Raw genomic sequence first — 54,568 nt, forward strand, 5'->3', positions numbered from 1 at the left:
CGATGCATTGGCCGAGCGCTGCGCCAGCGCGCGCACTTCCTGCGCCACCACGGCAAAGCCCTTGCCGGCCTCGCCGGCGCGCGCCGCCTCGACGCTGGCATTGAGCGCCAGCAGATTGGTCTGGAAGGCGATCTCGTCCATCACGCCGACGATCTCGGAAATCTTGGTCGCCGATGTCTCGATGTTGGTCATGGCGCTGACGGCCGAGACCACGATGTCATGGCTGGCGGTGGCATCCTCGCGCGAGGATGCGACGATGGTGTTGGCCTGCTGGGCATTCTGGGCGCTGCGTGATGTCGTGTCGCGCATCTGCTCCATGGCGGAGACGGTCTGCTCCAGGCTGGTGGCCTGCCGGGCGTTGCGCTGGACCATGTCCTCGGTCTCGCTGCCGATCTCGGCCGAGACGCGGGTGATGGCGCTGCCGGCTGCCGCGATGTCGCTGACGATCTGGCGCAGCTTGCCGTTCATGACATTGCAATGCTCGACGATGGTGGCGAAATCGCCGCGGAAATCGCCTTCGACCGTTCCGCCGATATGGCCGGTCGACAGCGCATCCAGCATCTCGCGCACCTTGCCGATCACCGAAGCGATGGTGTCGGCCATGTGGTTCATCGACTGCGACAGTTCAGCGCGGAAGCCGGTCGAGCCGTCCAGGGCGATGCGGTAGCCGAGATTGCCGTCGATGATCTTTTCCACCAGCACGGCGACGTCTTTCTTGATCGCGGCTTCCTGCTCGCGCACCGCCTGGCTGCGTGCTTCCGCCTCGCGCACCGTCTGCTCGGCCTCGCGTTCGCGCGCCTCAGCCTCCAGGCGCCGGCGTTCGGTGGCATTGGCCTTGAAGATCTGCAGCGCCTTGGCCATGGCGCCGATCTCGTCGCGGCCGGCCTTTGGCACGATGGCGTCCAGGTCGCCCTCGCTCAGGGCTTTCATGGCGTGCGTCATGCGGCGCAAGGGCCGCACGATGATGAAAGCCATGAAGGCGGTGATCACCAGCGCGATGGCAAGGCCGGCCGCGCTGGCGATGATGATCGACTGGCGTGCGCGCTGCATCTGCTCGTCCAGTGCCGAATAGAACATGAAGCTGTCGGCGATGAACTGCTCGACCAGCTGGCGCGCCAGCGGCTTCACGGTGTCGATCTGGGCCACGGCCTCGGTGGCGCTGACCGTGCCGATGCGCTTGCTGGCCTCGGCCATCTTCTGCGCGAAAACCCGGCCGTCATCGCTGAGCGACCGCTCCAGCGCGATATCGAGATCGTCACCGATGGAGCGCAGCACCTTGGCGCGGCTGTCCTTGCCATCGCGCAGGTCGCTTTGGAGATTGTCCAGTTCCTGCTGCGCATCACGGGCGGCATTCAGGCCCAGCAGCGCCTTGTTGTAGATGTCGGAAACGGCGGTCTGGGACTGCTGCTGCATCTGCAGGGCATATCCGCCGACCACCAGACCGGTCATGGCGACCAGCAGGAAGCCGATCAGGAATTTCACGAATATCGGCATGACGTCATCCGGCGATCAGGGTGGCGACAGGCCCCACGCGCGTCGCCAGCAGAAAGAACCGGCCGCGCGTTCTGCGCGGCCGTATGGTCCCGTCGGTCGGGACCGGTCGTTACTGGGCCGTGACCGACATCTTCATCTTCGGATGGATCAGGCAGCGGATGTCATAGGCGCCGGCGGCATCGAAGGAGACAACGGTGCTGTCGCCCGGCTTCTGCGTGGCATGGCTCTTCTTGCCGGTCGGGCCGCTAACCGAGACGTTATGGGCTACGGTATCGTCATTGACGAACTTGATGCTGTCGCCGGCCTTGATGGTCACGTCTTCCTTGGAGAAGGCGGAATCCTTCTGGCCGATGGCGATTTCCGAAGCCCAGGCGGTAAAGCCCAGGGTGATGCCGGCGGCGATGGCCAAGGCGAACTGAACGCTGTTCTTGGTCAAGGGTCTGTCCTCTTCAGTTGATAGGGAGGGGCAATACGGGAATGGCCACGGGCGCATCGCTGCTGGTCAGGCTGCGCATGAAGGCGACCAGATCATCGGTCTCGCGATCGGTCAGGTTCAGCCGCTTCATCAGCGGCGACAGGCTGTCGCGCTGCTTGAAGCCGGTGTCGTAATGCGTGACGACCTCGCGCAGCGTCGCCGCCGAACCGTCATGCATGTAAGGCGCGCGCAGCTCGATGTTGCGCAGGGTCGGCGTCTTGAAGGCATGCTGCATGATCGGCGCATCGGGCACGAACTTGCCGCGGCCGATATCGTCGCTCTTCAGGCCGATGTCGTGGAAGCCGTCATCGGTGAAGCGCCAGGTCTTGTGACAGGCATTGCAGGCGGCCTTGTCGTTGAACAGCGCGAAGCCGCGCTTGGCCTCGTCGCTGATGGCCTTTTCGTCGCCCTCGATCCAGCGGTCGAACGGCGCCTTGCCGCTGACGATGGTGCGTTCATAGGTGGCGATGGCGTCGCCGATGGCCTTGGGCGTGATCGTCTCGCTGCCGAACACATCCTTGAAGCGCCGGCGGTATTCCGGCAGCGCCTGGATTTTCTCCAGCAGCACCGGCATCGGCATGTTCATCTCGACATCGGCCTGGATCGGCCCCAGCGCCTGTTCTTCCAGGCTGTCGGCGCGGCCGTCCCAGAACAGCAGCTCGGCCCAGGCGAGGTTCAGCACGGTCGGCGTGTTGCGCTTCAGCACCGAGGCATTGGCGCCGATGCCGGTCTTGCGCGGGTCTTCCCAGCCGAATGACGGGTTATGGCAGCTGCCGCAGGAGATATTGTCGCCGGCCGACAGCCGCGGATCGAAGAACAGCAGGTAGCCCAGATCGGCCTTGGCCTGCGAAAACGGGTTGCTCTTCGGGAACGGAATCTCGGCGGGCCGCGCATAGGCGGCCTTCAGCTTGTCCAGTGTTTCAGCGCCGCTGGCATGCTGTAACAGGCCCATGACCGCACTGGCGGCGACCAGCGCGCCGAATCCCACCCACTTCCCGATCCTGCTGACCGGAATCTCACCCTGCTTCATCGCCTCAAGTCCCCCCGGACTACGTCAGTCACCCGTGCCATTCCCCCGAACGACACAAGGAATGAGACACGTTCGCATACAGGTTGCGCTATAACCCTGAGGGGCTGACAAATCTGACCAATTCATGTGCAATGCACGGCATCGGCCTGTGGAAACGAAGCCGCAGCTTTTGAAACAGCCTTGATTGTATTTGTAAAAAACCTCGGATAGACCCTCCGCATGACCAATCCCGCCGCCGAACAGTTGATCCAGCGCTATTACGAGGCTTTCAACAGCCGCGATATCGATGGCTTCCTCAGCCTGCTCAGCGACGATGTCGTGCATGACATCAACCAGGGCAGCCGCGAGAGCGGCAAGGCCGCCTTCCACACCTTCCTCGTGCGCATGAACCGCTGTTACGAGGAAAAGGTCGTCGACCTCTTTGTCATGACCAACCAGGACGGCAGCCGGGCGGCGGCCGAATTCACCGTGCTGGGCGTCTATCTGGAAACCGACGACGGCCTGCCGCAGGCCGAGGGCCAGCGCTACAGCCTGCCTGCCGGCGCCTTCTTCGAGATCAGCGCCGGCCGCATCTCGCGCATTTCCAACACCTACAACATGAACGACTGGATCAAGCAGGTCGGCGCATGACGGATCGCACGGCATGACAGAGGCGTCGTCGCCGGTCTGCTATGCGGATTTGAGCGTCCACCGCTTCACCGGCGACGAGCTGCCCGCCCGCCTCGACGATCTCGCCCGCCTGCGCATCGAGGTCTTCCGCGCCTGGCCTTATCTCTATCAGGGCGACATGGCCTACGAGCGCACCTATCTGCAGCGCTATGCCAGGGCCAGAACCGGCACCATCATCGCCGCCATCCATGGCGACAACATCGTTGGCGCTTCCACCGCGCTGGCGCTGGATGAAGAGTTCGATTACGTGCGCGCGCCGTTTGTGGCCGCCGGCATGAATACGGCGGAAATTTTCTATTTCGGCGAATCCGTGCTGCTGCCCGCTTATCGCGGCCATGGCATCGGCGTTGAATTTTTTCACCAGCGCGAGGCCGCCGCCCGCGCCCATGGCTACAGTGTCTGCTGCTTCTGCGCCGTGCAGCGGCCCGACGACCATCCGATGAAGCCGGCGGATCATGTGCCGCTCGATGATTTCTGGCGCAGGCGCGGCTACGAGAAGCAGCCGGCACTGGTCACCAGTTTCGAATGGCTGGATATCGGCGACGCGCGGCAGACCGTCAAGCCGATGGTCTACTGGCTCAAGCGGCTGTAGAACGGTTTCATGATCACGCTGGCCTGTGCGCAATATCCCATCGGACATTTCGAAAGCTTCGCCGCCTGGCAGGCCCATGCCGCCGGCTGGGTCGACCGCGCCGTGCAGCAGGATGCGCGCATCCTGCTGTTTCCCGAATATGGCGCGATGGAGCTGACGTCGCTGCTATCGGCCGACCTGCAGCAGAATCTCACCGGGCAGATCGCGGCCCTGCAGGACTATCACGACGCCTTTGTTGCCACCTGGGCGGCGCTGGCGAAAACCCATGACGTCCACATCGTTGCGCCGAGCTTTCCGGTGCGCGTTGGCCCGAAAGAATCAAAACCGGTCTTTAAAAACCGCGCCTATGTGCTGGCGCCCGACGGCCGCGTCGATTTCCAGGAAAAGCGCCAGATGACGCGCTTCGAGCGCGAGGCCTGGATCATCGAGGGCGGCGCCGATCTGAAGGTCTTTGACGCCACCATCAACGGCGAGGCGCTGCGGTTTGGCGTCAATGTCTGCTACGACGTCGAATTCCCGCTGATCGCGCAGGCGCAGGCAGCCGCCGGCGCCGACCTGATCCTGGCGCCCAGCTGCACGGATACGCTGGCCGGTGCCCATCGCGTGCTGACGGGTGCCAAGGCGCGGGCGCTGGAGAACCAGGTCTATGTCGCGCTGGCGCCCACGGTAGGGCTCGCCGAATGGTCGCCGGCCGTCGATGTGAATGTCGGCTGGGGCGGCGTCTATGCCGCGCCGGATCGCGGCCTGCCCGATGACGGCGTGGTGGTGCAGGGCAGCCTGAGCGAACCAGGCTGGGTTTTCGCACAACTGGATTTCGGTCTTCTGCGTGCCGCGCGCGCCGAAGCGCAGGTCTTCACGCGCCGCGACTGGCCCACGCAGTCGCTGCCGTCACTGGATGTGACGGCGGTTGATCTGAAGTAAAAAGAAAACCGTCACCCTCGGATTGATTCCGAGGGTCCATCTATACGTTCCGATGCGCGGATGATTGGGATGGACCCTAGGGACAAGCCCTGGGGTGACGATCCTTTTTTACGGACGATGGTATCGTTACGCGTCGACCAGTTCGCGCTTGGCGCCGGCAAACTGCTTGGCCACCGTGGCGACCCGCTTGCCCAGATGCTTCGCCGTTTCCAGGTCGCTGGCGATCGGGCCCTTGTCCGGACCTTCATCGGCATTCGACTGCGCCATCGCGCCAAGGAAGCTGCCCAGGCGGTTGAGGTCGTTCACGCTGCCCTTGGAATTGTTGTTGCCCGGCATCAGGTCGACGCCGACCCAGATCATGCCGTGCTGCGCGCCGAAGATGGCGAGCTGCTGCAGCGAGCTGAGCTTGTCGCCCGACTGCGAGGCCGAGTTGGTGAAGCCGGCGCCGATCTTGTTGGCCCAGGCGCGGCCGTACCAGACCTTGGAGCTGAAATCCATGAAGGCTTTGAAGGGCGCCGAGACGCTGCCCATGTAGGTCGGCGCGCCGAAGATGATGGCATCGGCCGCATTGATCTCCTCGATGCGGGCCTCGGCCTCGGCGACGGGGATCAGCAGCGCCGTCACGCCGGCCACGCTGGCGGCGCCGGCGGCAACCGCTTCGGCCTGTTTCTGGGTGTGGCCGTAGCCGCTGTGGTAGACAATCGCAACCTGGGTCATAGATTAAGTCCTTGTCAGGAATGGGAATTATTATGGTCACTAGAAGTAACTGACGTTCTTCAGGTGACGAGGAATATGCCCACTTGATTTCCTGAGTAAAGTAGGTACTTAAAAGTAACCAAGCTTTTTTCGTTCAAGATCGCGCTATTTCCCAGCTCTCAGCCCCAGCTCCAAACCCCCAGCTTCAAACCCCGGTCGCCAGCATGTCCGCCTCCCCCGTCTCCCAGCCCGTCAAATCCCAGCCTGCCAAGAAGGATGTCCATGAATGCCCCATCGACGCCGTGCTGCGGCTGCTGATGGGTCCGTGGACCACCTACATCCTCTACATCCTGCGCACACAGGGCCCGCGCCGCTTTGGTGAACTGAAGCGTGAAGTCGGCGGCATCTCGGCCAAGGTGCTGACCGAGCGCCTGCGCATGCTGGAAGACGCGCGGCTCGTGCATCGCGACTACCAGGCGACCATTCCGCCGCAGGTGACCTACAGCCTCGCGGCGCGTGGCGCCGAACTCAATCCGATGCTCGATGCGTTGAAAGACATCGCACTGCGCTGGCGCGACGAAGACGCCGTGCCGGCGCGCCAGGCAGCGGAATGACGCAAAGCGCCGGAATAACGTAAAGCCCGAGTCCGAATTACACGATAAGTTGTAATAACTGAAATTTGTTCGTGCTCCGATGTTTTAGTCATGGAGCAACATGGTTCTTGCATGTAAGGCCTCTGCAACCCTGCCGCTATTTCGGCGGTCTGTCTGGAGAGGTCCTACCGCATGCATCGCGTCGGCATTCTCACCCGCATCATTCTGGTCCTGGCCGTTTTCTCGGTCGGCCTTACGGCCGTGAGCTGGCTCGGCGTCAGCGCCGTGCAGACCTACGACCGCCGGGTCGCCGAACTGCAACGCGCCAACGAGCGCGCGCTGTATGCCGCCCGCCTGCATGAGGGCGTGATCGAGGCGGTGATGGAATCGCGCGGCATCTATATCGCCCGCGACCCCGCAGCGCTTGAACGTTTCTCGAATGCCCTGCTGAAGGTGCTGGCCGAGCTTGAGGCCGCCATTCCCGATTATCGCGCGCTGCAGCGGTCCGAACAGGTCGCTGCGTTTGCCGCGATGGAACAGCAGATCATGCAGTTCGTCGGCTTCCGCCGCGAACTCGTGCGTCTGGCGCAGCAGGAAAGCCAGCCCGCCGCGCAGGCCTTTGGCGACAACGAGGCCAACCGCACGGTGCGCACGCGGCTCAGCAACGCGCTCGATCAGGCCGCCGATGACGACCGGCTGCAGCGCGACGCCATCGCTGCCGAACTCGCTGCCTTCGTGCGCCAGCGCCTGCCGCTGCTGATCGGGCTTTCGGTCGCCATCATCGTGGTCTGCCTGGCGCTGGGCTTCTTCATCTCCATCGTCACGCTCGCGCGTCCGATCCGCCGGCTCGGCCATGCCATGCATATCCTGGCCGAGGATCGCACCGATCTTGTCATCCCGGGCGTGACGTTCCGTGACGAGATCGGCGACATGGCGCGCAGCGTCGAGGTCTTTCGCAGCAACGCCATCGAAAAGAAGCGCCTCACCGCCGAACAGCAGCAGCGTGAGGCCGAGATACGCGCCACGGAAGAACAGCAGCGCCAGCGCGAGCGCCAGGCCGCCGACGAGATCGCCGATCTGGTCGCCGCCGTGTCGCGCGGCAATGTCTCGGGCCGTCTGGCGCTCGACAACAAGGAAGGCGTATTCCGCGTCATCGCCGAAGGCATCAACAGCCTGTCCTCTGCCGTGGAGACGGTGCTGCGGGAAGCCGGCGGCATGCTGAACGCGCTGGCACGCGGCGATCTCAGCCAGCGCATGACCGGCGATCATGACGGCGTCTTCGGCCAGATCAGGACCGATGCCAACACCATGGCGGAAACGCTGACCGGCATCATCCGCCAGCTGGATGGCATCGCGCGCCAGCTGCATGTGGCATCCGCCGAGATCGCCGGTGGCAGCCAGGATCTGGCCCAGCGCACCGAAAGCCAGGCGGCCAGCCTGGAGCAGACCGCCGCCTCGATGCAGGAGATGTCAGAGATCGTGCGCAAGACCGCCGACGGCGCGCAGATGGCCAGCCGCGATGCGGCCAGCGCCAGCAGCACGGCCGAACGCGGCGGCACGATTGTCGGCGACACGCTCGGCGCGATGCAGCGCATCGAGGACAGCGCCGCCCGCATCGGCGACATCGTCGGGTTGATTGACGAGATCGCCTTCCAGACCAACCTGCTGGCCCTCAACGCCAGCGTCGAGGCCGCGCGTGCAGGCGAGGCCGGCAAGGGTTTCGCCGTGGTGGCGCAGGAAGTACGCGCGCTGGCCCAGCGTTCGGCCAATGCCTCGAAAGACATCAAGACGCTGATCGCGACATCGACGGCGCAGGTGAAGGATGGCGCGGCCTGCGCGCGCGCGGCCGGCGGCGTGCTGGAAGAGGTCTTCGGCGGCATCCGCCGCGTCGCCGCCCTGACCGACGAGATCGCCGGCGCCAGCCGCGAACAGGCCGGCGGGCTGGAGCAGATCAACGGCGCGGTAGCGCAGATGGATGCGATGACCCAGCGCAACGCGGCGCTGGTCGAGGAAACCGCGGCTGCCGCGCGCAGTCTGGCCGATCAGGCCGGTGCGCTCACCAAGGTGATCGGCTTCTTCCGTGTCGATGGCAACGATGCGGCGACACCGTCGATGCGGCAGCTCAAACTGGTGGCGGCCGACTGAGCGACATGGCATCGCGCAACAAAAAAGGCCGCCCGTAAGGGCGGCCTTTCTGTATTGGGCAGGTGCCCGAACTGATTAGCGCGAGTAGAATTCGACGACCACGGCCGGGTCCATCTTCACCGGATACGGCACATCGGCCAGCAGCGGGACGCGCTTGAACGTCGCCTTCAGCTTGCCTTCGTCCATCTCGATGTAGTCAGGAATTTCGCGCTCGCTCGACTTCAGGGCTTCCAGCACGAAGGTGTACTGCTTGGCGGCGCCACGCACTTCGATCACGTCGCCGACGCGAACCTGATAGCTGGCGATGGTGACGCGCTTGCCGTTCACGGCGATATGGCCGTGGTTGATGAACTGACGGGCGGCGAACGGGGTCGCCACGACCTTCATGCGGTAGACCACGGCGTCGAGACGACGCTCCAGCAGACCGATGAGGTTTTCCGAGGTATCGCCACGACGACGGTCGGCTTCAGCGAAGGCGCGACGGAACTGCTTCTCGGTGATGTTGCCGTAGTAGCCCTTCAGGCGCTGCTTGGCCATGAGCTGGATGCCGTAGTCGGTCGGCTTCTTGCGCTTCTGACCATGCTGGCCCGGCGGATATTCGCGCTTGTTCAGCGGGCTCTTCGCACGACCCCAGAGATTCTCATTGAGGCGGCGGTTAATCTTGTACTTGGATTCTTGACGCTTCGTCATTGGATAGTCCTATTCGGCGCATGGACGGACGGCAGCCACGACGACCCGTTTCATGCAGGGAATGCCGATCTCTCCGATGAGGAGCCGGAGAGGGCGGGCGCATCATAGGGATCAGGGCCCCCCCGTCAAGCGGAGTCAGCCGCCGGAATATCCTTGTCTTTGCTGGCAAAACCACCCGGCGCTCAACCAGGGCCCACCCGGCTGGTGTTGGGGCTTGAAGCGGCCAATGTTCGCACTATGTTCTATAATACTGGGTGGATTTTAATCCGTATACATTCAATGTGCCCTGCCGGAATGCCAGCGAAGTCAAACGAACGCAAACGAACGCAAACGAAGCCAAACGAAGCTAAACGAACCAAAACGAAGCGAAACGAAGCGAAACGAACGCAAACGAACCAAAACGAACCAGACCGAATGCCTTGGCCGCGGCTGGACATCCGGCTGGCCTGCCCTTCTTATTCAAGGACTTAACTCTTTAGGGGCGGAAGCATGCAGTTGCACCTGAGTACCTGGGCCGAGGTCGAGACCTATCTGAAGCGCTCGACCGGGATCATCATCCCGATCGGCTCGACCGAGCAGCATGGCCCCAATGGCCTGGTCGGCACCGATGCGATCTGCGCCGAGGTGTTCGCCCGCGAGGTCGGCAAGGCCGCCGATGCCCTGGTCGCCCCCACCATCAGTGTCGGCATGGCGCAGCACCATCTGGGCTTCCCCGGTTCGATGACGCTGAAGCCCTCCACCCTGATCGCGGTGATCAGCGACACGGTGGCCAGTCTCAGCCGTCACGGCTTCAACCGCTTCTTCTTCCTCAACGGCCATGGCGGCAATGTCGCCACGGTGACGGCAGCGTTTTCGGAAATCTATGCCGGCAACAGCATGGCGCATCCGGGCACCAACACGCCGAGTCTGCGCTGCACGATCAAGAACTGGTGGGAAGCACCGAGCGCGCGTCGCCTGTCGAACAGCCTGTTTCCGGGTGAAGAAGGCAGTCATGCCACACCCAGCGAAGTCTCGGTCACCTTCCACGCTTATCCGGAAGCCGTGAAAACCGTCGAGATGTCGCCGCGCGTCGCACCCAATGGCAGTTTCACCGATGCCGACGATTACCGCAGCCGCTTCCCCGATGGCCGCATCGGCTCCAATCCGGCACTGGCCACCAAGGAGCACGGCAAGACGATTGTCGATGCCATCGTCCCCGAGCTGGCCGAAAGCTATAAGGCCTTCGTGGCGGCGTGATGGCCTGATCGCAAGAAGCGGCCAAATCGCAAGAAGCGGCCAAATCGCAAGAAGCGGGAAGTGTTGCGCGCGCGCGATTGTTAGGATGTGGCATGAGCGCGCTTGAAACCCGGATCAACGGCCTCGACTGGCCGGCCCTGCTGCAATCCCTCGATGCCGATGGCTTCGCCACGACCGGGCCTCTCTTGTCGCCTGAAACCTGCGCGGCGCTGATCGCCTCTTATGAAAAAGAGGCGCTGTTCCGCAGCCGCGTGGTGATGGCGCGGCACGGCTTCGGCCAGGGTGAGTACCAGTATTTCCGCTATCCGCTTCCCAGCGCCATCGCCACCCTGCGTGCCAGCCTGTATCCGCATCTGGTGCCGCTGGCCAACCGCTGGCAGGAGAGCATGGGCCTGCCCACGCGCTTCCCGGCTGTGCATGCCGATTACACAAAGCTCTGTCATGCGGCCGGGCAGTCGCGGCCGACGCCGCTGCTGCTGAAATACGGGCCCGGCGATTACAACCGCCTGCATCAGGATCTCTATGGCGAACTGGTGTTTCCGTTGCAGCTCACCATCCTGCTCAACGACGGGTTTGACGGCGGGGAATTTGTCCTCGTGGAACAGAAGCCGCGCAGCCAGAGTCGTGCCGAAGTCGTGCCGCTCGCACAAGGCGAGGCCGTCATCTTCGCCGTCAACCAAAGGCCAGTGACAGGGACGCGCGGCTCATACCGCGTGACGCTCCGTCATGGCGTCAGCCGCATCCGCAGTGGTGCGCGCTATACGCTCGGCATCATTTTCCACGACGCGACCTAGGATTTCGGCGGCCAGACCTGCACCGACACCGGCTGCGCGCGCCCGTCCAGGCGGCGGTCGCCGGCGGAGTCGAAGCGCGGCAGCGCCTGATCATGCAGGGCCGCTTCGGTCAGCGCGTCATCGGAGACGGCGATGCGGCAGTCGAGCTCGCGGGTCAGCATCTCCAGCCGGCTGGCGATGTTGACCACGTCACCCACCACGGTGAATTCCAGCCGCTGCGCGCTGCCGATATTGCCGATCACCACCGGGCCGTAATGCACGCCGACCGACAGCCGCACCGTGGCGGCGCCGCGCCGCAGGCGCTTGGCGTTCCAGCGATCGACCTCGGCCTGCAGCGCGACGGCGCAGCGGATGGCGCAGGCGGCGGCGTCGGGCCGTTCGCGGATGCCGCCAAAGGTGGCGAGGAAGCCGTCGCCCAGATACTTGTCCAGCGAGCCGTCATGGCGGAACACCACGCCGCTGCCGCGTTCGTGGAAACTGCGCAGGAGGCGCACCACGCGGTCGGGCGCCAGCTGCTCCGACATGCCGGTGAAGCCGACGATATCGGCGAACAGCACGGCGACGCGGCGGTTGGTCGGCGTGCCGAACGCGGCCTCGCTGGAAATGATCGCATCGGCGACATCGGGCGAGACATAGCGCGACAGGTCGGCGCGCGCGATCTCGGCACGGGTCTGCCGCAGCAGCAGGGCGCGCGAGCGATACACGGCCGCGGCCAGCAGCGCGGTGGCGATGGCGGTCAACACCACCTGGTTGATCAGCATGAACAGGCCGACGAAATACGGGTCCATGATCAGCCGCAGCAGCGCCTGCGGCGAAGCGCTGGCTTCGGGCGTGTAGGGCAGTGTGTCGGCCCGCATCATCACCAGCAGCACGCCGGTCGACTAGGCTGCGATCGCGCAGAAGCCGGTCCATATCACCTGCAGTGGCGAATAGGACAGCGCCGATCCCACGATCAGCAGCACCAGATAGAGGAATTCCGGCCCGCGCGTGCGCATCTGGATCGGGAAGCCGAAATCGAGACCGCCCGGCGGCGGCAGGATCACCACCGCCGTGATCAGCGCGGCATCGAGGATGACAAAGCCCAGGCGCACCGGCACGGCGAAGCGGTGACGGCGCAGCAGATGCGGCACCAGGCCGAGCAGGAAGAACAGCGCCGAGACGCTGAGGTAATAGACCTGGCGCTGCGATTCGATCGCCAGCACCAGCCAGATCATCACCGCGACGACGGCGACGATGCGGGCGCGGAAGGCGAAGACCAGGCCGCGCTGCTCCTCGTCGGCGATGGCGCGGCTGATCCGCAGCCCTTGCGCGGTGCGCGGCGGCCGGCGCTGGGGAAACAGGCCCTGCCGCGGTGCAGAAGCGTCGGGATTATCCGTCTTAGTCACCGTCACCTCCGGCCTGGATAAGGGAGCATGCCATGCGGCGGAAATTCTTTGCCATCGCAGATGCTTCTATCTGTGACCGCGAGAACATTCATGCAGGTTAGAACAAGGCGGCGCAGAATGCTGCACTGCACAGAGCCGCGCGGGGACTCGCAATGCGCCTGCATTTGTAATCATGCGCACACAAACACCACATCACACAAAAACCGCATTCTCGTCACACCACTGGCATGCTTGTCCGGCTAATGTCACCGCCATAGATCACGTCGTAACCAGCAAGTCGTTTTTGAAAACCGAGGAGGGGCCCATGCAAGACACGCGCACGACTGCGATCCATCTGATCCGCAGCAGCAAAGTCTGCTGGAACACCAACGAGCCCGGTCTCAACGAGATGCTGGCCGATCCGATGACCCAGCTGCTGATGCGCCGCGACGGCGTGCAGGAGGCGGAAATCCGTCGCCTGGCCGCACGCCTGCGCCAGCGCAACACCGATAAGGCGGCCGGCGAGGCCTGCCCGGCTTAAAACCCGGCTGAGATTCTCTGTCCCTTCCGGGGCCAACAGGCCCCCGGCCAGTCGCTGGTCGGGGGCTTTTTGCTGTCTGGCAGCCTGAAATTCCATGCAGATCAACGAAATCAGCGGCTTGGCCAAATATGCGACTTATTCTCACTTGCATTCGCGACCGATCTCCCTTACATTGAGGTCATCGGGTGCGGCGATGCATATCCGCCTGTACCAGGAGGATGTGGGTCGATGCAGGAAAGCCAGAGCAAATGCCCCCGGACGCCGCAGTCCAAGGCCACATCGGTGACCGAGCTGCGCGCCACCAATCTTGGCCGGGGCGGCAACGCCCGGTATGACGCCCGCTGCATATTCCGCGGCGGCCGGGAAGTGGAGATCGTGCATAACGGTGCGGAATACCGTCTGCGCATGACCGCCGCCGGCAAGCTGATCCTGACCAAGTAATTTGCCCCGCAAGATGGAGACCATCCGGATGCGCAGGCCAACGGTGTTGAAACTTTCCCTGCTGGGCAGCGCGCTGCTCAGCGTCTGCGACGCCTGCCAGGATATCCGCCGGATATCGCGCGCGGGCTGAGATTTTCAGAAGACGGCAGCCGCAGCTTCTCCCACCCTGCCTGCGGTTGCCACGCGGCCGGTGATGCGTCCCTCGCGCATCCCGGCCGCAAATATTTTCAGGCCGGCGACAGACTCAGGCGACGACGACCCAGCCGTCCACCAGCTTGACCGGAAAGCTCTCGATCGCGCGGTTCTTGCACGGGCCGATATAGCAAAGCCCGTCATGGATGGTGAACAGCGCGCCATGGGTGCCGCATTGCAGCGCCGTTTTCTTCATGTTGAAGAACTTGTCGGGCTGCCAGTCCAGCGGCGTGCGCACATGCGGACATTCGTTGATATAGCCGAATACGCCGCCTTCCCAGCGCACGACAAAGCACTGGAAGCGCTCCTTGCCCTCGCCGAAGGTGAAGCCCTTGGCATCGGTCTCGTCCAGCGCGTCGAACCGCATCAGCTGCGTGCCGGGTCCGGGCTGATTGGGACGTGGCGGGTTGGGGCGGTCGGTCATGATGCGGCTACGCGCTCACGCCGCCCATTTTACAGATCAGCTTCCAGCTTGCTGCATCCACCGGCGACACCGACAGGCGCGACTGCCGCAGCAGCGCCAGGTCCTTCAGCTTCGGCTCGGCCTTGATTTGAGCGAGCGAGACCGGGGTCTTCAGCGGCATCAGCGCCTTGACGTTGACCATGCCGAACTTGCCGGTCTCGTCGGTCGGATCGGGATGATACAGCTTGCAGACCTCGACGATGCCGACGATCTGCTTCTCGTCCACCGAATGATAGAAGAAGGCGCGGTCGCCCAGCTTCATCGCCTTCATGTTGTTCGCGGCCTGGTAATTGCGCACGCCGTTCCAGCTCTCGACCTTCTTCTTGACCTGGCTGTCCCAGGACCAGGCGGAAGGTTCGGATTTCATCAGCCAGTAGTTCATCATTTTAAGCCTCGGTCTTGAAGGGACGCGCCAGCAGCGTAAATAGCATGTCCTCGATGCCCGCACCCTGATGCAGCACGGCATCGACGGCGGCGCAGATCGGCAGTTCAACGTTCTTCTGTTTCGCCAGCACCTGCAGGGCGCGGGCGGTATGCACGCCTTCTGCCACCGTGCGGCGGCCGGCCATGATCTCGGGCAATGTCCTGCCTTCACCGATCGCGATGCCCAGCGAGAGATTGCGCGACTGCGGGCCGGAGCAGGTCAGCACCAGATCGCCAAGCCCCGAGAGGCCCATCAGCGTCTCGCGTTTCGCGCCGAGCGACAGTCCAAGGCGGGTCATTTCAGCAAGGCCGCGCGTGATCAGTGCGGCGCGCGCGTTGTCGCCCAGTTTCTTGCCGATGACGATGCCGCAGGCAATCGCCAGCACATTCTTCACCGCGCCGCCGATCTGCGCGCCGGTCACGTCGTCCGACAGATAGGGTCGGAAGGTCGGGCGGCCCAGCCGCTGCATCAGGCGTTCACCCAGTGCCGCATCGGCGCAGGCCAGCGTGGCGGCGGCCGGCAGGCGGCGCGCGACCTCGGCGGCAAAGTTCGGTCCGGTCAGGATCGTGATCGGCCGGTTCGGCAGCACCGATGCGATCACATCCGACGGCAGCAGTCCGCTGGCCATCTCGATGCCTTTCGAGGCGACCACCAGCGGCGCATGACCGGGAAGAACCTTGCCGATCTGCGTGGCGAAATCGCGCAAACTCTGCGCCGGCACCGCCAGCACCAATGCGCCGCAGTCACGCAGGTCGTTCAGATCACTGGTGGCCTTCAGCGCGGCGGGCAGAGTCACATCGGGCAGGTAGGCGGCATTGGCGTGATCGCGGTTGATCATCGCCACCACATCGGCATTGCGCGCCCACAGTAGTGTGTCGCCCTGTTCGGCCGAAAGCGCGGCCAGGGCCGTGCCCCAGGCGCCGCCACCGATGACACCGACTTTCATCATGCCCAGACCTTCATCATGCCCAGACCTGCATCATGCCCACGCCCTCATCAAGCTTTGGCTCCGGCGTAAGGTTTCGCCGCTGCCATGGCATCCAGCGGCCAGCGCGCGCGTGCGGGTGCGTCAAGATCATCGGTCAGGCGGAGGCGAAAGCGCTCCAGCCCGGCCCAAGCAATCATCGCGCCGTTATCTGTGCATAAGCTGAGTGGCGGCGCGGTGAAGGTCATGCCGCGCTGCTGCGCCAGCGCGATCAGGTTCTGTCGCAGCGCCGTGTTGGCGGCGACGCCGCCGGCAACGACGAAATGCCTGTCCTTCGCACCATGGGCTGCATCGAACATTTGAATCGCGTTGCTGCTGCGGTCGAGGATCACGTCCATCACGGTCTGCTGGAAGCTGGCAGCGAGATCGGCCTTGTCCGTGTCGCTGACAGTCTCGCCGCAGCTTTCGAGCGCCAGCCGTACGGCGGTCTTCAGCCCGGAGAAGCTGAAATCGCAACCGGGCTTGCCCTTGAGCGGCTTGGGCAGCGCGAAGCGCGCCGCATCGCCGGTCCTGGCCAGCCGCTCGATGGCGGGGCCGCCCGGATACCCTAGGCCCAGCAGCTTGGCTGTCTTGTCGAAGGCCTCGCCGGCCGCGTCATCGATGGTGGTGCCGAGACGTTTGTACTGTCCGACGCCCTCGACCATCAGAAACTGGCAATGGCCGCCCGAGACCAGCAGCAGCAGGTAGGGGAAGGGCACGTCGTCGCTGAGCCGCACCGAAAGCGCATGGCCCTCCAGGTGGTTCACGGCGATGAGCGGCTTGCGCGCGGCATAGGCCAGCGTCTTGGCCGTCATCAGGCCGACCATGACGCCGCCGATCAGGCCGGGTCCGGCAGTGGCGGCGATGGCATCCAGATCGGCCAGTTTGACGCCGGCGTTTTTCAGGCTCTCGGCCAGCAGCCCGTCCAGGTGTTCGATATGGGCGCGGGAGGCGATTTCCGGCACCACGCCGCCATAGGGCGCGTGTTCCCTCGTCTGCGAGAACAGGCTATGACTGACGATACGCGAGGCACGGTCATCCGTGTCCCGCACAATCGCGCAGGCGGTTTCATCGCAGCTGGTCTCGATGCCAAGGACAAGCATCGCGGTGGTCCGTCCCGAGGTGTATATCCACAGAGTGAGTAGGCCTTAGCATTATGGCACCAGAGCGGCAAGTGAACCCCGGCATCCCCGTTCTCACCATCGGCACGCGCGGCTCGCCCCTGGCGCTGGCCCAGGCGCAGGAGACCCGTGATCGCCTGCTCAAGGCCCATCCCGGCCTGCGCGAGGCCGAGATCGCCATCCGCATCATCAAGACCACCGGCGACCGCATCCAGGACCGGCCCCTGTCCGAAGCAGGTGGCAAAGGCCTGTTCACCAAGGAGATCGAGGAAGCGCTGCTGGCCGGCGAGATCGACCTGGCCGTGCATTCCATGAAGGACATGCCGACGCAGCTGCCCGCCGGCCTGATGATGGCCGTCTACCTGCCGCGCGAGGATGTGCGCGACGTGCTGCTCAGCGTCACGCCGATGGGCCTGGCCGATCTGCCGCAGGGCGCCACCGTCGGGACATCGTCGCTGCGCCGCAAGGCCTTCGTGCTGGCGCGCCGGCCCGATCTCGATGTCGTCAACTTCCGCGGCAATGTGCAGACGCGCATCCGTCGTCTGGAGGAAGGTCTGGTCGCCGCCACCTTCCTCGCCATGGCCGGACTCAACCGCCTGAAGATTGCGCCGGCCGGCATGCGCGTGCTGCAGACCGACGAGATGCTGCCAGCGGTCGCGCAGGGCGCCATCGGCATCGAATGCCGCGAGCATGACACACGCGTGATGGACTTCCTGAAACCACTCGATGATGCGCCGACCCGCATGCGGGTCGAGGCCGAACGCGCGCTGCTCGCCGTGCTCGATGGCTCCTGCCGCACGCCGATTGCCGCCTTGGCCGAACTCGACGGCGTCGGGCTGCGCCTGCGCGGCGCGATCGCGCGACCCGATGGCAGCGAACTGATCGAACTGGAACAGCGCGGCAATGCGCGCGACGGCGTGGCGCTGGGCCAGGCACTGGGCGAACAGCTCAAGGGCCGCATGGGGCCCGGTTTCTTCGATGTCTGAGCAGACGTAAGCCGTGCGGCTGCTGATCACCCGGCCCGAGGCGGAGTCGCAGGCGCTGCGGCAACAGCTGGTCGCACGCGGGCACAGCGTCGATGTTGCGCCGATGCTGGCCATCCGCAAGAAGCATGATGTCGCACATGAACTTCCTTTGGCGCTCGATGGCGTGACGGCGCTGCTGTTCACCTCGGCCAATGGGCTGCGGGCCTTCTGCGATGCGACGCCGCGCCGCGATTTCACGGTCTATGCCGTGGGTCCGGCCAGCGCCCTCGCGGCGCGGGCTGCGGGTTTTTCGCAGGTCGAAGCGGCCGGCGGCAATGTCGATCTGCTGGCGGCGCTGGTGCGCGACCGGCACCCGGCTGCGTCTGGTGCGTTACTGCATGCAGCCGGATCGGCGCGGGCCGGCGATCTGCAGGCCATGCTGCAGAAGGATGGTTATGACGTGCGGCGCAGCGTGCTTTACGATGCCGAGACGGCGATCGCGCTGCCGCCGGATGTGGCAGAGAGATTCGGTGCCGGCGGATATGACGGCGTGCTGTTTTTCTCTCCCCGCACGGCGGCGACATTTGTTACCTTGGTGCAGGCGGCGGGTGTTTCGGCCAAGGCTGCAACCGGTGCCACGGCTTTCTGCCTCAGCGCCAATGTGGCGGATGCCGTGCAGGCGCTGGGCTGGCATCGCATCGCGGTGGCCGCCACGCCGTCCGAAGATGACCTTCTGGCCCTGCTGTAGAACGGGATAATTCTGACATGATCGACAAGCCCGGACAGGAAAAGATCATCGACGCCGATGTCGAGCCGCTGGAGAAGCCCGGCCGCAGCCGGCGCGCGACGCTCATTCTCTACACGCTGGGCGCCATCGTGCTCAGCGTCGCGATTGCTGTCGGCTACCAGCTCGCCGTCACCGGTCGGCTCGATGATCTGATCGCCGGTCGCGGCATCGCACCGCAGAGCAGCACCACGGCGCCGGCGCCAAGGCCCGCGGCCACGCCGGTCGCGCCAGCGCCGTCCACCATGGCCGCCGCTCCTTCGCCGGCGACCGATCCGCGCATCGAGGCGCTGGAGCAGCGGCTGGCCGCGCTCACCGCCAGCCTGGAACGCCTGCAGCAGTTGCCGGCCGCCAATGCCCCCGATCCGCGCCGGCTGAACAACCTGGAGCAGCAGATCACGGCCCTGCGCCAGAGCAGCGAGACCACGGCAGCCCAGCGCACGGCTTTGCAAGGTCAGGTCGCCGAGCTGCAGATGCGGATCACCGAACTGACCGAGGCGCGTAGTGCTGCGCTGCGTGATCTGGTGCGTGAACCGGTGCTGCAGGCGATTGTCTGGAGCGAGCTGCGCGAGAAAGCCGGGCGCGGCGAGAAATTCGTCAATGAAGCCACCCAGCTCGGCCAGTATGCCGAGGCCCAGGGCGGCAACCTGAAGACAGCGTTCGCGGCGCTGCAATCCTTCGCTGAACAGGCCGTGCCGTCGGCGGCTGCGCTCACCGTGCGTTTTGCCGCTGCGGCCGAACAGCAGCGCGCCGCGCCGCAAGGCCAGGATACGGCGGCCGCACCGGAGAAAAGCTGGTGGCAGCGCAGTCTTGATAAAATCACCGGCCTGATCAGCATCCGCCGCGTCGGCGCGCTCGACAGCGCCACGGTGGAAGGTCGCCTCGACATCGCGCAGGCATCGCTCGGCCGCGACGATCTCGCCGCAGCGGTCGCAGCACTGGACGGCATGACGCCGGTCGCCGGTCTGAAGGACTGGCGCGAGCAGGCAGAGGCGCGGCTGAAGCTGGATGCGGCGCTGGACGCCTATGGCGCGGCCCTGCGCGGTCACCTGTCGGTGCGCTGACATGCTGCGTCTGGTTCGCGGCGGCATTCTTCTCGGGGCGTTGATGGCGGTGGCGGGCTTCGCCGCCTGGATCGCCGACCAGCCCGGCCGCATCCGCATCACCTGGTTCGATCATGTCATCGAGGCGCCGGCACCGCTGCTGGTGCTGCTGCTCGGCCTCATCCTGCTGCTCGGATTCCTGATCACCTGGGCGCTGGCCTGGGCTGCCGCGCTGCCGCAGCGCCGCCGCCTCAAGAAACAGGCGAAGGGATACGCCAATTTCGCCGCCGGCATGGTGGCGGTCGCCGCCGGCGAAGCAGACCGCGCCATGGCGCTGGCTGCGAAGGCCGAACGCCAGCTCGATGATCCAGCCCTCACACGCCTGCTGATCGCCCATGCGGCGCAGCTGAAGGGCGACGATGCGCTGGCGTTGAAAGCCTATCGCCAGCTCAGCCAGGATCCCGGCACGGCGTTTCTCGGTACGCGCGGGCTGCTTGCCGATGCGCGTCGCCGTCATGACCGCACGGAAGCGCTGGAGCAGGCGCAGCGCGCCTCGCGCCTGCGGCCGGCATCGCCCTTTGCGGCCGAGTCCGAATTGCGGCTGCTGGTGGAAGGCGGCGACTGGGAGGCTGCGCGGCAGCGTCTCGATCTTGCCCGCAAGAAAAAAGCCGTGACCAAAGAGGCGCAGGTGGCCCTGGCTGCACGTCTCGACATGGCTGAAGCGCTGTCCGCGCTGGAGCGCGACGACAAGCGCATGGCGCGCCACTGGGCTGAGCGTGCCGCCAAGGCGTTGCCCGAACATCCGGCGCCGCCCGTGCTGATGGCGCGCGCTGCCGATCACCATACCGCGCGCGAGGCAGCCGGTTTTCATCTGCGGCGCGCCTTTGCCCGCCGGCCAGCCGAGGCTTTTGCCGAAAGCTGGCTGATGCTGCAGCAGGAGAACGCACTGGCGCAGCGCATGCAGGCGGCGGAAGAGTTTGTCGCCGAGCGCCGTCGCGAAACCGCCAGTCAATTGTTGCTGGCCGCCACTGCGCTGCAGAACCGCGACTTCGCCGCGGCGCGCGGTCTTCTGGCCAAGGCCGGTTCCGCTGGCGGCGCCTGGTCTGCGCGGCTGCTGGCGCAGCTTTCCGAACAGGGTGATGGTGATGCCGCCGCCGCCGATCAATATCGTATGCAGGCCGGTACGGCCGCGCTGTGGCAATGCGGTCATTGCGGTGCGGGTGCAGCAATGTGGACACCGTTATGCAGCGCCTGTGGCAGCTTCGACACGCTTGATCCGACAGAACTTGGCAGTATTGCGCCACTGGCGGCGCCGGTGCGGCCGCTGCTTACGAACCTTACAAGCGCCTAATCAATTCTTTACATGATTGTCTCCCGGAAAGCCGGGGACAGCGTCTAAAGTTGCGGATGACATAGGTCGGTTCGCAACGGAGACGGACATGTTCGGCAGCAGCGGAATCGAGACGGCCATCAACACATCGATGGCGGTGATTGAGTTCGATCCGGCAGGTGTGATCCTCGGCGCCAACGAGAATTTCCTCGCCGCGATGGGCTACAGCCTGGCCGAGATCAAGGGCAAGCATCATCGCCTCTTCGTCGATCCTGCCGATGTGGCCAGCCCGCAGTATCGCGCCTTCTGGGACAAGCTGGGGCGCGGCGCATACGATGCCGGCCAGTACAGGCGTCTGGGCAAGGGCGGACGCGAAGTCTGGATTCAGGCCAGCTACAATCCGGTCGTGAACAGGTTCGGCAAGGTGTCGAAGGTGGTGAAGTTCGCCACCGACATCACCGCGCAGAAACTGGAGGACGCCAATTACCAGGGCCAGATCGCGGCCATCGACAAGGCGATGGCGGTGATCGAATTCGGCCTCGATGGCAAGATTCTCACCGCCAATCCGAATTTCCTGTCCGCCATGGGCTATACGCTGGCCGAAGTGCAGCGTCAGCATCACCGCATCTTCGTCGATCCCGCCGATGCCGCCATGCCGGCCTATCGCGACTTCTGGGACAAGCTGGGGCGCGGCGAATACGATGCCGGCCAGTACAAGCGCATCGCCAAGGGTGGCCGCGACATCTGGATCCAGGCCAGCTACAACCCGATCCGCGACATGAACGGCCGGCCGTTCAAGGTGGTGAAATTCGCCACCGACATCACCGCGCAGAAGATGCGGGAGGCCAATTTCGCCGGCCAGATCTCGGCCATCGACAAGGCGATGGCGGTAATCGAGTTCGATCTCGACGGCAAGATTCTCACCGCCAATGCGAATTTCCTCGGCGCCATGGGCTACACGCTGGCCGAGGTGCAGGGCCAGCATCATCGCATGTTCCTTGATCCCGCCGACGCCGCGGCGCCGGCCTATCGCGACTTCTGGGCCAAGCTGCGGCGCGGCGAATATGATGCCGGCCAGTACAAGCGGCTGGGCCGGGGCGGCAAGGAAGTCTGGATTCAGGCCAGCTACAATCCGATCCTCGATCTCAACGGCAAGCCCTACAAGGTGGTGAAGTTCGCCACCGACATCACCACCCAGGCACTGGCGATCCGCGCCATCATCTCGGTGTCGTCCACCGTCACGTCTGCCTCGGCCGAGATCATCGCCGCCAGCCAGGACCTGGCGCAGCGCACGGAAAGCCAGGCCGCCACGGTGGAGGAAACCGCCGCGACCATGCATGAGGTGACGCAGACCGTGCGTCAGAATGCCGAGAGCGCCGGTCTCGCCAGCCAGCGCGCCAGCGAAGCCACCGCAGCCGCCAATCAGGGCGGCCAGATCATGACCGAAGTGACGGCCGCCATGGGCGCGCTGGAGGGATCGGCCGAACAGATCGGCACGATCGTCGGGCTGATCGACGAGATCGCCTTCCAGACGAATCTCCTTGCGCTCAATGCCTCGGTGGAAGCCGCGCGGGCAGGCGAGGCCGGCAAGGGCTTTGCCGTCGTCGCGCAGGAAGTGCGCGCGCTGGCCCAGCGCTCGGCCAATGCCTCGAAGGACATCAAGACCCTGATCCAGAAATCGAATGGCGAGGTGCGCCATGGTGCTGGCCTGGTGGCGCAGGCCGCAAGCGCGCTGGAAAAGATTGTCGGCGCGATTTCCGGTGTTGGCGGCATCATCACCGAGATCGCAGCGGCCAGTCGCGAGCAGTCTTCGGCGCTGGAGCAGATCAACGCCGCCGTCAGCAGCATCGATGAAATGACCCAGCGCAACGCCGCCATGGTGGAAGAGAGCCGCGCCGGCGCGCAGCAGCTGCAGGATCAGGCGGTGGAACTGGAGCGTGTGGTGGAATCGCTGCGCGGCGATGTGCAGAACAACACCCCGGCCGAACAGCCGCGTTACCAGCAGGCGGCGGAGTGATCCGCTGCCGCCGCCGCGTTATCCGGCGTTCTGGTCGATGCGTGGCAGCAGTTCGTAGGGCGGCTTGAAGCCGGGCAGGGCCGCGATGCGGTCCGCCCAGGCCTTCACATGCGGCCAGGCCGTGATGTCGAACTTGCCTTCTTCCATATAGGCGACGATGCAGTAGACGCCGATATCGGCGATGGTGGGCTGCGCGCCCACCAGGAACTGCCGCTCCTTCAGCAGATCGTTCAGTACCTCAAGGCCCTTGTCGGCGCCCTGGCGCATATAGTCCATCACCGCGGGGTCGGACTTGGCGAAGCGTTCGAAGAAGCGCGTGCGGTTGATGCCCGGCTCCAGCCGGTCGGTTTCCCACACCAGCCATTCGCGGATGCGCTGGCGCTCCTCCGGCGTCTTGCCGTGAAACCGGCCGGTCTTCTCGGCGATGTATTCCAGGATGGTGTTGGCCTGGCACATGTTCAGGCCGTCATGCACGATCGCTGGCACCTGGCCGTAGCGGTTGATGGCGAGGAAGTCGGGCGCCTTGTGCTGGCCCTTCGCCAGGTCAACGTGGCGGTAGTCGAAGGCCAGGCCGCAGAGGCTGAGCATCAGGCCGACCTTGTAGGTCGGCGAGGACAGGAAACTGCCGTAAAGCGTGTAAGCAGCGGCCATGATGCGGCAATCCCCCCGGAAATCGCGCCAAGTGCCGGATATTCTGAACAAATATCTGGCGGTCCGTTGTCATTTTGAGGCCATTGGCGGCTTGCCAACCGGCCGGTCGGGCCGTATTTTCCGCGCGCTGTCCATCGGGGTCAACCCGGCCGGACGGCCCGTGTGCCGGCGTAGCTCAGGGGTAGAGCAAGACTTTCGTAAAGTCGAGGTCGGGGGTTCAATTCCCTCCGCCGGCACCATTTCCCTCCCAGCATTGTTATCCGTCGCGGCAATCGACAGGCGCAGGCTGTCTGCGTGCCATGAGAGTCGCAGCTATTGTCGGAAGGACAGCGCCGCCAGCAGCAGGTTCGGCTTCTCGGCGCTGCCGAACGGCAGCAGCAGGCGGTCATAGGCAGTGTGCTGTGCGCCGTCGTAGAAATCCGCCGGCACGGAATCGTTCACCGGCCGCGCCAGACTCAGACAGCGACGATAGCTGGAAGTGCTGGCGATGGCGCGCGGGCTCAGGATGATTTCCGACAGCCGGCGCCCGCTCATGTCGAAGCCCAGTCGTGCGGCGCTGATGGGTGAGAACCGGTGAAAAAAGAAATCGCCGTCGTTCAGATGTTCGATCACATGGATGCGGTTGGCCCATGGCGCGAGGTCGTCGGCGGAAAAACTCTCCCAGGCCGGAAAGCGCCGCTCGGCTGTCCGCTGGCGCCAGAGCGCCAGCAAGGGCTGCAAATCCTGGGGAAGATCGGTCTCGGCTGACAGAGTCACGATGGCAAACACTCAGGCATCGACGCTGCTTGCTTGTAGCATGTCCAGGTGCCGGTATCGGTAAAATAATCAGGAATACCGGGCAGTTATGCCCTGCTTTACCGTCGGGCACTGCATACGGGCGATAGGACAGGGAGACAATTTCGCGGCAATTCCGCTGTTGCGATCTGCTGCGCCGGACAGTCTGATGCGCGCCAGTATCGCAACCACGGACCAGCCCCATGTATGTGCCCGCCCATTTCGCCCAGCGCGATTCAGTGCCGCTCTTCGACCTGATCGAGACCAATGCCTTCGGCCTGCTGCTCTCCACATCAGGCGGCCTGATCGGCAGCCATGTGCCGTTTCTTCTGGATCGCGACCGTGGTGAACACGGCACGCTGGTCTGTCATCTCGCTGCCGCCAATCCGCAGGCGGCGCTGCTCGACGGGCAGGAGGTGCTCTGCGTCTTCCAGGGCGTGCATGGTTATGTCTCGCCCAACTGGTATGCCAAGAAGCCTGCCGTGCCGACCTGGAACTATCAGGCGGTGCATGCCTATGGCACGGCCACCGTCTCGCGCGATCCGGCCGTGCTGCGCGACATCGTCGACCGCCTGTCGAAGGTCTACGAAGGCCCCGATGGCTGGCAGCTCGATGACGAACCCCCCAGCTTCTTCGATGGCATGGCGCGCGGCATTGTCGGCGTCGAGATTCCGGTCGCGAAACTGGAAGGCAAGTTGAAGCTGAGCCAGAACCGGCCGCTGGCCGATATCGATGGCGTCATCGCCAACCTGCGGCGCCTGGGCGGCGCGGGCAATGTGGCGCTGGCTGATGCCATGGTGCCCATCGCCGAGAAGAAACGCAGCGCATAAAAAAAGCCCGGCCTGAAAGCCGGGCTTTTTGCTGGAAGCGTGCCGGTCAGTCGGCCGCGTCCTTCATGTCATGCTCATCATCCGCCATGTCGTTGGCAGCGCCAGACACGGCGGCATCGACGCGGAAGTGGCCGACCAGTTCGGCCAGCTGGCGCGCCTGATTGGCCATTGCCTGGGCCGAGGCGTTGGTTTCCTCGACCAGGGCGCCGTTGCGCTGGGTCATCTCGTCCATGTTGACCACCGCGCCGTTCACTTCCTCCAGCCCGCGGGCCTGCTCCGTCGACGCGGCCGCGATCTCGGCCACGATGTCGGACACCTTCTTCACCGAATTGACGATCTCGGTGAGCGAGCTGCCGGCCTGGTTGACCAGCGCCGCGCCCGACTTCACCTGCGCGTTGGAGGCCGAGATCAGCGTCTTGATCTGCTTGCTGGCATCGGCCGAGCGCTGCGCCAGCGTACGCACTTCCTGCGCCACCACCGCAAAGCCCTTGCCGGCCTCGCCCGCGCGCGCGGCTTCGACGCTGGCATTGAGCGCCAGCAGATTGGTCTGGAAGGCGATCTCGTCGATCAGGCCGACGATGTCGCTGATCTTCTGGGCGCTGCCCTCGATCTCGCTCATCGCCGCCACCGCCTGGGTCACCACGCCGCCACCCTTTTCGGCGGTGGCGCGCGCCACGCCGGCCAGCTGGTTGGCCGCCTGCGCGTTGTCGGCATTCTGCTTCACCGTCGCCGTCACCTCGTGCATCGAGGCTGCCGTCTCTTCCAGCGCCGCCGCCTGGCTTTCCGTCCGGCTCGCCAAGTCCTGGCTGCCCGTCGAAATCTCCGCCGAGGCATCGCGGACCGCGGATGCCGCGGTGTTGAGCTGCATCATGGTGCTGGCAAGCTGGTCGCTCACGCGGTTGGCATCGCCGGTCAGCTGGGCGAAAACGCCTTGGTAGTTGCTGCGGATGCGATGGGTCAGATCGCCATCGGCCAGCTTGTGCAGCATGGTGCCGAGGTCGCCGAGCGCACGCTCGACCGTACCGAGCAGCTGGTTCACACCACCGCCCAGTTCCTGCATCACGCCGGCGATGCGGCTGGTGTCGATACGCTCGCTGAGCCGGCCCGCATTGGCCGCGTTGACGATGTCGCCCACCGCGCTCTTGAGCAGGGCTTCCTGCGCCTGGCGTTCGGCCTCGAAGCGTTCGCGATCGGCTTCGATCTGCGTCTGCAGCCGCTGGGCTTCCTGGCCCTGGTCCTTGAACACCTGCACGGCGCGCGCCATGTCGCCGATCTCGTCGGTGCGATTGAGGCCCACCACATCGGCGGCCCAGTCGCGCTTGGCCAGCCGGTCCATGGTGCCGGTGGTGGCGACGATCGGGTCGATCACGCGGCGGCCGATATAGAGCCAGCCGATCACGACGGCGGAGATCAGGCAGATCGCGGCGATGATCGCCATGGTGATCTGTGCGATGTTGATGGCGGTCATCGAGGCCGAGGCTGATTTAATGGCATCGGCGCGTGCCGCCGCAACCAGCTGCTCGACTGCATCCGACAGCGCCAGCGTGGCCGAACGGCCTTCGCTCAGAGCCGACAGCGCCTGGCTGGCGGCCGCCAGTTCGGAGCGACGGACGCCGAACAGGCCGTTCTCGCCTTCGCTCACCTTGGCGATGCTGTTGACCATCTCCGAGATTTCCTTGTTCGGGAAGGTCGCCTCGACGGTGTCCAGCGTCCGCAGCATCTCGGCCTTGGTATTGATGTTGTCGACCTGGATCAGCTCGACCGCTTCCGGGCTGTCGGCCTGCGCGGCCACGGCCAGCATGCCGACGCTCAGGTTGGTCTTGGCGACCAGGTCCTGCATGGCGCGGGCGCCTGCCACCTGTTTGTCGAGGATGCTCTGGATCATTTCCGCGGCGCCCTGTCCGGTGGCGCGCGAGACCAGCTCGAATTCCATGGTCATGTCCATCACCGCCTGGTCGACTGCCGGCTGGGCGATGAACAGGAAGTTGGCATGGTTGTCGGTCATCGTCTTGGTCAGCGCCTGACGCTTGGCGTTGAGCACGAGACGCTCCTTCACCAGCTCGTCGATGCGGGCCATCGCATCCGACAGGCGCATGAAAGCGTTTTCGGCTTCCTGGCGCAGTTCCGCCGGCGCGTCGGTGGATTTCACCTGGGCCAGCGTCTGGGTGATCCGGGCAAGCTTGCCCTGCACCACGGAAGCGGCGGTGTTGCGCTCGGCGTCATTGCCGGCATAGGCCAGCGCCGGTGCGGAAGCAGCGAGATCGGCGCTCTGCGCCGACAGCGTCAGCGCGGCGCTCACTGCCGGCAGGCTGCGCTCGGTGACCAGGCTCAGCGCACCGCGCACCTGACCGAAGAAGCCGAATGAAATCAGGCTGGACACCACCGCCATGGCGGCAATGATGCCGACGGCCAGGAACAGCTTTTGACGGATGCCGAAACGCATTCTTGCGCTCCCCCTTACTAACCCCAGACTACAGACTGCTCCCGGATAATTGCGCATGCAACCCTCGATTAAAGCCAGAGTGTCGCAGGTGTCCTCAAAACATGGTTAAAACCGCGGCCGGACATGTCGCGCAAATTGGTTCGAGCACAGCCAGAAGTTACATCACGGTGTGTCGGTCAGCGTGATGACGTCACGTAATCTTCGAGGTTACGTGATGCGGCCGGGCACATGGCCCGGCCGCATCGAAATCTTCCGAATTCTTTCAGGCTGACGATGACGCTGCGTGATCGTCGCCGGTTCAGAATTCCTTCCAGTCGTCATCGTCGGCCTGGGCCGGTTTCGGCGCCGGCTTTGCGGCGGGCTTCGGCGCGGGCGCGGCGGCCTGCGGTTTGGGGGCTGCCGGCTTTGCGGCTGGGGGTGCACTGGCAGCGGGGGGACTGGTTGCCGGCGGCTTGGCGGCGGGCGGCTTGATCGCCGGCGCTGCGGCCACGTTCGGTTTCGCTGGCGCGGCCGGCGCGGCTTTCGCCACCGGTGACGTGCCGACGCCGCCAAGCTTGAAGAAGCCGACCAGCTCGGCGAGCTGGCGACCCTGATCGGCCAGCGCCTGGGCCGAGGCCGAGGTCTCTTCGACCAGCGCGCCGTTGCGCTGTGTCATCTCGTCCATCGAACCGACGGCGGTGTTGACCTGCTCCAGGCCGGTGGCCTGCTCGCGCGACGCCGCCGCGATCTCGGCGACAATATCCGAGACCTTCTTGATGGCGGCGACGATGTCGGTCAGCGAACTGCCGGTCTGGTTGACCAGCGAGGCGCCGGTCTTCACCTGCGCGTTCGACTCCGCGATCAGCGCCTTGATGTCCTTCGACGCGTTGGCAGAGCGTTGCGCCAGTGCGCGCACTTCCTGCGCCACGACGGCGAAACCCTTGCCGGCCTCGCCGGCACGCGCCGCCTCGACCGAAGCATTGAGCGCCAGCAGGTTGGTCTGGAAGGCGATCTCGTCGATCAGGCCGACGATGTCGCTGATCTTCTGCGCGCTGGCCTCGATCTGCGTCACGGCGGTGACGGCATCCGAAACCACGCTGCCGCCCTTCTCGGCGGTGTCGCGCGCCGCGGTGGCGAGCTGGTTCGCCGCCTGGGCGTTGTCGGCATTCTGCCGCACCGTGGTGGTGATCTCGTGCATCGAGGCAGCGGTTTCCTCGATTGAGGCGGCCTGCGATTCCGTGCGGCTGGCCAGATCGAGGCTGCCGGACGAGATTTCGCTCGATGCATCGCGCACGGTGCGCGCGGTGTCGTTCAGCCGGATGGCGAAATCGCGCAGGCGTTCCACCAGCGCGTTGGCGCCCACCTTGAGCTGGCCGAAGATGCCCGGATATTCGCGGGTCAGGTTCTGCGTCAGGTCGCCCTGCGCCATGGCGCTGATTGCGGTGGCGATCTCGCCGGTCATCGCCTGGCATTTGTCGGACATCGTGTTGATGGCCTGTCCCAGCGACTTGATGAAGCCGGTCTTGTCCGACACATCGACGCGTTCGGAGAAGCCCTTCTCGGTGGCGCTCTCGATCAGCGCCACAACTTCGTTGCCAAGCCGGATTTCCTCGGTGCGGTCGGCCCATTCCACCACGGTGCCGACGCGTTCGCCGCGCGGATTGACGGCGGGATTGGCGATCAGGTCAAAGCTGCGGCCGCCCAGCACGAAGCGCGTGCGCTCGCCTTCCTTCAATGTTGTCAGCTGGCTGGCCCCGGACGTTTTCTGGAAGACATCGATCGTCTTGCCGATCAGATCGTCGGCGTCGAAATCCGGCAGGTCACGGCGGATATCGTCCTGGGCGCTCTTCAGCGTCGCCAGCACCGCGCGGTTGCAGTAGACGATGACATTGTCGGCATCGGCGATCATCACATTGGCGGTGACGTTGTCGACGCCGCTCTGGGCGCGCGCCGCGCCCACCGACGTCTGCTTGAGTTTCTCCAGCGCGCGCGCCAGCTTGCCGACCTCGTCGCTGCGGTCGCGATAGCCGATCTCGACACGCATGTTGTTGGCGGCCAGTTCCTCGGTCCAGCCGGCGATCTTCGGCAGCGGCCGCAGCAGCAGGCGCGTCAGCATCACGGCGATGATGCCGCCGAACAGCACGGCGATGATGCCGACCACCAGCAGGTTCATCGCGATGCGGTCGCCGAAAGCTTCGATATGCGACTTCAGCACGCCGGCATAGAGAATGCCGATCACCTTGCCGGCCGGGTCATGCACCGGGTGATAGACGGTGTAATAGGGTTTGCCGAGAATCACCGCCTCGCCCAGATAGGTGCGGCCCTGCGTCACCGGTCCATAGGCGGCGCTGCCCTTGCCCAGCGGCGTGCCGACGGCGCGCTGGCCATCGTCGCGGATGATGTTGGTGGTCTTGCGGAAGAAGTCCTGTTCGGCTTCCTGCCAGCGGAACAGCGTGGCGGTCTCGCCCGTCACCTTGCCGACTTCGTCGATCATGTCATGGCTGGTGAAGTCGGGGATCGCGGTCATGGTGACGCGGCCGACCACGCCGTTGGCGTCGATGTCGAATTTCGTCTCGGGGAAGCTCTTGCGCACCAGCACCGCCAGTGTGCGCAGGCTGTTGTTCTGCTGCTGGATCACCTGCTGGGCGATCTCGCTGCGAATGCGCCACAGCGCGGCGCCGCCCAGCGAGACCGCAGTCAGGACGATGAGGGCTGAGACGATGAGTGTGATCTTGGTGACAAGCGGCAGGCGGCCGATCAGCATGTGTTCCCCCGGGGCAATGACAGACTTCTTCTGATTAACCATGCATGCCCGTATTGCGAGCATTGTTCATCAAAACAGCAAAACAAATCCGTTGGTAATGTTTTTTTTCAAGGTGATAGACGGACTCTATCAATCTCGCGTGCTTGTCCGCGCACGGACTATCCTGCGTCCCGAGTCGTCTAGCCGCGTGCCCTTATGTGCGGAAGAAACGCACCAGTTCGGCCAGCCGGCCGGCCTGGTTCGCCATCGACTGCGTCACGGCGGTATTCTCTTCCACCAGCGCCGCATTACGCTGGGTCATCTCGTCCATCTGGCCGACGGCGGTGTTGATCTGGTCGAGGCCCGTCGCCTGCTCGCGCGAGGCCGCTGCGATCTCGGCGACGATATCGGTCACCTTCTTCACGGCTGAGACGATGTCGGTCAGCGAACTGCCGGCCTGGTTCACCAGCGCCGCGCCGGTCTTCACCTGCGCGTTCGACTCCGAGATCAGGGTCTTGATGTCCTTCGATGCGTTGGCCGAGCGCTGGGCCAGCGCGCGCACTTCCTGCGCGACGACGGCAAAGCCCTTGCCGGCTTCACCCGCACGCGCGGCTTCCACCGAGGCATTGAGTGCAAGGAGATTCGTCTGGAAGGCGATCTCGTCGATCAGCGACACGATATCGGCGATCTTCTTGGCGCTGCCCTCGATCTGCGTCACGGCGGTCACTGCTTCGGCCACGACCGTGCCGCCCTTGGCAGCCGTGTCGCGCGCCATCACGGCGAGCTGGCTGGCCGCCTGCGCGTTGTCGGCATTCTGCTTCACGGTGGCGGTGATCTCGTGCATGGACGCCGCGGTCTCCTCGATCGAGGCGGCCTGGCTTTCCGTGCGCTGCGCCAGATCCTGGTTGCCGGCCATCAGTTCGGCCGAGGCGCTGTGCACCGCATTGGTGCTCTCACCCAGCTGGCCGGCGATCTCGCGCAGGCGCTGCGCCATGCGGTTGGCAGCTTCCTTCAGGCGACCGAAGGCGCCGTCATAGGCGCCGTTGACCTGGCGCGTGACATCGCCTTCGGCCATGCCGCCCATCACCGCGGTGAATTCGCCCACCACATTGTCCAGTGTGCCGGCCAGGCCGTTCATCTGCTGCGACAGGTCGAGGAAGACGCCGCTCTTGCCCTGCTCGTCGATGCGGCTGTCGATCTTGCCCGCCGCGATGGCGGTGCAGAAGGCGGCGATCTCGCGACTGATCGCATTGTTGCGCGCGATCTCGTCTTCCTGCGCACGCTGCTGCGCGGCGCTGCGGTCGCGTTCTTCGGCTTCCAGGCGCTGGGCCTGGCCCGCGCTTTCGCGCAGGCCTTCCAGTGCCGCCGTGATGCGGCCGAGTTCGTCGGGATTCGCCGCCACCGGCACCGGCGTGGCGTAATCGCGCTGGCGCAGGCTGTCGACGGCGACCAGCAGGCGATGCACCGGGCCGGCGAAGCGTCGCCGCAGCACCACGATGCCGATCAGCGCCAGCAGCAACGCCACGGCCACCGCACCGCCAGCGATCATCAGGCGGCGTTCGGCGGCATCCTGCTCGCGGTCGGCATAGGCGATCACTTCATCCAGCGCGATATAGGCGAGGCCGACGATCTGGTCGAAGGGGCCCTGACAGAGCGTGTTCCATTCCGCCGGGCTCATCGCCGGATTGCCGCTGCCGTCCAGTTTGGGGATCACCGCGTCGATGCCGGCCTGCGCCTTGTCATGCGCGGCCTTGGCTTCGCGCACGGCCTTCAGCACCGTGGCCGAGACGCCGTTGCGGGTGACCAGTTCCTCCAGGCCTTCCCAGCCGGCGATGACGATGCCGCGGTTGCGCGTCAGCGTGGCGCGCTGGCTATCGTCCAGTGGTTTGCTGGTGTTGATGTTCTGGCGCTGGATCGAGCACTGGATGCCATAGCGGTCGCGAATCTGCCAGGCGAAACGGCGCACCTGCACCAGTTCGGCGATCATCGGGTCAAGGATGCGGACCTCGTTGCTCACCACGGCGGAGGTGGCGTTCACCGCGTTGATGAGTCCGGTGGTGGAATTGTACCAGTCATTGGTATTGGCGATGGCGCGGCTGGCCTTGGGCTTGTCGCCCTCGGCGATCAGGCCGGGGAATTTGCCGTCGACGATGGCCCATTGTTCGGCGATGGCGGCCTTCAGTTTCGCCTGATCGGGAATCTCGAGACCGACAAAGGCCTGCTGCACATTGGCATAGCGCTTGGCGTAATCCGCCTTGATGGTCTCCATCGCGGCGCGGCCGTTATCCAGGGACAGGATGTCGGCCTGGGCCTGGCCGCGCTGGACGCGGAAATTGGCGACGCCGTCGAACAGCAGCCGGTCGGCGCGGGCCAGCGCGAGAATCTTGCCCTTCTCGTCGGCGGCGATGTAGGCGGTGCGCATCTGCACCAGGGTGACCGCAAGACCCACCACACCGAGCAGCAGAATGATCGCCAGCAGCAGGCGATTGAGTGAGTGACGGAACATGACGGACCCCCCGCAGGGTCCGCCGCAAGGCAGACCCGTATCTTGAGAATTCGTCTTCAGGCTATGCGTGTTTTGGGAAAGTAGAGTCTAAATTCTTGATAATGCCGGGGATTTCAGTCCGGCAGCGGGCCCGGATCAGTTCTCGCGGGTATACTTGCCGCTCTGCATCAGCGCCTGCAGGGTGATCAGGCGTTCTTCGCCGCCGGATTCCAGTTTGCGGATGGCGGCATGCTCGGGAAGATTGGGCAGGGCGACGATGCGTTCGACGCGCCAGCGCGTCCGCGCCGGTTCGGGCAGAAACCGTGAGTGCTCGATGAACACGCTGCCGATAGCAACGGTTGCCGTTTCCACCGTCATGATCCGCACCTTCCCCACCAGTGGCCCGGCCGGCTCGCTTGGGAACCGGCCTGTTGCCTGACCCTAATCTCGGAGCAGTATGCTTAATTTTATCTAAATGAAAAAGCAGGGTTTTCTGGCTTTTTCAGCGAATACGACGAGAGGCAATACGCGTCGTGGTCGATGTTTGCTAGATTTACTATCGCTGATCGCGCGGGAAGCGGGGGATACAAGGATGACATGCACGCTAGGGCCGGCACCCCGGCCAGGGCCTGCTCTGGTGCCCAATCTGGTGCCCCGGCGGGCGCTCTGGATGGCGCTGCTGGCCACCCTGTTCCTTGCGACCGCCGCTCCCGCCCAGACCCTGACCATCGGTCCGCAGGCCGCGCCCGAGGGCGCGGCGCGCATGCAGCTGCACTGGATCTGGTCCTATGTCGACGGCGCGAAACGCGAAAGCGTGCTGCTGCTGCGCAGCTGCCGTCCCGCCATCGATAAATTTCCCGGCGATGCGCCGGCGCCGCTGGCGGTGATCAATCATGGCTCGCCGGCCAATGCCGCGCAGCGTCCCGGCATGAAGCCGACGGCTTGCGATTCAGAAGCCGCGCGCTGGTTTCTCGACCGCGGCTATGTCGTCGCCTTCCCGCAGCGGCGCGGCTATGGCGAAAGCGGCGGCGACTGGGCGGAGAATTACGGCAGCTGCACGCGGCCGAATTTCACGCGCGGCGGTCTGGCGACGGCCGATGATATCGATGCGGCCGTGCGCTACATGACCGCGCAACCCTATGTGCAGCAGGGCCGCACGCTGATCGTCGGACAATCGGCCGGCGGCTGGGGCACGATCGCCTATGCCAGCCGCAATCCTGCCGGTGTCGTCGGGCTGATCAATTTCGCCGGTGGTCGCGGCGGCTGGGCGGAAGACAAGCCCAACACCAACTGTTCGCCGCCGGCGCTGATCGACGCGGCGGGGAAATTCGGTGGCACCGCGCGTCTGCCGATGCTGTGGGTGTACACCGAGAATGACACCTTCTTCGCGCCCGAGATGTCCAAAGGCATGCATGCCGCCTTCACGGCGGCCGGCGGCAAGGCAGGGTTCCACCTGCTCGGTCCCTGGGGCAAGGACGGCCACGGACTCTTCTTCGGGCGCGACGGCACGAAGACCTGGGGCCCGGTGGTGGAACCGTTCCTGGCCGCACTCTCTAGGGGGTAAGTGAGGGGCTAAGGGTAAGCCGGGGAGTGCGTGGTGGGCGGTACAAGGATCGAACTTGTGACCCCTACAATGTCAATGTAGTGCTCTACCGCTGAGCTAACCGCCCATTACGCATGAATCCGCCCCCAGGGGGCCGGATGCCCGGGGGTCGACCGGACGGCTGGCTTTTAATGGCTGCGACGCCGGTTGGCAAGTCCCGCCCGGATGCCCCATATTCTCCTCCCAGTGCCCCAGTTCCCGGCCATGCGGGTTTTGACCCGTCCGGCCAGCTTTTCCAGGTTTGCATGACAAGCAGCGCCACGCTTAAAACCCGCCGGTTTCAGCCCGATCCGGAATTCCCCAATGACCCGCCGATCCGGGTCACCCTGCCGGCTGCCGGCCGCAGCGCGCTGGTGCTGTCCTCGCCCCATTCGGGCGATATCTATCCCGCCAGCTTCAAGGCCTTCAGCCAGCTCGACGCGCTGACGCTCCGCCGCTCCGAAGACGCCTTCATCCACGACCTCTACAAGGCCGGGCCCTCGCTCGGCGCGCCGCTGCTGGAAGCACTGTTCCCGCGCGCCTATTGCGATCCGAACCGCGCCGCCTACGAACTCGATCCCGGCATGTTCGATGCGCCGCTGCCCGCGCATTGCGTCACCGACAGCAGCAAGATCGGCGCCGGCCTCGGCACCATCGCGCGCGTCGTCGCCGGCGGCATGGAAATCTACAAGGGCAAGATTCCCTTCACCGAGGCCGAGCGCCGGGTCGAGACCTGCTGGCGTCCCTATCACGACGCGCTCGATGCGCTGCTGGCCGAAGCGCGCAAGCATCACGGCGTGGCGCTGCTGCTGGATTGCCATTCGATGCCGTCTGTCGGCGGCAACAACATGCCCGATGCCGGCATGCGCCGCGCCGACATGGTGCTGGGCGACTTCCACGGCGTGTCCTGCCCGACGCGCCTGGTCGACCGCGTGGATGACTATCTGAAATCGCGCGGCTTCAGCGTCGCGCGCAACAAGCCCTATGCCGGCGGATATATCACGCAGCATTACTCGCGCCGCGAAAAAGGCATCCATACGCTGCAGCTCGAGATCAACCGCGATCTCTACATGGACGAGACCAAGATCGTGAAGTCGGTCGGTTTCGATCGCGTGCAGAAGGCGATGACCGGCCTGACCGAACTCCTCATCGCCTCGGCGACGCCGGAATTTCTGGGCAAGTAATCCCTACAAAGGGAGCGCCGTCGTCTGCTTGATCCGGTGCAGCACGATCGAGCTGCGCACCGCGCGTACGCCGGGCACGCGCAACAGATGCTGCGACAGAAAATCGGCGAAGCTTTTTAAATCCTTCGCCACGATGCGCAGCACGAAATCGGCCTCGCCCGTCACCGACCAGCATTCGAGGATTTCGGGAAAGCGCGTCACCGCCGCTTCAAACGCATCCATCTGTTCGGCCTGGCGCTCCAGCGAGATATTGCTGAAGGCCAGCACGGTCAGGCCCACCGCCTCGGGGCTGAGCAGCGCCGCGTAGGAGGCGATCACGCCATCCTCTTCCAGTTTGCTGAGCCGCCGGCTCACTTGGCTGGCGGATAACCCCACGCTTTCGGCCAGGGCGGCACTGGGCGCGCGGCCGTTTTTCTGCAGCTCGGTCAGCAGTTTCAGGTCGAAAACGTCCAGGGCGGGCTGCATGCATGAATCTCGCGTATTTTTCTATTTTATGCATGAAAATTGTGAAAAGTCACAAAGATATGCGTCAGATCGCGGGGTTTTTGCATGCCGACGCGCCTAGCCTGAGGGCCATGACATTCCTTCCGGAGGTCCGTCATGGCTGTCCGCGATATCGATCATGACCTGGACGTCGCTGCCGACTTCACCCATCCGCAGCCGCGTCACAAATACACGGCCGATGATCATGCCGTCTGGCGCGATCTGTTCCGGCGCCAGGCCGCCTTGCTGCCCGGCCGCGCCTGCCAGCAATTCCTCGACGGCCTCACCGGGCTGGGCATGGCCGCCAATTATGATGAAGGGGGCGGCATTCCCGATTTTGAAAGACTGTCGGACGTGCTGGAGAAGGCGACGGGCTGGCGCATCGTCTGCGTGCCCGGCCTGGTGCCCGACGATGTCTTCTTCGGCCATCTCGCCAACCGGCGCTTTCCCGTCACCTGGTGGATCCGCAAACGCGCGCAGCTCGATTACATCCAGGAGCCGGATTGCTTCCACGACATCTACGGCCATGTGCCGTTGCTGATGAATCCGGTGTTCGCCGATTACATGGAAGCCTACGGAAAAGGCGGGCTGAAAGCGGCCGGCCTCGATGCGCTGCATCATCTGGCGCGGCTCTACTGGTACACGGTGGAGTTCGGCCTGATCGAACAGCCCGACGGCAGTCGGCGCATCTACGGCAGCGGGATTCTGTCCTCAAAAACCGAAAGCGTCTTTTGTCTCGACTCTGATGCGCCCAACCGTGTGCGCTTCGATCTGCTGCGCGTCATGCGCACGCGCTACCGCATCGACACTTTCCAGAAGACCTATTTCGTCATCAGAAGCTTCGAGGAGCTGTTCACCGCCACGCGGCCCGATTTCACGCCACTCTATGCGCAGTTGCGCGGCCAGCCCGATTATGGCGCCGCTGATCTCCTGCCCGGGGATGCCGTGATCACGCGCGGCACGCTGGATGCCAAAGCCGGCGGTTGGGAGAGCGACACGGCGGATGCCTGATGGTGTCCGCGTGACAAACGCATCCCCTGCAATTTTTCGAGGAACCTTTAGGCCACGCTTCGGTTTGAGGCTGCAGTCATGCACCGCACGCGGGGTGGCTTATCATGCAGATCTTCCGGGCGTTTCTCATCTCTACGGCGCTGATTCTGGCGGTATTGCCGGAAATCTCGCGCGCCGACGACTGGTCGCAGCGCTCGCCGCTGGCCTTTGGCGAGCCGATGGAAGACTGCGCGCCCCGTGAGCCGGCGCTGGCGATGGCCGGCGAGGCCTTGCCGGCGAAGGAGGGTCTGGGTCAGCCCGCAGCCGTGCAGGCTGAACCCGCTGTGATCACGCCGCCCGCCGAAACCCGGGCGCAGCTTCACGGCCGGCCCATTCCGATGGCGACGCTGCTGACCTTCGCGCTGATGGCGTCTTCGGGCACGTCGCTGCCGCAGAATCCCGGCCCCGTAAAATAAAGGCCGGCAAAACAGCAGGCTTGATCTACGGCCAAGCTGCGTCATCTGAACCCGCGATGCTCGCGGGATAACGCCCCTATCCAGCGATCTTGGCGAGCGTCGCTCCCGGCGCGCCGGCCTGATCACTCAGGTCAGGCGGCGCCGGGAGAGTCATACGCCGGGAGAGTCATACAGCGCGCGCAGGCGCTGCACCCTCTGCAGCACGGCCTCACGCAGCGCCGCCGGTTCCAGCACTTCCGCCTGATCTTCCAGCCGCAGCATCAGCCCGGCGGCATAGTCGGTTTCCTCGATCGGAATGGTGACGCGATGCCAGCCTTCGGCATCGGCCGCCTGCATGGTCTGTTCAGCGCCGGCATGCATGGCGGGCGACAGGCCGCGCAGCCAGCGCAGGCCCCGCGGACTGATGCGCAGGGTCGCCGTGCCGGTGAAGATTTCGGCCTCGAAGCGCTTGCTCGATTCCGCCCACCAGCCGGCGAGATCGAAATCTTTCGGCAGTGGAAAAGTCTCAACGGACTCCAGCACCGCCAGCGTCTGGATGTTGCCGACGCGGTAGGACCGCATCTCGCCGCAGGTCGCAGGCTTCTTCGCGCTGCGCTCAATCGTCTGTCCCGCCATGTACCACACGCCCGATTTCAGGATCAGGCCGCGCGGCATCAGCTCGCGCTCGCTCACTTTTTGCCAGCTTCGGTAAATCATCCGCATCGGCCTGGCGTTCCACACCGCATCGGCCAGCGCGCGCAAATGCGCGGTCGCGGCCTGATCGCCGTCGCGGAACCAGCCCACCGGATCGAGATGGAAACGCGCCGCTACGCGCTCGGCCTGCTGCTGCAAGGCCGGCGGCAATGCTGCGAGCAACTTCAACTGTGCGGTGGCCATGATCTCGGCCAGGCCCAGTTCGGCGGCGGGGCCGGGCAGGCCGGCGAGAAACAGCGTCTCGGCCTCGGCGGCCGTCATGCCGGTCAGCTTGGTGCGATAGCCGTCCAGCAGCGCGAAGCCGCCGCTGGGGCCGCGATCGGCATAGACCGGCACGCCGGCGGCGCTCAGGTGGTCGATGTCGCGATAGATGGTGCGCACCGAGACCTCGAATTCGCCGGCCAGCGCCTCGGCCGTCATCCGGCCGCGGGTCTGCAGCAGCATCAGGAGGGAGATCAGTCGGCTCGCACGCATTTTTTGACTATACCGGATAATCCTGACATTCGGTGTCAGGAATAGGGGACTAGGGTGGCGTCACAACAAAAAAAGGGAGCCTCCCCCGTCATGACCGACCAGTCCCCCGTCTCCAAGCCTGTCCCCGCCGAGCCAACCGCCCCCCAGCAGGCGCTCGGCATCTTCACCGCCGCCGTTCTGGCTTCTGACGACCCCGTCTCGCGGTCGACGGCGGCGGTGATCGACGCCTTCAATCTTGCATTCCACAACCACACGCCCGAGGTCATCCCCGGCCTGGTGTCGGATGACATCGTGATCGAGGCGATCACGCCCGCGCCCGATGGTGCGCTGCTGGTCGGCAAGGCTGCCGCGCTGACGATATGGCAAGGTCTCGCGTCGGAGACGCATAGCGCCTTCGAGCAGGAAGAGGTGCTGGTGGCCGGCGAGCGCGCGCTGATCCGCTGGCGCTATGTCTTCGGCCCCAACGGCGCGGATGCGCTGCGCGGCCTCAACCTGATGCGGGTGCGCGACGGCCTGATCGTGGAAGCGATGGGCTATGCCAAGCGTCCTGCGCCCGTACCGGCCGCAAGCTGAGGAGATATCCCATGTCCATGCTGAAGCGCCTCACTGACAGGGTGTCCACGATGACGACCGCCAATGATGACGCCCCCACGGACGCCAAACCCCAGGATGGCCGCGGCGATTTCGATTTCCTCTATGGTCGCTGGAGCCTGACCAATCACCGCCTGAAGCAGCGCTTTGCCGGGCTCGACCAGGCCGATCCGGAAAACTGGGATGTGTTCCCCGGTTACGGCCATTGCGAGGGCAAGCTCAACGGGATCGCGAATGTCGAGGAGCTGCGCTTCCCCACAAAGGGCTTCACCGGCATGACCATGCGGGCCTATGACATCAATGCCGCCGCCTGGCGCATCTGGTGGATCAACAGCGCCGATGGCCTGCTGCAGCCGCCGGTGGCCGGCCGGTTCGAGACCGGTGCGGACAATATTCGCCGCGGCCTGTTCCTCGGCGATGATATCGACCAGGGCTATGCCGTGAAGGTGCGGTATCGCTGGATGGTGGACGAGATCGCGCCACGCTGGGAGCAGGATTTCTCGCGCGACAACGGCATCAGCTGGGAAACCAACTGGCGCATGGATTTTCTGCGGGTCCGCTGATGGCGCCGATCACGCTCTACTCGGGCCCGCTCAGCATGTTCGGCGCGAAGGTGCAGATCGCGCTGCATGAAAAAGCGATCCCGTTCGATCTGGTGATGGTGCCCTTCGAGATGAAGGCGCTGTATGAGCCCAAGCACCCCGACGTGCTGCGCATCAACCCAAAGCGGCAGGTCCCGGTTCTGGTTCATGATGGCCTCGAGATCTACGACAGCACGCAGATTTTCGAATATCTGGAAGACCTGAAGCCTGACGCGCCGCTCTGGCCGCGCGATATCGCCGGCCGGGCGCGGGCGCGCCGGCTGGAGCATGAATCGGACGAGGTCTATTTCCCGCCCGTCATCCGCCTGATGAGCCTGCAGGACAGGCTCGACGATCCGGCCGCCGTCACCGCGCGCTCGGCCTGCTTTGCCTATTACGCGCGCCTGGAAGGCCTGCTGTCGGATGGGCGGCCATGGCTGAATGGCGCGGATTACACCTATGCCGACATCGCCTTCTTCATGGCGCTGATCTTCGGCAGCCGCATGAATGCGCCGATGGATGATGCCTTCTCGCCGCATCTGGTGCGCTGGCGCAGCGCGATGGCGGCGCGCCCCGCTGTGCAGACTGTTGCGGGTGCGATGGGCCGCTGGCTGCTCGGCATCGGGCGCACCCTGCCCGGGTTCATGATGCCGATGACGCAGGGAGATGCCGCATGAATTTCGCGGACTATAACGATGGCTTCGTGGTCGCGATCTCGATCACGGCGAAGCCCGGTGAAGAAGATGCGGTCGCCGGCATTCTGGCAAGGCTGGTTGCGCCCACGATGGCGGAACCCGGTGTGAAGCTGTTCCTGCCGTATCGGTCGCCGGATGATCCGGCGTCTTTCTTCATCTTCGAGCTGTATCGCGACCGCGATGGCTGGACCGCCCATCAGGACAGCGAACATTTCAAACGGGCGATCCCGGAGCTGGTCCAGCGCGTCAGCAAACGCGAGCGCATCCCGTTTCATCCCTTTGTGAAGTCCTGAAACGCAATCGCCCCGGCAGGCTGGGCCGGCCGGGGCGATATGGATGCGTGAAGGACGCCAGTTAGCGCTGGCGCGACTTGCGGGCGGCATAGCGCGCATCGCGCGCCGCCTTCAGTTCGGCCTCGGTTTTCGGCACGGGCTTTTTCTTTTCGGCTTCCAGTGCGGCGGCAGCGGCAGCAGCGGCCTTGGCTTCGGCGGCAAGGCGGCGCTCTTCGGCGGCGGCGGCTTCCTTGGCGGCGCGGCGTTCGGCGGCGGCTTTTTCACGCTCGGCATTGGCGGCGGCGCGGGCGGCCTGGCGGGCGGCGAATTCCGGATCGCGGGTCGGGTCGTTGGCGCGGGCTTTTTCCAGGAGGGCCTGGCGGGCTTTCGCTGCGGCGTCGCGGCGATCGAGTAGGGTGTCGTCTTTATAGGACATGCAGTCGGGGTCTCGGGTTGTTGCAAAGGCGCCTGGAAGGGCTCGGTGCGGCAACGGCCGGACCAGCGGGAACAGACGTTGCTGTCAGAGCAGAGAATGGAGGCGAAGTACAGGCATGAATGACGGCCTTTCTGCGGCAAATGGCGTCATATGCGGGTTACGGCCCGGATTCTTGCGGTTTTCGTGCCTTCCGCTAGGCTTTCCGCATAAACGGATCAACGAAACCGGGAGGCACGCGGCATGACCGCCCAGCATCAAAAAGTCGCTCTGGTCACCGGCGCGGCACGCGGTCTCGGTCTTGCCGCGGCAACGAAATTCCTGAACGACGGCTGGCGCGTCGTCCTGCTCGATATCCTGGGCGACACGGTGCAGGCGGCGGCCGCGGCGCTGGGCAAACCCGATGCCACGCTGGCGCTGACCGCCGATGTTTCCGATCCGAAAGCCGTGCAGGCCGCCGTGCAGGCCGTGCAGCAGCGCTGGGGCCGCATCGACGCGCTGGTCAACAATGCCGGCATCGCCATCTTCAAGCCGATCCTCGAGGTGTCGCTGGAAGACTGGAGCCGCGTCATGGCAGTGAATCTCACCGGGCCGTTTTTGATGACGCAGGCGGTGGCGCCGCTGATGCGCGACCAGGGCGGCGGCGCGGTGGTCAACATCACATCGATCTCGGGGCTGCGTGCCTCCACCTTGCGCGTCGCCTATGGCACCAGCAAGGCGGGGCTGGCGCATCTGACCAAGCAGCAGGCGGCCGAACTCGGGCAATACGGCATCCGCGTCAATGCGGTGGCGCCGGGGCCGGTGGATACGGCGATGGCGAAAGCCGTGCACACGCCGGAAATCCGCGCCGATTATCACGATCACATTCCGCTCAACCGCTACGGCCTGGAAACCGAGCTCGCCAATGCGATCTGTTTCCTCTGCGGCGACCAAGCCGGCTATATCACCGGCCAGGTGATTGCGGTGGATGGCGGGTTTGATTCAACGGGCATCGGCCTGCCGACCCTGCGCGGCGAACGCAAGAATGCGTGAGAGAGAATAAGACGCCGGACTTGATCCGGGGTCCCATTTGCCTTTCACGCCTTACCGCAGCACTGCTTGAACTTTTTCCCCGATCCGCAGACACACGGATCGTTGCGGCCGGGCTTCTTCACCGGTTGCGTCTGCACGTCGCCATCGACATAGACCCAGGCATCATGATCGCGGCGAAAGCGCGAGCGTTCGCGCAGCACGCCGTCCTTGCCCCGCACGCGATAGCGCGCGGCGAATTCGACGATGCCGTCATAGTCATTGGGTCCGCCGGCCTTGGTGTCGATGATCTCCAAGCCCAGCCATTCGGTCTCGGCGGCGCTGGCCAGGATGTCGGCGGCATCGAACCCGGCGCGATGCTCGGGCGCCAGCGTGTGCCGCAGATGCGCGACATCGGCGCGCGTGAACGCCGTGTAGCGCGAGCGCATCAGGCTGGGCGCGGTGGGTGCCGGCGCACCGGCGAGGATCGGGCCGCAGCAGAGGTCGAAGGCGAGGCCGGACTGGCAGGGACAGGGGGCGATCATAAGATGACTTTATGGGCGGAAATCAAAGTCACGGGATGTATGTGCACGGCGTATTTTAATACCATAGTATTCTTATGACTCTTTCTATTCTCGTCAGTTCCGACTTTATGTAGGCTCAATAAAGCAAAAACAGGGTGGGAAAATGACAAAAGATAGTGCTGCTTTATCAGCATACGTTTCTAGGAAAATCGAAGAATACTCCGCACAAGAAGATTTTGTAGCGGGAGCAGCATGGGCAAGAGTTGCGGCAGAATTTTTAAATTTTGATTTTGATGAAGTTGAATTCTTTGACAGAAACGACAGTGGTATTGATTTTTATGTGCGATCTGACAAGTCGTTTCGTATCTATCAGGTCAAGATGCATGATCTGAAAGAAAATGGCGACATAGATTTTGACAAACCGTTCGATGGAGTCGGATTTATAGATTTAGAGAGGGCTGCAAATTTCCTATACGGCAGGGTTATGCCGGAGAATGTTGATCCTCGCTTAAAATCACTGCGAGCTCAATTTAAAGAAGAAGTCACATTAGCAGAAGGTGCTGATGTCGACGTCGTACCTGAGTTATCTGTGACCTTTAATCTAATAACCCTTGGCGATGCGCTGACTCCGGGTGCAAAGACCCAAGAGCGTCAATTGAAGCAGACATTGAGAAGTCTTGAATTAGAGACGCCATGCGTATCTACAAACTATGAACACATAAACCTTTCAATGTTGGGTCAGAGGTTTGAGGGAATAGCTCAACCTAAGCCACCTCAACCCATAAACGTGAGATTTGCTGCTGGCGCTTTAAACGCTGAAGCAGAAAAAACACGAATTCAACATAATAGTTTTGTTACCTTTTATGCACCGGCTTCTGACTTGGTTACGGCAGCCAGGCGAGAGGGCGTCGCATTATTCGATGCAAACGTCCGGTATGAACTGTCGAAAAGTGCAGTCAACGACCAGATAAGAATATCTGCGCTTCATCCAAAAACTATGAAGGTTTTTCATTTATATAATAACGGGGTTACCATAACTGCGCAGTCCTGGGCATATAAGAATGCCGGCAAGTCCATAGAAATACGTGAGCCTTCAATAATAAATGGTTGTCAAACTGTAAGAGCTTTAATGAGAGTAAACGATGAGTTGGAGCGGCAGAAAGACGATAATCCCAATCTACTAGAATCATTCGAAGATACGTGTTGCGTACTGGTTCGACTAATTAAAAAGCAGGTGGTGAATCAGGAAGATGTGGTACGGGCGGCAAACACGCAAAACGCAATGGAGCCTAGAAATTTATTAAGTAATAGAGCCGAGCAAAGAACGATCGAGAAAGAGTTTGAAGGGTATGGTTGGTTTTATGAGCGCAAAGATGGTGCGCTGGATGCTTTAAGAGAAACAAAAAGAACTAGCTTGGGAGCTTCATTGAAGGTTTTCCAAGTTCAGAAAGACGGTAAAGGGAAAAGAATACTGCGTTCTTGCGATAATAAGGATGTCGCTCGCCGTTGGTTATCTTTCATCGGACTTGCAGACGAGGGGAAGAATAAGCGCAAGCAGCATTTTCCGGCTGATGGAAAAGGATTATATCCGAAAATTTTTAGACAAATGCCGACTCAGCATAGAGCGCTAAAGTCTGAGGATGATGGGACTAGAGACGTGCCCATGATCGATAGTCGAGCGCCTGCAGCATGGATGTTGTATTCATATCATTTATTCGAGGTTGTCGCTCATCTATTGCCTGTTGCTACGCGCTTAAGGTCGCGAATTAGGAAAGAGCTGATAGAGGAGGGAAAAGCTATTAGTTTGGCGAGTGTAAATGATCGTCTATTAAATAATCCGTCGGCTCGGACTCAATTTGCTTTATCAATGCTTGATCACGTTGCTTTAGAGCTATCCAGTTTGGTGATCGCTCAAGCGCTAAAAAAGGATTGGTTGGCTCCTGTCGCAGGGGAGAAGTTGCTCCAACTCGGAGCGGTTGGCCATCTTCATGTAAATGGAGAACTACCAGCGGACCTTCCCGAAGAGGGAATCTTGGCTTTAAAGTATCAACAGATAAAAGATGATCCGGCGCTAATCGCGATACGTTTTGCAGCTCACGCAATTACGGCAACATTGAACAAGCCAGAAATTCTGGAATCATTTAAGTCGTCCGAGCGGAAAAGCCGCTATGTGGAATCCGACCCTTTAATACGTGCTTATGCCAATACCATCGAGCAATACGATGAATACATTAAGGATGATGGGATGGTTGATTGGTGGAGGGGCAAACAATCTCCTATCGAGGAAATTCGTCGACTAATTTTAGCAATTAGCTGATTGCTGTCGGAAGTTTTTGTATTATATTTGTTCTCATTGCTCTTGCCCATCGTGAATCGGATGTCGAACGGCCCCTCTCATCACGGTGAAGGGCCGTTTACGCTATTGTCCGCATCCCCGCAAAAACCGGGTTTTGATGCAGAAATAGGCCCCAAAAGCAGGGAACTCACACAAAAACAGGGTTTCCGGGGCAGAAACAGGGTCGAAAACCGGCTGAATCGGGCTTCAAACGGCCAAAGAGGGGCGGGAAGACCTGAAACCGGCCTGAAACCTGCCGTCCCGGCCCCTTCCGGCGGTCAAATGCTGGCTGGAATTGGATGGAGTTGGCTCGAATTGGCAAAAATTGGCCAAAGTTGGTCCGGATTGGCGCTGATTGGCTCGGATTTGGCCCGGATTGGCCCGGGCTGGCAGCGCCCGGACGGGCTAAGCCCTTGTTATTACGCCAAAGATACTATTCGAGCGGGATCATCACGTGTTTCTGGTAGCCCGGCCGCTGCTGCAGCCGGCCATACCAGGCGTCCAGACCCGGCAGGCCCGGTCGGGTAATGGGGAATGCCTTCCAGCGATGCAGGAAGCAGCCGAGCGGGATGTCGCCCATGGTCAGGGTGTCGCCGGCGATGAATGTCTTGTCGGCCAGATGGGCATCCAGCCGGGCCCAGTACAGTGCCGCCTGCTCCTCGGCCTTGCTCATGGCGTTGAGGTCGGCATTCACCGGGTCGCGCACCAGGCCCCAGAACAGCACGCGCATCGGCTCGCCGATCAGGGTCAGCGCCCAGTCCATCCAGCGGTCGGATTCAGAGCGTTTGACCGGATCGGCCGGCCACAGCGTTGCGGCCTCGGTGCCGTATTTGGCGGCGAGATAGCGCAGGATGCTGTTGCTTTCCCAGTGCAGGCTGCCGTCGGCATCGCGCAGCACCGGCACCAGGCCATTGGGGTTCATGGCGCGGTATTCCGGCGTGTCGTTGCCGCCGAACTTGCCGCCGACCACGATGTGGTCATAGCTGAGCCCCAGCTCGTCGGCGGCCCAGAGCACCTTCTGCACATTGACCGAGCTGCCGCGGCCCCAGATCGTCACGCCAGTGTTATGTGGGGTGTTATTTTGGGTGTTATTTGGCATTTGGCGTTTTTTCCCAATTCTTTACGGCCCGAATCTTTTTCAGGCCCGCGAATACCACTAAACTCCGCGCCCATGCGCAAGCTGTACCATCTCTGGCTGTCGCCCCAGTCGCGTAAAGTGCGCGTGCTCCTCAAGGAAAAGGGCCTCGAATTCGATCTCGAGGTCGAAAAGGTCTGGGAGCGCCGCCCCGAATTCCTCGCCATGGACCCGAGCGGCGAGGGCCCCGTGCTGGTCGAGCATGATGGTCAGTGCCTCGCCGACAGCCAGGCCATCTGCGAATACCTGGATGAAGTGCATCCCAACAAGATGCTGCTGGGCTTCGATCCGCCGAGCCGCGCCGAGACGCGCCGTCTGGTGAACTGGTGGGATCACAAGTTCGGACCGGAAGTGAGCCAGCCGCTGGTCTTCGAGAAGGTGATGAAGCGCTTCCTCGGCATGGGACATCCTGAGTCGGCCGTGATCCGCATCGCGCATGCCAACATGAAGATTCATCTGGATTACATCGGCTGGCTGACCGAGCGCCGCAACTGGCTGGCCGGCGAAGACTTCAGCCTTGCCGATATCGCCGCTGCCGCGCATCTGAGCTGCGTCGACTATCTGGGCGATGTGCCCTGGTCCGATTATCCCGGCGCGCATGACTGGTATGCCCGCGTGAAGTCGCGGCCGTCTTTCCGGCCGCTGCTCGCCGACCATATTCCCGGCCTGCCGCCGCCGAAGCATTACGCCGATCTCGATTTCTGAAACCTGCTGACTGGAGATTCCAAGCATGACCATCCGCCGCATCGACGTCGGTCCCCGCATGAGCCAGGCCGTGGTGCATGGCAAGACTGTCTATCTCGCCGGTCAGGTCGCTGCCGACAACAAGGCTGACACCAAGGGCCAGACCCAGCAGATTCTCGCGCAGATCGACAAGCTGCTGAAGGAAGCCGGCACCGACAAGACGCGTATCCTCTCGGCCACCATCTGGCTCAGCAACATGGGCACCTTCGCCGAGATGAACAGCGCCTGGGATGCCTGGGTGTCGCCGGGCAACACGCCGGCGCGCGCCACCACCGAGGCCAAGCTGGCCGGCCCGGACTACCGCGTCGAGATCGCCTGCATTGCCGCGCTCCCCGATTGAGACGGCCGATATAAAGGCGCGCATTCGCACCCGCGCGCTTGAAGAGGGATTCGATGCGGTCGGCTTCACATCGGCCGACCGCATCGGGCCCGAACTCGCCGAACGGCTCGACGAGTTCATGGCGCTGCAGCGCCATGGCGAAATGGCCTGGCTCGAAGACAAGGCCGAACGTCGCCGTCATCCCAATGCGCTGTGGCCCGAGGCGCGCGGCATCATTGCGCTGGGTCTGAACTACGGCCCCGAGCGCAATCCGCTCGACGTACTGGCGCAGACCGACCGCGCCGCTATTTCGGTCTATGCGCAGGGCCGCGACTATCACCTCGTCGTCAAGAAGAAGCTGAAAAGTCTGGCCGGCTGGCTGCATCGCGAGGCCGGCAACGACGTGAAGGTGTTCGTCGACACCGCGCCGCTGATGGAAAAGCCGCTGTCTGTCGCCGCTGGCATCGGCTGGCAGGGCAAGCACACCAATCTGGTCTCGCGCGAGTTCGGCTCCTGGCTGTTCCTCGGGCTTATCCTCACCACGCTGGATATCGCCGCCGACGAGGCTGAGACCGATCACTGCGGCACCTGCGGCAACTGCCTCGACATCTGCCCGACCAAGGCTTTCCCCGCGCCGTATCAGTTGGATGCGCGGCGCTGCATTTCCTACCTGACGATTGAGTATAATGGCGTGATCGCGCCGGAATTCGCCGATGTGATGGGCAACCGCATCTACGGCTGCGACGACTGCCTCGCCGTCTGTCCCTGGAACAAGTTCGCCAGCACGGCGCAGGAAATGACGCTGCAGCCGCGCGCCGAGCTGAATGCGCCGGCCTTGCGCGAACTGGCGGCGCTGGATGACGAGAGCTTCCGCACGCGCTTCAGCACCACGGCGATCAAGCGCGTCGGCCGTGATAAATTCGTCCGCAATGTCTGTGTGGCCCTGGGCAACAGCGGCGATCCGGCCATGGTGCCGGTGCTGCAGGGATTATCGGCGGATGCGTCCGAGATCGTGCGCGCCCAGGCAAGCCAAGCGCTGCAACGCCTCACTCGACCCTGACGTCGAGCTTCTCGATATACTGGCCCGCCGTCGTGGCGGCCGGCGTATCCGGCGCGAGAAGACGAACCTGAATCAGGTCGGTGCGCGCCCCGCGCTTGTCGCCCTTCAGGCTGCGCAGGATGCCGCGCTCCAGCAGCGCTTCGGGCAGGCGCGGTTCGATGGTCAGCGCGGCTTCAGCGTCCTGCAATGCGCCCTCCACATCGCCGGTCTGGCGACGGGCGGCGGCGCGCAGCGCCATGGCATCCTCGCGCAGCGGGGCGAGGCCCAGCGCGCGGTCGAGGTCCTTGCGCGCCGAGGCATAGTCTTCCAGCGCGGCGAAGGCCATCGCGCGGTCGATCAGCAGGTCGGGCGTGTCGGGCACCACTTTCAGTGCGATATCCAAGAGCTTCTTCGCGCGGTCGGGCTGGTCGGCCAGCAGCCAGGCGTTGGCGGCCTGGTCGAGCAGCGCCACGGTCAGATGCGGCGCCTGCTTCTCGGCCAGTGGCAGCAGCTGCTCCAGCCGGTCGGCGGCGTCGCCGTAATGCTTCATCTCGATCAGTGCCAATGCAGCGCAATGGGCGGCGGGCAGACCACCGCCTGTCGCCTGCCAGGTTTGCGCCTGGGCGAAGCCCTCTTCGGGATTGCGCCGCATCAGGCTCAGGCAGTCCTGGTAGCTCTGGTCTTCCAGCACGCGCGACGGCGATGGCTGTGCCAGCGCCGGCATCGCCCAGAGACTGGCCAAAGCCAGCGAAAGCCCTATCTTGATGCGGCATCTCATGGCGCGGCACAGTGGCGCTGCCGGATGGCAAAATCAAGGCGTCGGGTGAAGGTGGTGCAACAGATGACCGGGACCAAGCGGCACGATCCGTCGACAGTGTGGCCCGTCCCCGAAGCCTTCAAGGCGATTTACAGCCATGCCGTCGAGATGCCGCCCGGTGCGCGTCTGCTCACTCTATCGGGTCAGGTCGGCGTGGCGCCCGATGGCACGGTGCCGCCGGATTTCCGTGGGCAATGCCTGCAGGCGATGGCGAATGTCGAGGCGCTGCTGGGCGCGGCCGATGCCGGCATGCAGCATGTGATCAAGCTGACCTATTATCTCACGCGCAGGGCCGACCTGCCGGTGCTGACCGAGCTGCGTCAGCAGCGCTGGGCCTCGGCGCAGCCACCGGCCGTCACGACGCTGATCGTGGCAGGGCTGGCCCGGCCGGATTTCGTTATCGAGATTGATGTCCTTGCCGCTGTCGGGGGCGCGCGATGAACACGCTGTTCTGCTTCGGTCTGGGATTCAGCGCCCATGTGCTGGCGGCGCAGCTGAAAGCCGAGGGCTGGCATATCATCGGTACCAGCCGGACGCCCGAGAAGGCCGCAGGCCTGGGCGCGCTGGGATATGAGGCCCATGTCTTCGACGGCAGCGCGCCGCTGGCCGATCCTGCCATCCTGGCGCGCGCCACGCATATGCTGATCTCGGTGCCGGCCGAGGAAGAAGCCGATGCGGTGCTGCGCTGGCATGCCGCCGACATTACAAAGCTGCATGGCCTGCAATGGCTCGGCTATCTCTCCACCACCGGCGTCTATGGCGACCGCAAAGGCGACTGGGTCGATGAGACGACGCCGATCAATCCCACCCAGGTGCGCAGCAAGCGCCGCGCTGAGGCCGAGGCTGGCTGGCTGAACCTGCAGGCGCATGTGTTCCGCCTTGCCGGCATCTACGGCCCGCGCCGCAACCAGCTGGAAGGCGTGAAGCGCGGCACCGCGCATCGCATCAACAAGCCGGGACAGATTTTCTGCCGCATCCATGTTGAGGATATCGCGCAGGTGCTGCGCGCCTCGATGGCCAGGCCCGATCCGGGCGCGATCTACAATCTCGCCGATGACGAGCCGGCGCCGCCGCAGGATGTGGTGAAATATGCCGCCGATCTGCTGGGCGTGACGCCGCCGCCGGAAGTGGCGTTCGCCGACGCCAACCTCACGCCGATGGCGGCGAGCTTCTATGCCGACAGTCGCCGCGTGCGCAACGACCGCATCAAGCGCGATCTCGGCGTGGCGCTGAAGTATCCGACCTACCGCGAAGGCCTGGCGGCGCTGCTGTCGACTGTCAGCTGATCGTCACCGCACTGACGTCATTCACTACCGCCAGCGCGTGCTTGAGGATGTCTCCGCAGCCTCTGGTGCAGCGCGATATGTATTTCCGATAACCTCGGGCCTGTTTAATCCCAATGGGTGATGTTTCCATCTGTCCTACAAGATAAAGAGGACAGAGGTGCATAAGGATTCCGCATTCGCCTAAGAAATAGTCTTGATGCGGACACCCGGGGGAAGAAAAATGACCATTCGTCTGCGTCTCATGCTGAGCGTTTTCGCTCTGCTGGCTGTCATCGTCGTCTTCGCGGGTGCGGGCTATGTCGCGCTGCAGCGCAACCAGGCGGCGCTCGCCAGCATCTATGCGGATCGCGTGGTGCCGCTCAGCGATCTGAAAGACATCTCCGATGCCTATGCCGTTCAGATTGTGGACCTGTCGCACAAGGTGCGTGCCGGCAGCATCCCGCCGCAGGCCGGTCTGGCCGAGATCGCCAAGGCGCGCGCGCTGATCAAGACCAAATGGCAGGGCTACCTCGCCACGACACTGACCGCGGAAGAAGCGCGCCTGGTCGAGAAGACCAAGGCGCTGTTCACCCCGGCCGATCGCGCCGTCGACAAGCTGCAGGGTATTGTCACCGCCAATGACAAGGCAGCGCTGGTCGCCTTTGTCGAGCAGGACATGTATCCGATCATCGATGCCGTCACCGAAGCGATCGGCGAACTGATCGGCGTGCAGCTCACTGCGGCGAAAGAGGAATATGCGGCCGCCACGAAATCCTATGATCAGTTCATGCTGGCGATGGAAATCCTGCTCGCCATTGCTGTTGCTGTGGTGGGTGTCACGCTCTGGGTCATCGTGCAGAAGGTGTCCCACCCGCTGGGTCGCATGACCGGTGCGATGACGCAGCTCTCGCAGGGCGACCTGAAGGCGCCGGTGCCGTCTGCCGCAGGCCGTGACGAGATGGCCGCCATGGCGCGCGCCCTGCAGGTGTTCAAGGACAACATGATCGCGCGCGAGCAGGCGGAAGCCGATATTGCCCGGCAGCGCGAAGAGGCCGAAGCCCGCCGAACCGAGCGCGAGGCACGCGAGCAGGCAGCCGGCGCCGAGATCGCCGCGCTGGTCAACAAGGTGGCGGGCGGCGATCTGGCCGGCCGCATCGCCGAGGCCGGCAAGGAAGGCTTCTTCCTCTCCACCAGTCAGCAGCTCAACCGCCTGACCGGCACATTGCAGACCATGACCAGCGAACTCGCCGATGTGATGAGCGCGATGGCCACCGGCGACCTGACCAAATCGGTGCGCGGCGATTACAGCGGCGTCTTCGGCGAACTGAAGACCAGCAGCAATGGCACCGCCATCCGCCTGCGCGATATCGCCAGCCAGCTGATCCAGACCACCACGGCCGTACATGGTGCGGCTAGCGAGATTTCCACCGGCAGCCAGGATCTGGCCAGCCGCACGGAAAGTCAGGCGGCTTCGATCGAGGAAACCGCCGCCTCGATGCACGAAATCACCACAACGGTGAAGCAGAATGCCGATAACGCGCAGGCTGCCAACCAGCTGGCCACCGCCGCCCGCGACACCGCCGAAAAGGGTGGCAAGGTCGTAGCCGATGCGGTGACGGCCGTCAGCCAGATCGAGGGCAGCGCGCAGAAGATCAGCGACATTGTCGGCCTGATCGACGAAATCGCCTTCCAGACCAACCTGCTGGCACTGAACGCCTCGGTTGAAGCCGCGCGTGCGGGCGAAGCCGGCAAGGGCTTTGCTGTCGTCGCGCAGGAAGTGCGGGCGCTGGCGCAACGCTCGGCCAACGCATCGAAGGACATCAAGGCGCTGATTTCTGAATCGAATGCGCAAGTGAAGACTGGCGCCGCGCTGGTCAACCAGACCGGCAGCTCGCTCAACGATATCGTCGCTGCCATCAAAAAAGCCTCGGACATTGTGGCCGAAATCGCGGCGGCCTCGAAGGAGCAGGCCACCGGCCTGGATCAGATCAACACGGCTGTGGGCTCGATGGACGAGATGACCCAGCGCAATGCTGCCCTGGTGGAAGAGACCACGGCGGCAGCGCAGTCGCTGACCCAGCAGGCGCAGCAGCTGTCGCAGATCGCCGGTTTCTTCAAGACCAGTTAGGGTTTGAAGCTGCCGCAATCCAGGCGATAGAACGCGCAGAGTTCCGGCTCTGGCCGGATCGGCGTCTGATCCATCCGTTCCTCGACGAACTGCATGCCGATGCGGTGCAGCGCTGCACGCGAGGCCAGATTTTCGACCTGGGCGCCGGCATCGAGATACTTCAGGCGCAGCGCGGCAATGCCGCCGCCGACGAAGGGTCGCAGCATCTCGGTCAGATATCCTTGACCATGGAAAGCTTCACCGAGCCAGTAGCCCATGCTGCCAATGCGCGCGGCGTCATCGATCACGGCGATGCCAAGCCAGCCCATGACCGCGCTGTCGGACTGGCGCTCGGCGATGCGGCTGAAAGCAGTTCCATCCGCATTGGCGGCGATGGCGCGGCTCAGTCGTTCGGTGGCGGCTGCAACACTGAAGGGACTGGGCCAGGTGGCGACCCAGCGGCTCACATTCGGCGTCATCAGCGCGGAGATGGCGGGGGCATCCTCCACGCGCAGCGGACGCAGCCGCAGCCGTGCAGTTTCAATCACGCCAAACCCCGATCACGCCAGGCTCCACACCGTCTCGACCAGCAGGTCCAAATCCTGCGGACGCGACAGCCGGTGGTCGCCGTCACGGATCAGCGTCAGCCGCGTATCGCCGCCCTGGAAGGCCTCGGCGGTTTTCACGGCATGGGCATAGGGCACATCCGGATCATGCATACCCTGCAGGATGCGCACCGGCCTGTCGAAACTGATGCCGGGCTTGAGCAGCATGTGGTCGCGGCCCTCGGTGATCAGCTTGAGCGTATATTCATAGGGCTGGTCTGAATACTGCGAGGGCTCGCGCAGCACACCATCGCGCAGCAGGATGCGGCGCTGCGCCTCGTCCATCTGCGCCCACATCAGGTCTTCGGTGAAATCCAGCGCCGGCGCAATCAGCACCAGCCCGGCTGCCATGTCAGGCAGCGCCAGCGCCGCCAGCGTCGCCAGCCAGCCACCCATGCTGGAGCCGACAATGATCTGCGGGCCGTCGCTCGCCTTCGGGCAAACCTCGCGCAGGATTGCCAGCGTGTCTTCCTTCCAGCGCCCGATGGTGCCGTCGAGAAACAGTCCGTCCGACTGGCCGTGACCGAAATAGTCGAAGCGCACAAAGCCGGTGCCGCGCGCTTTTGCCGCTGCTTCCAGCGCCATCGCCTTGCTGCCGGTCATGTCGGACTTGAAGCCGCCGCAGAACAGGATGCCGGGCCGGCCGGCGCGTGCCGATGCGGCCGGCGTTACGCAATAGGCGAGGCGGCTGCCATCGGGGCGGGTCAGGAACTGGGGTTCGCTCATGCCCCTATTTTGCGGTACCTGACACAGGTTTCCAAGCCGCGGCGCGCTGTTTCGCTTCGTCCTGCAGCGCCGGTTCGACCTGCGGCAGCAGGCCCTGGCGGTTTCGTTCGGCCAGCGCGTAATCCGTGCCGCCGGCGGCGATGGTGAACCACATCAGGGCTTCCATCTTGTTCCTCGGTACGCCCCGGCCGTCGCGCAGCAGCACGGCGAGATTGTTCTGCGAGGTGCGGTGGCCGCCTTCCGCATTGCTGCGGTAGAGCGTTGCGGCCAACGCTTCGTCCTTGGCAACCTGCAGTCCCTCGGCCAGCGCATAGGCGAGATCGAAACGCTTGCCGGTATCGGTCTGCAGTGCCGCCTGCTCGATCATCGACCGGGCCCTGGCCACATCCTGCGGCACCACGATGCCCTGCTGATAGGCTTCGATCAGATAAAGCGTGGCGCGCATGTTGCCGGCCGCCGCGGCCTTTTCCAGATCGGCAACGGTTGCCTGGAAGATGGCCGTGGAATCCGTCTTCGGCGGCGCGGCGGGATTCAGCGCCCGGCGTTTCTCCTCCAGGATCTGATCCGCCAGAATCAGGCCGGGCAGCCGCGACAGGCCGGC

Annotated in this window: 57 protein-coding genes and 2 tRNA genes (2 of these 59 only partly in view); 32 read left to right on the forward strand and 27 right to left on the reverse strand. The window is 63.9% G+C overall.

Annotation, left to right across the window (positions count from 1 at the left end; genetic code table 11):
* From AC1RRE_RS02540 to AC1RRE_RS02550, 3 genes are all read right to left on the reverse strand, one after another.
* Positions 1–1,494, reverse strand: the 5' portion of a protein-coding gene (locus AC1RRE_RS02540) for a HAMP domain-containing methyl-accepting chemotaxis protein (RefSeq protein WP_492979485.1). Its footprint begins 315 nt before the window's first position; only the first 1,494 of its 1,809 coding nucleotides appear in the window; the start codon lies at positions 1,492–1,494; its stop codon lies beyond the left edge, outside the window.
* Between the two features lie 109 nt (positions 1,495–1,603).
* A complete protein-coding gene (locus AC1RRE_RS02545; RefSeq protein ID WP_492979486.1) occupies positions 1,604–1,930 on the reverse strand; it encodes a cupredoxin domain-containing protein in 327 nt (108 codons plus the stop codon).
* Positions 1,931–1,943: 13 nt separating this feature from the next.
* Complete coding sequence (locus AC1RRE_RS02550) at positions 1,944–2,999, reverse strand: cytochrome-c peroxidase (protein WP_492979487.1); 1,056 nt, start codon at positions 2,997–2,999, stop codon at positions 1,944–1,946.
* Positions 3,000–3,218: 219 nt separating this feature from the next.
* Here AC1RRE_RS02550 and AC1RRE_RS02555 point away from each other — a divergent pair, with 219 nt between their 5' ends.
* The 3 genes from AC1RRE_RS02555 to AC1RRE_RS02565 are packed head-to-tail and all read left to right on the forward strand — an operon-like array spanning position 3,219 to position 5,181.
* A complete protein-coding gene (locus tag AC1RRE_RS02555) occupies positions 3,219–3,629 on the forward strand; it encodes a ketosteroid isomerase-related protein (RefSeq protein WP_492979488.1) in 411 nt (136 codons plus the stop codon).
* Positions 3,630–3,642: 13 nt separating this feature from the next.
* Positions 3,643–4,260, forward strand: coding sequence for a GNAT family N-acetyltransferase (locus tag AC1RRE_RS02560; protein WP_492979489.1), 618 nt, complete (start codon positions 3,643–3,645; stop codon positions 4,258–4,260).
* 9 nt (positions 4,261–4,269) lie between these two features.
* Positions 4,270–5,181 carry a carbon-nitrogen hydrolase family protein gene (locus tag AC1RRE_RS02565; RefSeq protein ID WP_492979490.1) on the forward strand — a complete coding sequence of 304 codons (912 nt, stop codon included), beginning with the start codon at positions 4,270–4,272 and terminating at the stop codon, positions 5,179–5,181.
* A gap of 126 nt (positions 5,182–5,307) precedes the next feature.
* Here AC1RRE_RS02565 and AC1RRE_RS02570 read toward each other — a convergent pair whose 3' ends face one another.
* Entirely contained in the window at positions 5,308–5,898 is a 591-nt protein-coding gene (locus AC1RRE_RS02570) for a flavodoxin family protein (protein ID WP_492979491.1), read from the reverse strand.
* Positions 5,899–6,101: 203 nt separating this feature from the next.
* On the opposite strand from AC1RRE_RS02570, the gene AC1RRE_RS02575 reads away from it, so the two are divergent.
* Entirely contained in the window at positions 6,102–6,491 is a 390-nt protein-coding gene (locus AC1RRE_RS02575; protein ID WP_492979492.1) for a winged helix-turn-helix transcriptional regulator, read from the forward strand.
* A 171-nt stretch (positions 6,492–6,662) separates the two neighbouring features.
* On the forward strand, positions 6,663–8,615 hold the full coding sequence (locus tag AC1RRE_RS02580; protein ID WP_492979493.1) for a methyl-accepting chemotaxis protein: 1,953 nt from the start codon (positions 6,663–6,665) through the stop codon (positions 8,613–8,615).
* A gap of 75 nt (positions 8,616–8,690) precedes the next feature.
* Here AC1RRE_RS02580 and rpsD read toward each other — a convergent pair whose 3' ends face one another.
* Positions 8,691–9,305: a 30S ribosomal protein S4 gene (gene rpsD / locus AC1RRE_RS02585; protein WP_492979494.1), complete on the reverse strand. Its 615-nt coding sequence runs from the start codon at positions 9,303–9,305 to the stop codon at positions 8,691–8,693.
* A gap of 489 nt (positions 9,306–9,794) precedes the next feature.
* On the opposite strand from rpsD, the gene AC1RRE_RS02590 reads away from it, so the two are divergent.
* Positions 9,795–10,541, forward strand: a complete 747-nt coding sequence (locus tag AC1RRE_RS02590) for a creatininase family protein (protein WP_492979495.1) — start codon at positions 9,795–9,797, stop codon at positions 10,539–10,541.
* Between the two features lie 92 nt (positions 10,542–10,633).
* Positions 10,634–11,335, forward strand: a complete 702-nt coding sequence (locus AC1RRE_RS02595; RefSeq protein WP_492979496.1) for a 2OG-Fe(II) oxygenase — start codon at positions 10,634–10,636, stop codon at positions 11,333–11,335.
* On the opposite strand, the gene AC1RRE_RS02600 is transcribed toward AC1RRE_RS02595, so the two are convergent.
* Entirely contained in the window at positions 11,332–12,207 is an 876-nt protein-coding gene (locus AC1RRE_RS02600; protein WP_492979497.1) for an adenylate/guanylate cyclase domain-containing protein, read from the reverse strand. The two genes, AC1RRE_RS02595 and AC1RRE_RS02600, sit on opposite strands and share 4 nt — an antisense overlap.
* A gap of 9 nt (positions 12,208–12,216) precedes the next feature.
* Positions 12,217–12,720 carry a hypothetical protein gene (locus AC1RRE_RS02605; protein ID WP_492979498.1) on the reverse strand — a complete coding sequence of 168 codons (504 nt, stop codon included), beginning with the start codon at positions 12,718–12,720 and terminating at the stop codon, positions 12,217–12,219.
* A 304-nt stretch (positions 12,721–13,024) separates the two neighbouring features.
* On the opposite strand from AC1RRE_RS02605, the gene AC1RRE_RS02610 reads away from it, so the two are divergent.
* The gene (locus tag AC1RRE_RS02610) at positions 13,025–13,240 is read left to right on the forward strand and encodes a hypothetical protein (RefSeq protein WP_492979499.1); all 216 of its coding nucleotides are present in this window, start codon (positions 13,025–13,027) and stop codon (positions 13,238–13,240) included.
* A 228-nt stretch (positions 13,241–13,468) separates the two neighbouring features.
* Positions 13,469–13,681 carry a hemin uptake protein HemP gene (hemP, locus tag AC1RRE_RS02615; RefSeq protein ID WP_492979500.1) on the forward strand — a complete coding sequence of 71 codons (213 nt, stop codon included), beginning with the start codon at positions 13,469–13,471 and terminating at the stop codon, positions 13,679–13,681.
* Positions 13,682–13,925: 244 nt separating this feature from the next.
* On the opposite strand, the gene AC1RRE_RS02620 is transcribed toward hemP, so the two are convergent.
* Genes AC1RRE_RS02620 through tsaD form a run of 4 tightly spaced genes read right to left on the reverse strand, consistent with a single transcriptional unit; the run spans position 13,926 to position 16,827 of the window.
* Positions 13,926–14,297, reverse strand: coding sequence for a Rieske (2Fe-2S) protein (locus AC1RRE_RS02620; RefSeq protein WP_492979501.1), 372 nt, complete (start codon positions 14,295–14,297; stop codon positions 13,926–13,928).
* 7 nt (positions 14,298–14,304) lie between these two features.
* The gene (locus AC1RRE_RS02625) at positions 14,305–14,718 is read right to left on the reverse strand and encodes an EVE domain-containing protein (RefSeq protein ID WP_492981326.1); all 414 of its coding nucleotides are present in this window, start codon (positions 14,716–14,718) and stop codon (positions 14,305–14,307) included.
* A 4-nt stretch (positions 14,719–14,722) separates the two neighbouring features.
* Positions 14,723–15,709, reverse strand: coding sequence for an NAD(P)H-dependent glycerol-3-phosphate dehydrogenase (locus AC1RRE_RS02630; RefSeq protein ID WP_492979502.1), 987 nt, complete (start codon positions 15,707–15,709; stop codon positions 14,723–14,725).
* Between the two features lie 47 nt (positions 15,710–15,756).
* Positions 15,757–16,827 (reverse strand): tRNA (adenosine(37)-N6)-threonylcarbamoyltransferase complex transferase subunit TsaD, encoded by a 1,071-nt coding sequence (gene tsaD, locus AC1RRE_RS02635; protein WP_492979503.1) that lies wholly within the window; start codon positions 16,825–16,827, stop codon positions 15,757–15,759.
* Between the two features lie 71 nt (positions 16,828–16,898).
* Between tsaD and hemC the strand changes: the two genes are divergently transcribed.
* From hemC to AC1RRE_RS02660, 5 genes are all read left to right on the forward strand, one after another.
* Positions 16,899–17,831: a hydroxymethylbilane synthase gene (gene hemC / locus AC1RRE_RS02640; protein ID WP_492979504.1), complete on the forward strand. Its 933-nt coding sequence runs from the start codon at positions 16,899–16,901 to the stop codon at positions 17,829–17,831.
* Between the two features lie 13 nt (positions 17,832–17,844).
* Positions 17,845–18,558, forward strand: a complete 714-nt coding sequence (locus AC1RRE_RS02645) for a uroporphyrinogen-III synthase (protein WP_492979506.1) — start codon at positions 17,845–17,847, stop codon at positions 18,556–18,558.
* A 17-nt stretch (positions 18,559–18,575) separates the two neighbouring features.
* Complete coding sequence (locus AC1RRE_RS02650) at positions 18,576–19,658, forward strand: hypothetical protein (protein WP_492979508.1); 1,083 nt, start codon at positions 18,576–18,578, stop codon at positions 19,656–19,658.
* Between the two features lies 1 nt (position 19,659).
* Positions 19,660–20,988, forward strand: coding sequence for a heme biosynthesis HemY N-terminal domain-containing protein (locus tag AC1RRE_RS02655; protein WP_492979511.1), 1,329 nt, complete (start codon positions 19,660–19,662; stop codon positions 20,986–20,988).
* Between the two features lie 88 nt (positions 20,989–21,076).
* Positions 21,077–22,984, forward strand: coding sequence for a methyl-accepting chemotaxis protein (locus tag AC1RRE_RS02660; RefSeq protein ID WP_492979513.1), 1,908 nt, complete (start codon positions 21,077–21,079; stop codon positions 22,982–22,984).
* 18 nt (positions 22,985–23,002) lie between these two features.
* On the opposite strand, the gene AC1RRE_RS02665 is transcribed toward AC1RRE_RS02660, so the two are convergent.
* A complete protein-coding gene (locus AC1RRE_RS02665) occupies positions 23,003–23,635 on the reverse strand; it encodes a glutathione S-transferase family protein (RefSeq protein WP_492979514.1) in 633 nt (210 codons plus the stop codon).
* A gap of 164 nt (positions 23,636–23,799) precedes the next feature.
* On the opposite strand from AC1RRE_RS02665, the gene AC1RRE_RS02670 reads away from it, so the two are divergent.
* Positions 23,800–23,874 (forward strand) — tRNA-Thr (locus AC1RRE_RS02670).
* 73 nt (positions 23,875–23,947) lie between these two features.
* On the opposite strand, the gene AC1RRE_RS02675 is transcribed toward AC1RRE_RS02670, so the two are convergent.
* Entirely contained in the window at positions 23,948–24,391 is a 444-nt protein-coding gene (locus AC1RRE_RS02675) for a hypothetical protein (protein ID WP_492979516.1), read from the reverse strand.
* 221 nt (positions 24,392–24,612) lie between these two features.
* Here AC1RRE_RS02675 and AC1RRE_RS02680 point away from each other — a divergent pair, with 221 nt between their 5' ends.
* Positions 24,613–25,239, forward strand: a complete 627-nt coding sequence (locus tag AC1RRE_RS02680; RefSeq protein WP_492979518.1) for an FMN-binding negative transcriptional regulator — start codon at positions 24,613–24,615, stop codon at positions 25,237–25,239.
* Between the two features lie 46 nt (positions 25,240–25,285).
* Here AC1RRE_RS02680 and AC1RRE_RS02685 read toward each other — a convergent pair whose 3' ends face one another.
* From AC1RRE_RS02685 to AC1RRE_RS02700, 4 genes are all read right to left on the reverse strand, one after another.
* Entirely contained in the window at positions 25,286–27,682 is a 2,397-nt protein-coding gene (locus AC1RRE_RS02685) for a methyl-accepting chemotaxis protein (protein WP_492979520.1), read from the reverse strand.
* Between the two features lie 298 nt (positions 27,683–27,980).
* Positions 27,981–30,425 (reverse strand): methyl-accepting chemotaxis protein, encoded by a 2,445-nt coding sequence (locus AC1RRE_RS02690; RefSeq protein ID WP_492979523.1) that lies wholly within the window; start codon positions 30,423–30,425, stop codon positions 27,981–27,983.
* A 193-nt stretch (positions 30,426–30,618) separates the two neighbouring features.
* On the reverse strand, positions 30,619–32,910 hold the full coding sequence (locus AC1RRE_RS02695; RefSeq protein WP_492979524.1) for a methyl-accepting chemotaxis protein: 2,292 nt from the start codon (positions 32,908–32,910) through the stop codon (positions 30,619–30,621).
* A 135-nt stretch (positions 32,911–33,045) separates the two neighbouring features.
* Positions 33,046–33,267 carry a hypothetical protein gene (locus tag AC1RRE_RS02700; protein WP_492979525.1) on the reverse strand — a complete coding sequence of 74 codons (222 nt, stop codon included), beginning with the start codon at positions 33,265–33,267 and terminating at the stop codon, positions 33,046–33,048.
* Between the two features lie 259 nt (positions 33,268–33,526).
* On the opposite strand from AC1RRE_RS02700, the gene AC1RRE_RS02705 reads away from it, so the two are divergent.
* Complete coding sequence (locus tag AC1RRE_RS02705) at positions 33,527–34,453, forward strand: alpha/beta hydrolase family protein (RefSeq protein WP_492979526.1); 927 nt, start codon at positions 33,527–33,529, stop codon at positions 34,451–34,453.
* Between the two features lie 31 nt (positions 34,454–34,484).
* On the opposite strand, the gene AC1RRE_RS02710 is transcribed toward AC1RRE_RS02705, so the two are convergent.
* Positions 34,485–34,559 (reverse strand) — tRNA-Val (locus tag AC1RRE_RS02710).
* Positions 34,560–34,737: 178 nt separating this feature from the next.
* Between AC1RRE_RS02710 and AC1RRE_RS02715 the strand changes: the two genes are divergently transcribed.
* The gene (locus tag AC1RRE_RS02715) at positions 34,738–35,655 is read left to right on the forward strand and encodes an N-formylglutamate amidohydrolase (protein ID WP_492979527.1); all 918 of its coding nucleotides are present in this window, start codon (positions 34,738–34,740) and stop codon (positions 35,653–35,655) included.
* Between the two features lie 3 nt (positions 35,656–35,658).
* Here the strand turns inward: AC1RRE_RS02715 and AC1RRE_RS02720 are convergent, their stop codons facing one another.
* Positions 35,659–36,120: an Lrp/AsnC family transcriptional regulator gene (locus AC1RRE_RS02720; RefSeq protein ID WP_492979528.1), complete on the reverse strand. Its 462-nt coding sequence runs from the start codon at positions 36,118–36,120 to the stop codon at positions 35,659–35,661.
* Positions 36,121–36,255: 135 nt separating this feature from the next.
* Between AC1RRE_RS02720 and phhA the strand changes: the two genes are divergently transcribed.
* Together phhA and AC1RRE_RS02730 are read left to right on the forward strand one after the other, a co-directional pair.
* On the forward strand, positions 36,256–37,149 hold the full coding sequence (gene phhA, locus AC1RRE_RS02725; protein WP_492979529.1) for a phenylalanine 4-monooxygenase: 894 nt from the start codon (positions 36,256–36,258) through the stop codon (positions 37,147–37,149).
* A gap of 104 nt (positions 37,150–37,253) precedes the next feature.
* Positions 37,254–37,604: a hypothetical protein gene (locus AC1RRE_RS02730; protein WP_492979530.1), complete on the forward strand. Its 351-nt coding sequence runs from the start codon at positions 37,254–37,256 to the stop codon at positions 37,602–37,604.
* Between the two features lie 150 nt (positions 37,605–37,754).
* On the opposite strand, the gene AC1RRE_RS02735 is transcribed toward AC1RRE_RS02730, so the two are convergent.
* The gene (locus AC1RRE_RS02735) at positions 37,755–38,771 is read right to left on the reverse strand and encodes a helix-turn-helix transcriptional regulator (RefSeq protein WP_492979531.1); all 1,017 of its coding nucleotides are present in this window, start codon (positions 38,769–38,771) and stop codon (positions 37,755–37,757) included.
* Positions 38,772–38,861: 90 nt separating this feature from the next.
* Here AC1RRE_RS02735 and AC1RRE_RS02740 point away from each other — a divergent pair, with 90 nt between their 5' ends.
* From AC1RRE_RS02740 to AC1RRE_RS02755, 4 genes are read left to right on the forward strand one after another with little or no spacing between them, the layout of a single operon-like run.
* Positions 38,862–39,344 (forward strand): nuclear transport factor 2 family protein, encoded by a 483-nt coding sequence (locus AC1RRE_RS02740; RefSeq protein ID WP_492979533.1) that lies wholly within the window; start codon positions 38,862–38,864, stop codon positions 39,342–39,344.
* 11 nt (positions 39,345–39,355) lie between these two features.
* Positions 39,356–39,925, forward strand: a complete 570-nt coding sequence (locus AC1RRE_RS02745; protein WP_492979534.1) for a hypothetical protein — start codon at positions 39,356–39,358, stop codon at positions 39,923–39,925.
* A complete protein-coding gene (locus tag AC1RRE_RS02750) occupies positions 39,925–40,620 on the forward strand; it encodes a glutathione S-transferase family protein (RefSeq protein WP_492979536.1) in 696 nt (231 codons plus the stop codon). Before AC1RRE_RS02745 ends, AC1RRE_RS02750 begins: the two co-directional genes overlap by 1 nt.
* The gene (locus tag AC1RRE_RS02755) at positions 40,617–40,931 is read left to right on the forward strand and encodes a putative quinol monooxygenase (RefSeq protein ID WP_492979537.1); all 315 of its coding nucleotides are present in this window, start codon (positions 40,617–40,619) and stop codon (positions 40,929–40,931) included. Before AC1RRE_RS02750 ends, AC1RRE_RS02755 begins: the two co-directional genes overlap by 4 nt.
* A gap of 61 nt (positions 40,932–40,992) precedes the next feature.
* On the opposite strand, the gene AC1RRE_RS02760 is transcribed toward AC1RRE_RS02755, so the two are convergent.
* Positions 40,993–41,346 (reverse strand): DUF6481 family protein, encoded by a 354-nt coding sequence (locus AC1RRE_RS02760; RefSeq protein WP_492979538.1) that lies wholly within the window; start codon positions 41,344–41,346, stop codon positions 40,993–40,995.
* A gap of 240 nt (positions 41,347–41,586) precedes the next feature.
* Between AC1RRE_RS02760 and AC1RRE_RS02765 the strand changes: the two genes are divergently transcribed.
* Positions 41,587–42,375: an SDR family NAD(P)-dependent oxidoreductase gene (locus AC1RRE_RS02765; protein WP_492979540.1), complete on the forward strand. Its 789-nt coding sequence runs from the start codon at positions 41,587–41,589 to the stop codon at positions 42,373–42,375.
* A gap of 44 nt (positions 42,376–42,419) precedes the next feature.
* Here the strand turns inward: AC1RRE_RS02765 and AC1RRE_RS02770 are convergent, their stop codons facing one another.
* Positions 42,420–42,896, reverse strand: a complete 477-nt coding sequence (locus AC1RRE_RS02770) for a YchJ family protein (protein ID WP_492979541.1) — start codon at positions 42,894–42,896, stop codon at positions 42,420–42,422.
* A gap of 142 nt (positions 42,897–43,038) precedes the next feature.
* On the opposite strand from AC1RRE_RS02770, the gene AC1RRE_RS02775 reads away from it, so the two are divergent.
* Positions 43,039–45,192, forward strand: a complete 2,154-nt coding sequence (locus AC1RRE_RS02775; RefSeq protein WP_492979542.1) for an AIPR family protein — start codon at positions 43,039–43,041, stop codon at positions 45,190–45,192.
* Positions 45,193–45,643: 451 nt separating this feature from the next.
* Here AC1RRE_RS02775 and AC1RRE_RS02780 read toward each other — a convergent pair whose 3' ends face one another.
* The gene (locus AC1RRE_RS02780; RefSeq protein ID WP_492979543.1) at positions 45,644–46,267 is read right to left on the reverse strand and encodes a glutathione S-transferase family protein; all 624 of its coding nucleotides are present in this window, start codon (positions 46,265–46,267) and stop codon (positions 45,644–45,646) included.
* 114 nt (positions 46,268–46,381) lie between these two features.
* Here AC1RRE_RS02780 and AC1RRE_RS02785 point away from each other — a divergent pair, with 114 nt between their 5' ends.
* Genes AC1RRE_RS02785 through queG form a run of 3 tightly spaced genes read left to right on the forward strand, consistent with a single transcriptional unit; the run spans position 46,382 to position 48,468 of the window.
* Positions 46,382–47,050: a glutathione S-transferase family protein gene (locus AC1RRE_RS02785; protein ID WP_492979544.1), complete on the forward strand. Its 669-nt coding sequence runs from the start codon at positions 46,382–46,384 to the stop codon at positions 47,048–47,050.
* A gap of 25 nt (positions 47,051–47,075) precedes the next feature.
* Complete coding sequence (locus AC1RRE_RS02790; RefSeq protein ID WP_492979545.1) at positions 47,076–47,429, forward strand: RidA family protein; 354 nt, start codon at positions 47,076–47,078, stop codon at positions 47,427–47,429.
* Positions 47,410–48,468 (forward strand): tRNA epoxyqueuosine(34) reductase QueG, encoded by a 1,059-nt coding sequence (gene queG / locus AC1RRE_RS02795; protein ID WP_492979547.1) that lies wholly within the window; start codon positions 47,410–47,412, stop codon positions 48,466–48,468. Before AC1RRE_RS02790 ends, queG begins: the two co-directional genes overlap by 20 nt.
* Here queG and AC1RRE_RS02800 read toward each other — a convergent pair.
* A complete protein-coding gene (locus AC1RRE_RS02800; protein WP_492979548.1) occupies positions 48,455–49,225 on the reverse strand; it encodes a tetratricopeptide repeat protein in 771 nt (256 codons plus the stop codon). The genes queG and AC1RRE_RS02800 overlap by 14 nt on opposite strands.
* A gap of 63 nt (positions 49,226–49,288) precedes the next feature.
* On the opposite strand from AC1RRE_RS02800, the gene AC1RRE_RS02805 reads away from it, so the two are divergent.
* The 3 genes from AC1RRE_RS02805 to AC1RRE_RS02815 all read left to right on the forward strand — a co-directional run bounded on the left by AC1RRE_RS02805 (position 49,289) and on the right by AC1RRE_RS02815 (position 52,657).
* Positions 49,289–49,705, forward strand: a complete 417-nt coding sequence (locus AC1RRE_RS02805; protein ID WP_492979550.1) for a RidA family protein — start codon at positions 49,289–49,291, stop codon at positions 49,703–49,705.
* Positions 49,702–50,550 carry an SDR family oxidoreductase gene (locus tag AC1RRE_RS02810; RefSeq protein WP_492979551.1) on the forward strand — a complete coding sequence of 283 codons (849 nt, stop codon included), beginning with the start codon at positions 49,702–49,704 and terminating at the stop codon, positions 50,548–50,550. The genes AC1RRE_RS02805 and AC1RRE_RS02810 overlap by 4 nt, the downstream gene beginning before the upstream one ends.
* Before the next feature lie 220 nt (positions 50,551–50,770).
* The gene (locus AC1RRE_RS02815; protein ID WP_492979552.1) at positions 50,771–52,657 is read left to right on the forward strand and encodes a methyl-accepting chemotaxis protein; all 1,887 of its coding nucleotides are present in this window, start codon (positions 50,771–50,773) and stop codon (positions 52,655–52,657) included.
* Here AC1RRE_RS02815 and AC1RRE_RS02820 read toward each other — a convergent pair.
* The 3 genes in view from AC1RRE_RS02820 to AC1RRE_RS02830 are tightly spaced (at most 12 nt apart) and all read right to left on the reverse strand, a layout consistent with a single transcriptional unit that may run on beyond the window.
* Positions 52,654–53,184, reverse strand: a complete 531-nt coding sequence (locus AC1RRE_RS02820) for a GNAT family N-acetyltransferase (RefSeq protein ID WP_492979553.1) — start codon at positions 53,182–53,184, stop codon at positions 52,654–52,656. The genes AC1RRE_RS02815 and AC1RRE_RS02820 overlap by 4 nt on opposite strands.
* A 12-nt stretch (positions 53,185–53,196) precedes the next feature.
* Positions 53,197–53,967, reverse strand: a complete 771-nt coding sequence (locus tag AC1RRE_RS02825; RefSeq protein WP_492979554.1) for an alpha/beta hydrolase — start codon at positions 53,965–53,967, stop codon at positions 53,197–53,199.
* A 4-nt stretch (positions 53,968–53,971) separates the two neighbouring features.
* Positions 53,972–54,568 carry the final stretch of a DUF2927 domain-containing protein gene (locus tag AC1RRE_RS02830; RefSeq protein ID WP_492979556.1) on the reverse strand. It continues 654 nt past the right edge of the window, so 597 of the gene's 1,251 nt are visible here — the last part of the coding sequence; its start codon lies off the right edge, out of view; its stop codon occupies positions 53,972–53,974.

Source organism: Ferrovibrio sp. GW821-FHT12D07 (assembly GCF_058807275.1).

Bases quoted from the DNA above. Each gene is read 5' to 3' on its own strand.
- AC1RRE_RS02550 (WP_492979487.1), bottom strand. From the start codon at position 2,999: ATGAAGCAGGGTGAGATTCCGGTCAGCAGGATCGGGAAGTGGGTGGGA.
- AC1RRE_RS02555 (WP_492979488.1), top strand. From the start codon at position 3,219: ATGACCAATCCCGCCGCCGAACAGTTGATCCAGCGCTATTACGAGGCT.
- AC1RRE_RS02560 (WP_492979489.1), top strand. From the start codon at position 3,643: ATGACAGAGGCGTCGTCGCCGGTCTGCTATGCGGATTTGAGCGTCCAC.
- AC1RRE_RS02565 (WP_492979490.1), top strand. From the start codon at position 4,270: ATGATCACGCTGGCCTGTGCGCAATATCCCATCGGACATTTCGAAAGC.
- AC1RRE_RS02570 (WP_492979491.1), bottom strand. From the start codon at position 5,898: ATGACCCAGGTTGCGATTGTCTACCACAGCGGCTACGGCCACACCCAG.
- AC1RRE_RS02575 (WP_492979492.1), top strand. From the start codon at position 6,102: ATGTCCGCCTCCCCCGTCTCCCAGCCCGTCAAATCCCAGCCTGCCAAG.
- AC1RRE_RS02580 (WP_492979493.1), top strand. From the start codon at position 6,663: ATGCATCGCGTCGGCATTCTCACCCGCATCATTCTGGTCCTGGCCGTT.
- rpsD (WP_492979494.1), bottom strand. From the start codon at position 9,305: ATGACGAAGCGTCAAGAATCCAAGTACAAGATTAACCGCCGCCTCAAT.
- AC1RRE_RS02590 (WP_492979495.1), top strand. From the start codon at position 9,795: ATGCAGTTGCACCTGAGTACCTGGGCCGAGGTCGAGACCTATCTGAAG.
- AC1RRE_RS02595 (WP_492979496.1), top strand. From the start codon at position 10,634: ATGAGCGCGCTTGAAACCCGGATCAACGGCCTCGACTGGCCGGCCCTG.
- AC1RRE_RS02610 (WP_492979499.1), top strand. From the start codon at position 13,025: ATGCAAGACACGCGCACGACTGCGATCCATCTGATCCGCAGCAGCAAA.
- hemP (WP_492979500.1), top strand. From the start codon at position 13,469: ATGCAGGAAAGCCAGAGCAAATGCCCCCGGACGCCGCAGTCCAAGGCC.
- AC1RRE_RS02620 (WP_492979501.1), bottom strand. From the start codon at position 14,297: ATGACCGACCGCCCCAACCCGCCACGTCCCAATCAGCCCGGACCCGGC.
- AC1RRE_RS02625 (WP_492981326.1), bottom strand. From the start codon at position 14,718: ATGAACTACTGGCTGATGAAATCCGAACCTTCCGCCTGGTCCTGGGAC.
- AC1RRE_RS02630 (WP_492979502.1), bottom strand. From the start codon at position 15,709: ATGATGAAAGTCGGTGTCATCGGTGGCGGCGCCTGGGGCACGGCCCTG.
- tsaD (WP_492979503.1), bottom strand. From the start codon at position 16,827: ATGCTTGTCCTTGGCATCGAGACCAGCTGCGATGAAACCGCCTGCGCG.
- AC1RRE_RS02650 (WP_492979508.1), top strand. From the start codon at position 18,576: ATGATCGACAAGCCCGGACAGGAAAAGATCATCGACGCCGATGTCGAG.
- AC1RRE_RS02655 (WP_492979511.1), top strand. From the start codon at position 19,660: ATGCTGCGTCTGGTTCGCGGCGGCATTCTTCTCGGGGCGTTGATGGCG.
- AC1RRE_RS02660 (WP_492979513.1), top strand. From the start codon at position 21,077: ATGTTCGGCAGCAGCGGAATCGAGACGGCCATCAACACATCGATGGCG.
- AC1RRE_RS02665 (WP_492979514.1), bottom strand. From the start codon at position 23,635: ATGGCCGCTGCTTACACGCTTTACGGCAGTTTCCTGTCCTCGCCGACC.
- AC1RRE_RS02680 (WP_492979518.1), top strand. From the start codon at position 24,613: ATGTATGTGCCCGCCCATTTCGCCCAGCGCGATTCAGTGCCGCTCTTC.
- AC1RRE_RS02685 (WP_492979520.1), bottom strand. From the start codon at position 27,682: ATGCGTTTCGGCATCCGTCAAAAGCTGTTCCTGGCCGTCGGCATCATT.
- AC1RRE_RS02690 (WP_492979523.1), bottom strand. From the start codon at position 30,425: ATGCTGATCGGCCGCCTGCCGCTTGTCACCAAGATCACACTCATCGTC.
- AC1RRE_RS02695 (WP_492979524.1), bottom strand. From the start codon at position 32,910: ATGTTCCGTCACTCACTCAATCGCCTGCTGCTGGCGATCATTCTGCTG.
- AC1RRE_RS02700 (WP_492979525.1), bottom strand. From the start codon at position 33,267: ATGACGGTGGAAACGGCAACCGTTGCTATCGGCAGCGTGTTCATCGAG.
- AC1RRE_RS02715 (WP_492979527.1), top strand. From the start codon at position 34,738: ATGACAAGCAGCGCCACGCTTAAAACCCGCCGGTTTCAGCCCGATCCG.
- AC1RRE_RS02720 (WP_492979528.1), bottom strand. From the start codon at position 36,120: ATGCAGCCCGCCCTGGACGTTTTCGACCTGAAACTGCTGACCGAGCTG.
- phhA (WP_492979529.1), top strand. From the start codon at position 36,256: ATGGCTGTCCGCGATATCGATCATGACCTGGACGTCGCTGCCGACTTC.
- AC1RRE_RS02730 (WP_492979530.1), top strand. From the start codon at position 37,254: ATGCAGATCTTCCGGGCGTTTCTCATCTCTACGGCGCTGATTCTGGCG.
- AC1RRE_RS02735 (WP_492979531.1), bottom strand. From the start codon at position 38,771: ATGCGTGCGAGCCGACTGATCTCCCTCCTGATGCTGCTGCAGACCCGC.
- AC1RRE_RS02740 (WP_492979533.1), top strand. From the start codon at position 38,862: ATGACCGACCAGTCCCCCGTCTCCAAGCCTGTCCCCGCCGAGCCAACC.
- AC1RRE_RS02745 (WP_492979534.1), top strand. From the start codon at position 39,356: ATGTCCATGCTGAAGCGCCTCACTGACAGGGTGTCCACGATGACGACC.
- AC1RRE_RS02750 (WP_492979536.1), top strand. From the start codon at position 39,925: ATGGCGCCGATCACGCTCTACTCGGGCCCGCTCAGCATGTTCGGCGCG.
- AC1RRE_RS02755 (WP_492979537.1), top strand. From the start codon at position 40,617: ATGAATTTCGCGGACTATAACGATGGCTTCGTGGTCGCGATCTCGATC.
- AC1RRE_RS02760 (WP_492979538.1), bottom strand. From the start codon at position 41,346: ATGTCCTATAAAGACGACACCCTACTCGATCGCCGCGACGCCGCAGCG.
- AC1RRE_RS02765 (WP_492979540.1), top strand. From the start codon at position 41,587: ATGACCGCCCAGCATCAAAAAGTCGCTCTGGTCACCGGCGCGGCACGC.
- AC1RRE_RS02770 (WP_492979541.1), bottom strand. From the start codon at position 42,896: ATGATCGCCCCCTGTCCCTGCCAGTCCGGCCTCGCCTTCGACCTCTGC.
- AC1RRE_RS02775 (WP_492979542.1), top strand. From the start codon at position 43,039: ATGACAAAAGATAGTGCTGCTTTATCAGCATACGTTTCTAGGAAAATC.
- AC1RRE_RS02785 (WP_492979544.1), top strand. From the start codon at position 46,382: ATGCGCAAGCTGTACCATCTCTGGCTGTCGCCCCAGTCGCGTAAAGTG.
- AC1RRE_RS02790 (WP_492979545.1), top strand. From the start codon at position 47,076: ATGACCATCCGCCGCATCGACGTCGGTCCCCGCATGAGCCAGGCCGTG.
- AC1RRE_RS02800 (WP_492979548.1), bottom strand. From the start codon at position 49,225: ATGAGATGCCGCATCAAGATAGGGCTTTCGCTGGCTTTGGCCAGTCTC.
- AC1RRE_RS02805 (WP_492979550.1), top strand. From the start codon at position 49,289: ATGACCGGGACCAAGCGGCACGATCCGTCGACAGTGTGGCCCGTCCCC.
- AC1RRE_RS02810 (WP_492979551.1), top strand. From the start codon at position 49,702: ATGAACACGCTGTTCTGCTTCGGTCTGGGATTCAGCGCCCATGTGCTG.
- AC1RRE_RS02815 (WP_492979552.1), top strand. From the start codon at position 50,771: ATGACCATTCGTCTGCGTCTCATGCTGAGCGTTTTCGCTCTGCTGGCT.
- AC1RRE_RS02825 (WP_492979554.1), bottom strand. From the start codon at position 53,967: ATGAGCGAACCCCAGTTCCTGACCCGCCCCGATGGCAGCCGCCTCGCC.